General features: G+C 64.3%; 53 protein-coding genes and 1 pseudogene (2 of these 54 cut by a window edge). 30 read left to right on the top strand and 24 right to left on the bottom strand.

The annotated features are described in order from the left end of the window. On the top strand, positions 1-46 hold the 3' portion of the coding sequence (locus AC6I6L_RS06620) for a SipW-dependent-type signal peptide-containing protein (RefSeq protein WP_497916948.1). Its footprint begins 1,325 nt before the window's first position; the window shows 46 of its 1,371 coding nt (coding positions 1,326-1,371); its start codon lies beyond the left edge, outside the window; its stop codon occupies positions 44-46. A 33-nt stretch (positions 47-79) separates the two neighbouring features. Here the strand turns inward: AC6I6L_RS06620 and AC6I6L_RS06615 are convergent, their stop codons facing one another. After that, entirely contained in the window at positions 80-709 is a 630-nt protein-coding gene (locus AC6I6L_RS06615) for an SWIM zinc finger family protein (protein ID WP_497916947.1), read from the bottom strand. Positions 710-952: 243 nt separating this feature from the next. Between AC6I6L_RS06615 and AC6I6L_RS06610 the strand changes: the two genes are divergently transcribed. Further along, positions 953-1,216: a DUF7472 family protein gene (locus AC6I6L_RS06610; protein WP_497916946.1), complete on the top strand. Its 264-nt coding sequence runs from the start codon at positions 953-955 to the stop codon at positions 1,214-1,216. Positions 1,217-1,327: 111 nt separating this feature from the next. Here AC6I6L_RS06610 and priL read toward each other — a convergent pair whose 3' ends face one another. Next, positions 1,328-2,410 (bottom strand): DNA primase regulatory subunit PriL, encoded by a 1,083-nt coding sequence (gene priL, locus AC6I6L_RS06605; protein WP_497916945.1) that lies wholly within the window; start codon positions 2,408-2,410, stop codon positions 1,328-1,330. 291 nt (positions 2,411-2,701) lie between these two features. Here priL and AC6I6L_RS06600 point away from each other — a divergent pair, with 291 nt between their 5' ends. Next, a complete protein-coding gene (locus tag AC6I6L_RS06600; protein WP_497916944.1) occupies positions 2,702-3,562 on the top strand; it encodes an alpha/beta fold hydrolase in 861 nt (286 codons plus the stop codon). A 49-nt stretch (positions 3,563-3,611) separates the two neighbouring features. Here the strand turns inward: AC6I6L_RS06600 and AC6I6L_RS06595 are convergent, their stop codons facing one another. The 3 genes from AC6I6L_RS06595 to AC6I6L_RS06585 all read right to left on the bottom strand — a co-directional run bounded on the left by AC6I6L_RS06595 (position 3,612) and on the right by AC6I6L_RS06585 (position 5,560). Then, complete coding sequence (locus AC6I6L_RS06595) at positions 3,612-3,944, bottom strand: HalOD1 output domain-containing protein (RefSeq protein WP_497916943.1); 333 nt, start codon at positions 3,942-3,944, stop codon at positions 3,612-3,614. A gap of 59 nt (positions 3,945-4,003) precedes the next feature. Then, positions 4,004-4,681, bottom strand: coding sequence for a helix-turn-helix domain-containing protein (locus AC6I6L_RS06590; protein ID WP_497916942.1), 678 nt, complete (start codon positions 4,679-4,681; stop codon positions 4,004-4,006). Between the two features lie 135 nt (positions 4,682-4,816). Then, positions 4,817-5,560 carry a DNA polymerase sliding clamp gene (locus AC6I6L_RS06585; RefSeq protein WP_497916941.1) on the bottom strand — a complete coding sequence of 248 codons (744 nt, stop codon included), beginning with the start codon at positions 5,558-5,560 and terminating at the stop codon, positions 4,817-4,819. A gap of 149 nt (positions 5,561-5,709) precedes the next feature. Here AC6I6L_RS06585 and AC6I6L_RS06580 point away from each other — a divergent pair, with 149 nt between their 5' ends. After that, on the top strand, positions 5,710-6,495 hold the full coding sequence (locus AC6I6L_RS06580) for a 23S rRNA (uridine(2552)-2'-O)-methyltransferase (RefSeq protein WP_497916940.1): 786 nt from the start codon (positions 5,710-5,712) through the stop codon (positions 6,493-6,495). A 66-nt stretch (positions 6,496-6,561) separates the two neighbouring features. Here AC6I6L_RS06580 and AC6I6L_RS06575 read toward each other — a convergent pair whose 3' ends face one another. Together AC6I6L_RS06575 and AC6I6L_RS06570 are read right to left on the bottom strand one after the other, a co-directional pair. Further along, positions 6,562-6,738, bottom strand: a complete 177-nt coding sequence (locus tag AC6I6L_RS06575; RefSeq protein WP_497916939.1) for a ribbon-helix-helix domain-containing protein — start codon at positions 6,736-6,738, stop codon at positions 6,562-6,564. A gap of 105 nt (positions 6,739-6,843) precedes the next feature. Next, positions 6,844-7,428, bottom strand: a complete 585-nt coding sequence (locus tag AC6I6L_RS06570; protein ID WP_497916938.1) for a DUF7344 domain-containing protein — start codon at positions 7,426-7,428, stop codon at positions 6,844-6,846. Positions 7,429-7,780: 352 nt separating this feature from the next. On the opposite strand from AC6I6L_RS06570, the gene AC6I6L_RS06565 reads away from it, so the two are divergent. Continuing rightward, positions 7,781-8,638 carry a DUF8054 domain-containing protein gene (locus AC6I6L_RS06565; RefSeq protein ID WP_497916937.1) on the top strand — a complete coding sequence of 286 codons (858 nt, stop codon included), beginning with the start codon at positions 7,781-7,783 and terminating at the stop codon, positions 8,636-8,638. 331 nt (positions 8,639-8,969) lie between these two features. Here AC6I6L_RS06565 and AC6I6L_RS06560 read toward each other — a convergent pair whose 3' ends face one another. Continuing rightward, entirely contained in the window at positions 8,970-9,497 is a 528-nt protein-coding gene (locus AC6I6L_RS06560) for a DUF7344 domain-containing protein (protein WP_497916936.1), read from the bottom strand. Between the two features lie 405 nt (positions 9,498-9,902). Between AC6I6L_RS06560 and AC6I6L_RS06555 the strand changes: the two genes are divergently transcribed. From AC6I6L_RS06555 to AC6I6L_RS06530, 6 genes are all read left to right on the top strand, one after another. Next, positions 9,903-10,790: a SipW-dependent-type signal peptide-containing protein gene (locus AC6I6L_RS06555; RefSeq protein WP_497916935.1), complete on the top strand. Its 888-nt coding sequence runs from the start codon at positions 9,903-9,905 to the stop codon at positions 10,788-10,790. Between the two features lie 56 nt (positions 10,791-10,846). Next, the gene (locus AC6I6L_RS06550; protein WP_497916934.1) at positions 10,847-12,568 is read left to right on the top strand and encodes a vWA domain-containing protein; all 1,722 of its coding nucleotides are present in this window, start codon (positions 10,847-10,849) and stop codon (positions 12,566-12,568) included. Between the two features lie 325 nt (positions 12,569-12,893). Then, positions 12,894-13,646 (top strand): hypothetical protein, encoded by a 753-nt coding sequence (locus tag AC6I6L_RS06545; protein ID WP_497916933.1) that lies wholly within the window; start codon positions 12,894-12,896, stop codon positions 13,644-13,646. After that, entirely contained in the window at positions 13,643-14,743 is a 1,101-nt protein-coding gene (locus AC6I6L_RS06540) for a hypothetical protein (protein ID WP_497916932.1), read from the top strand. Before AC6I6L_RS06545 ends, AC6I6L_RS06540 begins: the two co-directional genes overlap by 4 nt. Then, complete coding sequence (locus tag AC6I6L_RS06535; RefSeq protein WP_497916931.1) at positions 14,740-15,891, top strand: signal peptidase I; 1,152 nt, start codon at positions 14,740-14,742, stop codon at positions 15,889-15,891. Before AC6I6L_RS06540 ends, AC6I6L_RS06535 begins: the two co-directional genes overlap by 4 nt. Then, complete coding sequence (locus AC6I6L_RS06530; RefSeq protein ID WP_497916930.1) at positions 15,892-16,566, top strand: hypothetical protein; 675 nt, start codon at positions 15,892-15,894, stop codon at positions 16,564-16,566. It abuts the gene before it with no gap. 183 nt (positions 16,567-16,749) lie between these two features. On the opposite strand, the gene AC6I6L_RS06525 is transcribed toward AC6I6L_RS06530, so the two are convergent. After that, positions 16,750-19,098: a twin-arginine translocase subunit TatC gene (locus AC6I6L_RS06525; protein WP_497916929.1), complete on the bottom strand. Its 2,349-nt coding sequence runs from the start codon at positions 19,096-19,098 to the stop codon at positions 16,750-16,752. 178 nt (positions 19,099-19,276) lie between these two features. On the opposite strand from AC6I6L_RS06525, the gene tatC reads away from it, so the two are divergent. The 3 genes from tatC (at position 19,277) to AC6I6L_RS06510 (ending at position 24,950) form a co-directional block, all read left to right on the top strand. Continuing rightward, entirely contained in the window at positions 19,277-20,305 is a 1,029-nt protein-coding gene (gene tatC / locus AC6I6L_RS06520) for a twin-arginine translocase subunit TatC (RefSeq protein WP_497916928.1), read from the top strand. Positions 20,306-20,646: 341 nt separating this feature from the next. After that, on the top strand, positions 20,647-22,791 hold the full coding sequence (nasA, locus tag AC6I6L_RS06515) for an assimilatory nitrate reductase NasA (protein WP_497916927.1): 2,145 nt from the start codon (positions 20,647-20,649) through the stop codon (positions 22,789-22,791). A 392-nt stretch (positions 22,792-23,183) separates the two neighbouring features. Further along, positions 23,184-24,950, top strand: coding sequence for a nitrite/sulfite reductase (locus AC6I6L_RS06510; protein ID WP_497916926.1), 1,767 nt, complete (start codon positions 23,184-23,186; stop codon positions 24,948-24,950). A 107-nt stretch (positions 24,951-25,057) separates the two neighbouring features. On the opposite strand, the gene AC6I6L_RS06505 is transcribed toward AC6I6L_RS06510, so the two are convergent. The 4 genes from AC6I6L_RS06505 to AC6I6L_RS06490 form a co-directional block, all read right to left on the bottom strand. Beyond that, the gene (locus AC6I6L_RS06505; protein WP_497916925.1) at positions 25,058-25,195 is read right to left on the bottom strand and encodes a hypothetical protein; all 138 of its coding nucleotides are present in this window, start codon (positions 25,193-25,195) and stop codon (positions 25,058-25,060) included. Between the two features lie 219 nt (positions 25,196-25,414). After that, positions 25,415-25,771 carry a hypothetical protein gene (locus AC6I6L_RS06500; protein WP_497916924.1) on the bottom strand — a complete coding sequence of 119 codons (357 nt, stop codon included), beginning with the start codon at positions 25,769-25,771 and terminating at the stop codon, positions 25,415-25,417. A 214-nt stretch (positions 25,772-25,985) separates the two neighbouring features. Beyond that, positions 25,986-26,870 (bottom strand): ATP-dependent sacrificial sulfur transferase LarE, encoded by an 885-nt coding sequence (larE, locus tag AC6I6L_RS06495; protein ID WP_497916923.1) that lies wholly within the window; start codon positions 26,868-26,870, stop codon positions 25,986-25,988. 123 nt (positions 26,871-26,993) lie between these two features. Continuing rightward, positions 26,994-28,493 (bottom strand): receiver/sensor box histidine kinase, encoded by a 1,500-nt coding sequence (locus AC6I6L_RS06490; protein ID WP_497916922.1) that lies wholly within the window; start codon positions 28,491-28,493, stop codon positions 26,994-26,996. 190 nt (positions 28,494-28,683) lie between these two features. On the opposite strand from AC6I6L_RS06490, the gene AC6I6L_RS06485 reads away from it, so the two are divergent. Together AC6I6L_RS06485 and AC6I6L_RS06480 are read left to right on the top strand one after the other, a co-directional pair. After that, positions 28,684-29,253, top strand: coding sequence for a DUF6789 family protein (locus AC6I6L_RS06485; RefSeq protein ID WP_497916921.1), 570 nt, complete (start codon positions 28,684-28,686; stop codon positions 29,251-29,253). A 135-nt stretch (positions 29,254-29,388) separates the two neighbouring features. Continuing rightward, the gene (locus AC6I6L_RS06480; RefSeq protein WP_497916920.1) at positions 29,389-30,198 is read left to right on the top strand and encodes a sulfite exporter TauE/SafE family protein; all 810 of its coding nucleotides are present in this window, start codon (positions 29,389-29,391) and stop codon (positions 30,196-30,198) included. A gap of 37 nt (positions 30,199-30,235) precedes the next feature. Here AC6I6L_RS06480 and AC6I6L_RS06475 read toward each other — a convergent pair whose 3' ends face one another. Further along, positions 30,236-31,330 (bottom strand): glutamate-cysteine ligase family protein, encoded by a 1,095-nt coding sequence (locus tag AC6I6L_RS06475; RefSeq protein ID WP_497916919.1) that lies wholly within the window; start codon positions 31,328-31,330, stop codon positions 30,236-30,238. 338 nt (positions 31,331-31,668) lie between these two features. Here AC6I6L_RS06475 and AC6I6L_RS06470 point away from each other — a divergent pair, with 338 nt between their 5' ends. From AC6I6L_RS06470 to AC6I6L_RS06460, 3 genes are all read left to right on the top strand, one after another. Further along, positions 31,669-33,018: an MmgE/PrpD family protein gene (locus AC6I6L_RS06470; RefSeq protein ID WP_497916918.1), complete on the top strand. Its 1,350-nt coding sequence runs from the start codon at positions 31,669-31,671 to the stop codon at positions 33,016-33,018. 107 nt (positions 33,019-33,125) lie between these two features. Next, positions 33,126-33,965, top strand: coding sequence for a phosphosulfolactate synthase (locus tag AC6I6L_RS06465; protein ID WP_497916917.1), 840 nt, complete (start codon positions 33,126-33,128; stop codon positions 33,963-33,965). A gap of 122 nt (positions 33,966-34,087) precedes the next feature. Beyond that, positions 34,088-35,026: a metallophosphoesterase family protein gene (locus AC6I6L_RS06460; RefSeq protein WP_497916916.1), complete on the top strand. Its 939-nt coding sequence runs from the start codon at positions 34,088-34,090 to the stop codon at positions 35,024-35,026. Positions 35,027-35,077: 51 nt separating this feature from the next. On the opposite strand, the gene AC6I6L_RS06455 is transcribed toward AC6I6L_RS06460, so the two are convergent. The 4 genes from AC6I6L_RS06455 to AC6I6L_RS06440 all read right to left on the bottom strand — a co-directional run bounded on the left by AC6I6L_RS06455 (position 35,078) and on the right by AC6I6L_RS06440 (position 38,652). Next, a complete protein-coding gene (locus AC6I6L_RS06455; RefSeq protein WP_497916915.1) occupies positions 35,078-35,731 on the bottom strand; it encodes a type 1 glutamine amidotransferase in 654 nt (217 codons plus the stop codon). Between the two features lie 109 nt (positions 35,732-35,840). Then, on the bottom strand, positions 35,841-36,068 hold the full coding sequence (locus tag AC6I6L_RS06450) for a hypothetical protein (protein WP_497916914.1): 228 nt from the start codon (positions 36,066-36,068) through the stop codon (positions 35,841-35,843). 110 nt (positions 36,069-36,178) lie between these two features. Then, complete coding sequence (locus AC6I6L_RS06445) at positions 36,179-38,035, bottom strand: PKD domain-containing protein (RefSeq protein WP_497916913.1); 1,857 nt, start codon at positions 38,033-38,035, stop codon at positions 36,179-36,181. A gap of 173 nt (positions 38,036-38,208) precedes the next feature. After that, positions 38,209-38,652, bottom strand: a complete 444-nt coding sequence (locus AC6I6L_RS06440) for a hypothetical protein (RefSeq protein ID WP_497916912.1) — start codon at positions 38,650-38,652, stop codon at positions 38,209-38,211. Between the two features lie 220 nt (positions 38,653-38,872). On the opposite strand from AC6I6L_RS06440, the gene AC6I6L_RS06435 reads away from it, so the two are divergent. The 3 genes from AC6I6L_RS06435 to AC6I6L_RS06425 all read left to right on the top strand — a co-directional run bounded on the left by AC6I6L_RS06435 (position 38,873) and on the right by AC6I6L_RS06425 (position 42,419). After that, a complete protein-coding gene (locus AC6I6L_RS06435; protein WP_497916911.1) occupies positions 38,873-40,873 on the top strand; it encodes a MutS-related protein in 2,001 nt (666 codons plus the stop codon). Between the two features lie 118 nt (positions 40,874-40,991). Further along, positions 40,992-41,159: a DUF1059 domain-containing protein gene (locus tag AC6I6L_RS06430; protein ID WP_497916910.1), complete on the top strand. Its 168-nt coding sequence runs from the start codon at positions 40,992-40,994 to the stop codon at positions 41,157-41,159. 129 nt (positions 41,160-41,288) lie between these two features. Next, the gene (locus AC6I6L_RS06425) at positions 41,289-42,419 is read left to right on the top strand and encodes an ORC1-type DNA replication protein (RefSeq protein ID WP_497916909.1); all 1,131 of its coding nucleotides are present in this window, start codon (positions 41,289-41,291) and stop codon (positions 42,417-42,419) included. A gap of 32 nt (positions 42,420-42,451) precedes the next feature. Here AC6I6L_RS06425 and AC6I6L_RS06420 read toward each other — a convergent pair whose 3' ends face one another. Beyond that, complete coding sequence (locus AC6I6L_RS06420; protein WP_497916908.1) at positions 42,452-42,718, bottom strand: DUF7553 family protein; 267 nt, start codon at positions 42,716-42,718, stop codon at positions 42,452-42,454. Positions 42,719-43,116: 398 nt separating this feature from the next. Between AC6I6L_RS06420 and AC6I6L_RS06415 the strand changes: the two genes are divergently transcribed. From AC6I6L_RS06415 to AC6I6L_RS06395, 5 genes are all read left to right on the top strand, one after another. After that, complete coding sequence (locus AC6I6L_RS06415) at positions 43,117-43,887, top strand: DUF4397 domain-containing protein (RefSeq protein ID WP_497916907.1); 771 nt, start codon at positions 43,117-43,119, stop codon at positions 43,885-43,887. A gap of 191 nt (positions 43,888-44,078) precedes the next feature. Further along, positions 44,079-46,136, top strand: coding sequence for an excinuclease ABC subunit UvrB (gene uvrB / locus AC6I6L_RS06410; RefSeq protein ID WP_497916906.1), 2,058 nt, complete (start codon positions 44,079-44,081; stop codon positions 46,134-46,136). A 170-nt stretch (positions 46,137-46,306) separates the two neighbouring features. Then, positions 46,307-47,083, top strand: coding sequence for a pyrroline-5-carboxylate reductase (gene proC, locus AC6I6L_RS06405; protein ID WP_497916905.1), 777 nt, complete (start codon positions 46,307-46,309; stop codon positions 47,081-47,083). Continuing rightward, positions 47,076-47,909, top strand: coding sequence for a glutamate 5-kinase (proB, locus tag AC6I6L_RS06400; RefSeq protein WP_497916904.1), 834 nt, complete (start codon positions 47,076-47,078; stop codon positions 47,907-47,909). Before proC ends, proB begins: the two co-directional genes overlap by 8 nt. Continuing rightward, complete coding sequence (locus AC6I6L_RS06395; protein ID WP_497916903.1) at positions 47,902-49,254, top strand: glutamate-5-semialdehyde dehydrogenase; 1,353 nt, start codon at positions 47,902-47,904, stop codon at positions 49,252-49,254. The genes proB and AC6I6L_RS06395 overlap by 8 nt, the downstream gene beginning before the upstream one ends. A 63-nt stretch (positions 49,255-49,317) precedes the next feature. Here the strand turns inward: AC6I6L_RS06395 and nrfD are convergent, their stop codons facing one another. The 5 genes and pseudogenes from nrfD to AC6I6L_RS06370 form a co-directional block, all read right to left on the bottom strand. Next, positions 49,318-50,652: an NrfD/PsrC family molybdoenzyme membrane anchor subunit gene (gene nrfD, locus AC6I6L_RS06390; protein WP_497916902.1), complete on the bottom strand. Its 1,335-nt coding sequence runs from the start codon at positions 50,650-50,652 to the stop codon at positions 49,318-49,320. 152 nt (positions 50,653-50,804) lie between these two features. Continuing rightward, a pseudogene (locus AC6I6L_RS06385) lies at positions 50,805-51,328 on the bottom strand (GNAT family N-acetyltransferase). Between the two features lie 116 nt (positions 51,329-51,444). Continuing rightward, positions 51,445-51,741: an SUI1 family translation initiation factor gene (locus tag AC6I6L_RS06380; protein WP_497916901.1), complete on the bottom strand. Its 297-nt coding sequence runs from the start codon at positions 51,739-51,741 to the stop codon at positions 51,445-51,447. A gap of 146 nt (positions 51,742-51,887) precedes the next feature. Continuing rightward, entirely contained in the window at positions 51,888-53,684 is a 1,797-nt protein-coding gene (locus AC6I6L_RS06375; RefSeq protein WP_497916900.1) for an excinuclease ABC subunit C, read from the bottom strand. A gap of 37 nt (positions 53,685-53,721) precedes the next feature. After that, positions 53,722-54,351, bottom strand: coding sequence for a hypothetical protein (locus AC6I6L_RS06370; RefSeq protein WP_497916899.1), 630 nt, complete (start codon positions 54,349-54,351; stop codon positions 53,722-53,724). Positions 54,352-54,501: 150 nt separating this feature from the next. On the opposite strand from AC6I6L_RS06370, the gene AC6I6L_RS06365 reads away from it, so the two are divergent. From AC6I6L_RS06365 to AC6I6L_RS06355, 3 genes are all read left to right on the top strand, one after another. After that, complete coding sequence (locus AC6I6L_RS06365; protein WP_497916898.1) at positions 54,502-54,771, top strand: DUF7967 family protein; 270 nt, start codon at positions 54,502-54,504, stop codon at positions 54,769-54,771. A gap of 129 nt (positions 54,772-54,900) precedes the next feature. Further along, complete coding sequence (locus AC6I6L_RS06360) at positions 54,901-55,818, top strand: ABC transporter ATP-binding protein (protein WP_497916897.1); 918 nt, start codon at positions 54,901-54,903, stop codon at positions 55,816-55,818. Then, on the top strand, positions 55,815-56,654 hold the 5' portion of the coding sequence (locus tag AC6I6L_RS06355; RefSeq protein ID WP_497916896.1) for an ABC transporter permease. The gene runs 120 nt beyond the window's last position; the window shows 840 of its 960 coding nt (coding positions 1-840); the start codon lies at positions 55,815-55,817; its stop codon lies off the right edge, out of view. The genes AC6I6L_RS06360 and AC6I6L_RS06355 overlap by 4 nt, the downstream gene beginning before the upstream one ends.

The raw sequence follows: 56,654 nt of genomic DNA, 5'->3' as shown, positions 1-56,654 counted from the left end.
CTCGCAAGAAAATCCGGCGATGTACGTCGACGTCCTCTCCGTCTGAACGACGGTCGACGACGACTCACGATCGACGCGACTACCGATCGAGTTGCTTTTCGAGGCGCGTTCGCGGGAAGACGTATACCCGAAGTGACTCGGGGACGACGCCGTTGCGGGCGACGGTCGCGTGTGGGTAGACGGCACCGACGACGGGCACGTCCGGATCGTAGTTCTCGTTGGTGGCGTACTCGGAAACGGTGCAGTCGGCCGCGTCGATCCGGACGGCGTCGGCCCGGAGAACGGAAACGTCGACGACGGTGAGTCGATCGTCCGTTTCCCGATCGACGACGGTGTCGCCCGGCCGGATCGTGTGCTCCGCACAGTAGACCGGGCCGGCGTACGCTTCGTCCACGAACACTGCGGTCGAGCAGTCGTGGCACTCGACGGCGATCTCACCTGGCGGCGGCGTTCGCCCCTCGGTGATCTCGATCGCGACGCGGCGGACGTGTTTACACCGGACGCTGCGGAAGACGTGATCCGGGCAGGTACAGCGGCCCGCCGGCAGATCGACGAGGTAGGTGTGGTCGCTGGCCGATTCGATTTCGTAGAGGCCGTCGCCCAGGGCCAACACGGACATCGGTTCGGTGCGGGCCCGGCGCGCCCTGGCTTCGAGTTGGTCGTCGGACGGAACTGGCAGTGGTGCTTTCGGTGACGCTGTTGTTTTCATGGGTGCGTCGAGCGGATTCGGTTCCGGTAGCGGGCCGGAGCCGGGGTGGCGATCGAACGGCTATACGGTCGTAGTAGGGGGTCGACGGGAATAACGAGCGCGCCTGCATGCTCAGCGACGACCCTGCACGTTCCGGGGTCTCGTTTAGAAACCTCACAGATCGATCGCGGCGTCGGAACGCGAACCGGTGCGTGAACGCCTCATCGAAGCGCTTTTGCCGAGGCCGGAGAAATCGCCATCATAATGCTCGCGCGCGAGCGACTCATCGAAATTATCGTGGCCGTCACCGCGGTCTTGCTGATGATCGCTACCATGATCGGCATCGGATCGACCTACGGTGTGGACAACGGGACCCTCTCTCCGGACGGCAGCGAGATACTTGTCGGGGCGATTATCGGCTTTATTCTCTTGCTGACCGTGGCCGGATTCGGCCTGGCCTACGTGCTGAACGATCCCGAGGACGGCGTCGAAACGGACGATGACGCCGACAGCCAGAGCGCGGCCTGATAGGCGCGCTCATAGGGATTATCGTAGGAGTTCATAGTTTTCCTCTGAAGGACCGAGACACAGTGCCGAAGGTCCGGTTTCGAGATCTCCGGTTGGCTACGATAATCCCTATCAGTCGCCGGCCGACGCGCTTTCTCCGTCGTCGCTCTCGCGCCAGTCGTCGATTTCGTCGTCGTCGGCCTCGTCGATCCGGTTTTCGTAGTAGGCCATCGGGTGCGGAATCCGCTCACAGAGGTCGTCCTTGTTCACGCAGTCGCCGTAGGACTGCATCGTCGCACAGGAGGGCGGCGAGTACTCCGTCGGCGAGCTATCGCCGCGGATGTGATCGGTCTGGTAGCGGGTCATCTCCTCGCCAAAGGAGGAGTTCACGCGGTAGAGGTCGACGATCTCGTCCGTGCTCATTCCGATGCTCGCCAGGAAGGCGGTGATCGCAAACCGGGAGTGGTGGGGCAGGTGCTCGCCCTTCTGGATCGAATCGAGCAACGCCTTCATACACGGCGGAAAGAGGTCGGGGACGACCGTATCGATCTCGCGGGTCAACTCGAGATCCGCGAGCACCTCGCGGATTTCGGCGGCGTCCGCCTCGAGCGCCGTCGCGATCGCCTCGGGGACCGAAAAGGGCAGGCCGTCCTCGATCCGATCGCGGATCGCCTCCCGGAGGAGCGCCAGCAGTTCCGCCTCGGAGACCGGAACTGCCCCGTCGGCAAGCGCCCGGTTGACCAGTCGCCACTCGTCGTCCCACAGATCGGCCGCGAGCGGAATGTAGGTCCCGACGTCGATTCGGTACCCGTCAGCCGTCTCGTTGACGGCGTCTCGGAGTTCGAACTCGGCCAGCAGATCCTCGATGTCCAGACCCGTCGAATCGACGCTTTTCAGCTCCGTCGTGTCGGTCAGATCGGCCGTGAACCGATCGTACGCGGTCGCGGCTTCGGCGCGAGCGTACTTCCGGATCAGCACCCGTTCGTCCACCATCGAAACGAGGACTCGTGCGACGGGATAGGAGAGCAGTTCGATGCGCGCCTGGCGGCGCGGGGTCCCGGTTTCGCCATCTTCGAGCGCCGCGATAACTCGCTCGCGGGCGCGATCGACGACCGCCCGGTCCTGTTCGACGACGGTGGCCAGATCGACGGCCTCCGTCGCCACGGCCTCGCGGGCGGCCCCGAGAAACGGGTACCGTGCGTGCAGTCGCTGCATCGGTAAGGAGATATTACTGCGACGGGGTAAACGTGCTGGTTGCCGCGTTGCTCGATTGTCCTGACTGTCTGTTCTCTGCGATCGTCGGCCGTCGACGAACTGCCGAGCGATAGCATCGCTAGCACCGGATTACCGGCCGATCGCGGGAATAGCGGCGAAGCGGCTGATGAATTGTCGGGGCGCGGCCGGAGACCGGTCACACAGATGGCGGCGCTGTGCTCCTGGTGTAATCACCTGTTGGCCCGGGCCGAGAGGGTCGATTACAAGGGCACCCGACACGTCACTCCGAGTATGCCACGGGCGAGTCGAGACGGCGTGTCGATCTATTACGAGCGCGACGACGGCGACGGGACGCCCGTCGTGTTCGTCCAGGGACTCGGGTACGGGCGGTGGATGTGGCGCTGGCAGCGGGAGGCCGTCGCCGGCGACTACGGCGTGATCGCGCCGGACAACCGCGGGACGGGGCGGTCAGACGCCGGCCTCCCGCCGATCGTGCCGCGTCTTCCGCGCAAACTCCGGGCCCCGCTGATTTTCAAGCTGGCCGGCTACTCGATCGCGGGGCTGGCCGCCGACCTCGAGGCGGTACTCGCGGACGCGGGCATCTACGAGGCGCATATCGTCGGCGCGAGCATGGGCGGGATGATCGCCCAGCACTACGCGCTCGAATACTCGCGGACAAAGACGCTGACGCTGCTGTCGACGAGCCACGGCGGGACGGATTCGGTGCCGGTTCCCGAGGAGACCCAGGAACACATCTTCGACGTCCCGAAGGGGGCGAGCGACCGCGAAACGCTCCGCCACCGGATGCGTCCCGCGTTCACCGAGCGGTTCACGAACCGGAACCCGCACCTGATGGACCGAATCATCGAGTGGCGACTCGAACAGGACGCGAGCGATCCGGCCCGCGAAGCTCAGGCCGCCGCCGTTCTCGGGTTCGACGTCGGTGACCGAACCCACGAGATCCGCGTGCCGACGCTAGTCGTCCACGGAACGAGCGATCGCGTCGTCCCGGTCTCGAACGGAACGCTGTTGGCCGAGAAGATTCCGGACAGTCGCCTCGAACTCGTCGAAGACGGCTCACACGCCGTGTTTATCGAGAACGCCGATCGCGTCAACGAGGCGCTGACGGCGTTTTTGGCAGACCACGAGTAGCGTCTCGATATCGACGGACGCTCAGTGTCGACACACTCTCGGTCCCGAGCTACACGCGTTCGGTCTGCTGGTCGTCGACGGACGCCGAATCGAGGATTCGAACCCGTCCGTCGGTGCTGACACAAACGTCGAGTCCATCGTAGAGAAACCACAGGCGGTGGACGCTCTCGGCATCGACCCGCTCGGCGTGGTCACAGAGAGAATCGAGGGCGTCCGGTTCGACGACGTCGTAGAGCGGGGGGAGATCGGATGGCTCCACGCCGTTTGACGTTGCGACCGCAGTGACGACGGCCTCACTCGCACGTTCGCCGGCTCCGGGGTCGAACGTCGTCACGTAGCCACTTTCACGTAACTCACTGTCGGCATCGTCTCTGGAGGACATAGCCTCTAATACCGGAGCGATACTGGTAGGAACGATCCTTACTATGTAACGCTTTTATATTACGACAGGTTCTGGAGCTGACGATCGGTCGGTCGAACACCACTCGCGAACAGCGTCGTAAGCAGGTTGCGGTGGCCGCGCCGGAGTCGGCCTGCGAGGGATTGGCGTGTGACTCCGAGGTCGCTCGCGAGGTCGTCGAGGGTGACCCGCCGGGGGTCGTCGAAGTACCCTCGTTCGAGTGCGAGTTCGAGCGCCTCGAGTTGTGCGATGGTGAGGCTCGCATGGGTCTCTTCGGACGTGAACGGCTGGAGGCGAACGACGGTAATGTCGACGCCGTTTTGCTGGCAGCGATCGCGAAACGCCGACAGTTCGTCGTGGCTGTCGGCCCGTATCCGGAACGTCCACAGGTTGCGTTTCCCAGTCGCAGAGAGCACCGTCACGTTCGGGTTCGTGAGCGCGCTGACCAACCCGTCGGCAGCGGGGTTCCACGCGACCCGGTAAAGCAATCCGTCGTCTTCGAGATCGTCGACGAGTGACAGCGAGTGGATGTCTGTCGTCCCTGTGAGCGCACTGTCGACGTCATCCCTGTTTACTCCCCGTACCCAGATGTAGGGAAAGAGTGAATCGGCGGTCGGGACAATCCGTTCGAGTTCGATCGTCGCCTCCGGCAGCGAGGCGAACGCGGTTCCGAGCGGGAACGCGTCTGCTGGGACGGTAAACTCGAGAAGTGTGGCCATGCTCCCGGCATACTACAGCCGGTTTCATAAACCCGAGGGTACGCGTTACTATTCCAGTCGTTCAGGCTGTAATCACAGTATACCGATCGTCCCCCGTCGAACTCCATTGCAGGGACCGTTGGCGCTGAGGATCGATCAGTCGCTCTGGATTCGCGGCGCCAGCATGTAGGTAACCTGACCCTGTCCGTCACCGAAGCCGAAGTAAATCTTGACCGGGAACTCCTCGCCGAGGTGGAGCGTGACCTCCGTGTCGCCGGGGATCGCTTTGTTCATGTCCTTGAGATAGTCGAGCGAGAACAGCGAGTGGGCGGGACCGACCTGCAGGTCGATCAGGTCGCCCTGGGTGAGTTCGAGGTGCACGTCGTCGGTGTCGCCCTCCGCGTCGACGTAGAAGTACTCCTCGGCCTCGTTGACGCCGAGTGCGATGTGGTCTGAAACCATGTCGGCCGCCTTCACCGATCGGTTGACGTCCTTCCCTTCGAGGACGACTTCTGCGGGCAGATCGAGGTCCGGAATGTCCGGCTCCTGTCGGATGGAGTCGGGATCGATCAGCGCGAGCGTGTACTCGAGTCCGTCGATCTGGATGTGCAGTTTGCGAGTCTCTTCGTCGAGTTCGAGCTGGATCAACTGGCCGGATTCGGCCATGCCCGCGATGTCCTCGAGTCGGGAGAGGTCGACGCCGATCAGCCCGCCGGTGGCTTCGTAGGATTCGAACGCGGCCGAATCGAGCGAGAGGTCGACCATCCCGACGTTCGCGGGATCGACGGCCCGGATTTCGAGGCCGTCTTCCTCGAGGTGAATTTTGCACTCGTCGACCAGCACGCTCACCGAATCGAGCGCGCTGGTGAGCGTTTCCGCGCTCACGATGGCCTTGAACATATGCGTCGGGGTACGGACGGTTGCCATAAAAAGCCACCCTTTACGCGCGAGCAGTACGGGGCGTTGACGATCGGGCCACCACAGCGTGTCGACGATCGGGCACCACTTCACTACATCTATCAGTCTCAACCGACTACTGTCCGAAAACCATGGCTCGCAAGGATCACTACTACAACAAGGCCAAACAGGAGGACTATCGCTCCCGATCGGCTTACAAGCTCAAACAGCTCGACGACCTCGAGAACGTCATCTCGGGCGGGGATACGGTCGTCGACCTCGGGGCTGCACCCGGCGGCTGGCTGCAGGTCGCCGCCGAGAAGGTCGGCCCGCCGGGCAACGTCATCGGGGTCGATCTCCAGCGAATCAAGGACCTCGAGGATTCCACCCTGGACGATCGCGTGGAGACGCTTCGCGGCGACATGACCGAGGAGCGAACCCGCGAACGGGTCGTCGACGCGGCGGGCGGTCCCGTCGACGTGGTCGTCTCGGACATGGCACCCAACATGTCCGGCGAGTACTCCCTCGATCAGGCTCGATCGCTCCACCTCGCCCGGATGGCCTTCGAAACCGCACTCGACCTGCTGGACACCGGCGGCAACTTCGTCGTGAAGGTTTTCGAGGGACCGGACGTGGACGCCTTCCGGGCCGACGTCGAAGACGAGTTCCAGTACGTGCGTGCGACGGCTCCCAAGGCGACCCGCGACGAATCTTCCGAGATCTACTTTATTGCGAAGGGGCGACTCACCGCGCCGATCAGGCCCGGCGACGAACTCGAGGTCGAGATCGTCGACGTGGGTAACGAAGGCGACGGGATCGCCTCCGTCGACGGCTACCGGCTGTTCGTTCCGGACGCCGAGAAAGGCGACACCGCCACCGTCCGCGTCGAGGACGTCAAGCCGAACTTCGGGTTCGCAACTCGGATCGATCGAGACTGAGCGATCGTCGCCATCTCGCACCTCTACGTGTCGTCTTGCAACCGCGATGCTACGCCGAGACAACGCTCATTCTTCGGTGTCGAGTCGGTCGTGGCGCTCGTCGATCTCGTCCAACACGTCGAGCGTTTTTCGGATGGACGCGCGGATCGCGTCGCTTCGGTTGACGAACTTGCCGTCGTCGCCGACGTGACTGTCCAGATCGTCGAGTAACTCCTGTGGAATTTCGACGCTGATCTTGGGCATATGCGTGGCGTTTGGAGGGAAACCTCTTAAGCCGTCGCCCGCTTTCGTTTCGGGTTCGTCGTTCGATCGAGCTGGCACCCCTCGTCTGCCGGGACGGGGGCGTCCCTAGCGACGCTTGGAGCGGCGTGCAAACGCAATTGCGGACGCGAGCAGGACGATCGAGACGATCGCTGCGAGCACGTAGCCGGAAGAAAACACGGAGACGGCGCCGAACCACGAGAGGGTGGTTATCGCCACGGCGACCGCGCCGAGGCCAAGCCAGTAGGTCGGCCACGCGGAACTGGTCTCCGGGACGAAGCCGAGATACGTCTCGAACGTCCCGGTAGCGGGCGTGGTCCGTACCGTCCCTCTCGCTTTGTCGTACTCGATGATCCCGTCGCGGTGTAACGCCGGCAGGTGTGACTGATACAGCGACGTGTAGACGCGCTTTCGTTGTTTGTAGGTCACTTCCGGGACCGGCACGTCGTTCTCTGCGGCTGCGATCCACTCGGCCAGCTCACGTAACGGAACCTGTGGGCCCGTCTCGGCGTGTTCCGATAGATATCGAAGCGCAAGTCGCCGGCGTCGGTTCGACAGCGTGCTGAATATCGTGTCTCTCGAGAGCCCCTCCTCGACGCGTGAGTCCTCTCGTCGGTTCGGTTCGCTGGTAGCGGCGGCTCCGGTAGCCCCATCCCCAAATTTCCCCCGCATACGTAGTGTATAACAACTGCTACGAGCATATAGATTCAGATTCCGAAGTATATTTCCGCTATTGATACGTGTTTTTGGGCTTCTCGCAGCGATCGGCCGATCCGGTTGGCGAAACAACACTATCGTTGCTCTGAGAGTCCGGTTTGTGTAATCGCCCGATCGACGTGGTGGTCGCCGGTAGCTCCGTCCGCTCGGCCGAGCGAGGCGGCTCTCGACGGCCCGACTCGGAGCGTGGGACCCCGGAGTCCGGGACACAACCGGACCGCGCCCCGTCCGGTTGGGGATGCTTTCCAGACGGTTCGCTCACAGGTAGGCGGTGTACAACTACCTCTCTTCCACGGGATCGACGGCTATGAGTCCAGTTCCACGCGTTCCAGCCACAGTCCTGGCGCTGAAGAATCCGGCCTACACCGGCGAGAACCGGTGTCTCCCCTGTACGGCTCTCAATCTCGCGATCGCGGTCGTGGCGGCGGCCGCCGTCGTCATCGTTGGAACGGTCGTCAGCCCCGGCCTCGCGACGGGTGCGGGTGTGGTGGTCCTCGTCGGATCGATCGCGCTCGTCTACTTTCGTGGCTACCTGATACCGGGAACGCCGGCCCTGACGAAACGGTACCTTCCCGACCGAGTCCTCTCGATATTCGGAAAAGAGACAGCGGCCGTCGCCCCCTCCCCACAGACGGGTGCAGATGTCCAGTCAATTCTGCTCGAGACCGGTATCGTCGTCGACGATCCCGCGGCCGACGATCTGGTGCTCGACCCGGACTTTGCCGCCGAATGGGAGCGATCGATCGCGATGCTGGACCGCGACGAAACGATGCTCAGCGACCGCCTGGCGTGGCTGGCCGACGCCGACGCGACGGCCCTCGAGTTCGAATCCCGGCCGCGATCGTTCGAGGCGTACGAGGGACCGACACCCCTGGCTCGATGGCCCTCGCGGGCCGCCTGTCTCGCGGACGCTGGCGCTGTCGAGTCGCTTTCCCGGCGAGACCCGGACTGGGAGCAGCGCCCCATTTCGCTCAAGCTGGATTTACTCGGCGTGTTGCGGCTGTTTCTCGAGCGCTGTCCGACCTGTGATGGGACGGTAACGCTCTCCCAGGAAGTCGTCGAGTCCTGCTGTCTGACGCGAGACGTCGTCGCCGGGACGTGTACCGACTGTGACGTTCGCGTCTTCGAGATGGACGTCGACCCCGACGCGCTCGCGACCGAGTGAGGCGGGACACTACCCGCTCTGTTGTGTAATTCTCACAGAAACTGCCAGTGAAACGGCTTTTCGACCGACTCTGTCTGTGTCGGCTTCGTTGAAATACGCAGACAGTGATACGTGTACCAAAACTACTGAAAGCTATACCGTGTGAGTGTTTCAACAGAGGCTCCGTATCGTCATTCGTGACGATCGGTGTCCGATTCCACTCGCCAGTGGTAGTCCGAAACTGCTGCTCGTTGTTCAACTGTTGGTCGTCGTCCCAGCGAACGGGCCGACGACGGGTACACCGATCGAGGTGCGTGACCGTCTACGGACGGCGATCGATCTCGACGTCCACTCACGCGCGAAGCGATCGCAGCACGGACCACCGGTTCGACCAGAGCTGGGTCCCGATCGCGACGGCGAACCCCGCGAGTGCAACGCTGGTCCACAATAGCGGATCGATCGCGCTGACGACGGGCACGTCCAGCTGCGTCGCGAGAACGACCAGCAGCGAGACGATACCGAGAGTCCGGTAGAGTTCGCTCCAGGTGATGCCATAGCGGGTGACGACCTCCATGTACTGGTCGACCTCGCGTGCGTGATCACACAGGGTGACGGTTCGCCTGTCGCGATCGTAGCTGACGACGCCGAGTTCATCGAGTTTCGGCAGGTGCGTCTGGTGGAGCGAACTGCGGACGCTCTCGCGGACCGACACTGGCGGCGGTGACTGGCCGGTTTCGGCGGCAGCGATCGCATCTGAAAGCTCGTAGACGGTAATTGAGCCGTCGGTGGCTCCGCTCAGACGGCGGAGCAGCTCTCGACGGCGACTGTTCGCGAGTACCTCGTATATTTCCCCCTCGGGGAGTACATTCGTTCGAAACATTCCCAACCCTCCCGACGATCGATCGTCGGTGCTTCTCGGTTGGCTATCGCGGACCGTCAGCATGTGGCGCGTACCGCCACCGGTATCGTCGGCCACTCCGGTCACAGGCCGATCGATCCGGCGGTTTGCCGAACAGTACGCGATCCGTGCCACCACCCGGACGACCCGGTAGGCCGGTGTGTCCTCCGTTCAGGTTCCCCTCGAAGAACCGGTTTGGCCACCGTACGCGGGCCGAACGACTGGTTCGAAACCGGCGAACGGTCGATTCGGGACCGACGGTCGACACCGATCGTCTCGTTCGACGGTGACGTGTCGGCTCGTAACTACGTGGGAATCACGCCCCGGTTGAGGTAACCTGACCGATTCCAGGAGCGGTTCCCTGACGATCGGTCAGGACAATCAATCATGACCGACGACAACACGACTATTGGACTGAGCCGCCGACGCGTACTCGGCGGCCTCGGCGCGATCGGACTTGCCTCTGCGGGTGCGGGTCTGGGAACGACTGCGTACTTCAGCGACTCGGAGAGCTTCGAGGGCAACACCATCCAGGCGGGTACCTTCGAGCTGGACGTCACCCAGACCACGCACGTGGTCGGCCAGGACGGGATGGGGCCGGACCAGATGGCCTTCGAGGAGGCGCTCGACCTCGTCGACGGCGAGTACTACGAGGGGTTCTTCGACATCACGGACGCGAAACCCGGTGACGACTACAAGTTCTGTTGGGACATCTGCGTGAAGCACAACCCCGGCTTCGTCGAGATCACCCTCGACGCCGAGGAGATGACGGGCAACGACAATGGCGTCTCGCACGTGGACGCGTCCGGTACTCTCGGTGAGTACATGCTCGCCGTCGTTACGATCGACGACCAGCGCGCGGGCGACGACACGGACGTCGTCTTCCAGGGAACGCTCGCAGAACTGATCGCAGAATGGGACGACGGCGGACTGGTCCACTCGTGGGACGACGAGGAAGTCACGAAGTACTGCCACCTCCCCTGTGAGTCGGACGTCGAGGGTGCGGAACTCGCACTAGACACCGTCGAGGTCTGCGTCTACCTCTACTTGCCCACCCACGCGGACGTGGGCGAGACGGTCGATGTCGGCGGCGTCTCCTTCGACATCGAGCAAGCGGACTCGCCCGGAAACCTCGTTCAGGGGGCGTCGTTCGAGGGCGACGTCGCCTTCGCCGCCGAGCAATGTCGCCACAACACCGAGCCATTCGGCGGGAAGTACTCGGTCAGCGACAACTCCCCGCCGCCGGGTGACGGGAGCTTCGGCGGACCGGCGTGAGCTAATTCGATCGTAGCGGCGGGAGAGAACCGTCGTCTGCGCAACTTATTCAAATCATGACACAAAACAATATCGACCTCTCTCGTCGCAAACTCCTCGGCGGGCTCGGGGCCGTCGGGATCGCCTCGGCAGGTGCCGGACTCGGAACGACGGCGTTTTTCAGCGACAGCGAGGGGTTTACTGAGAACCGAATCGACGCCGGAACGATCGAACTCCGGATGGACTGGCAACAGAGTTACTACACCGGCTGGGGCGACCAGGACCCGGACGATCACACCACGTGGGAGAAGGTCAACGCCTACCCCGACCGGGACGGCGACAACGTACAGGACACGATCTACGCCCGCGAACAGCTCGTCGAAGATCCGACGCTCCTCGGACTCCCGGCCGATGCAGACGACGACGAAATCGAGGCGGCCTACCGCGGCCAGTTCGCCAGCTTCGTGGGGACCAACGCGGACGGCAACCACGAGTTCCAGGGCCCGGTCATCGACCTCGACGACGTGAAACCCGGTGACAGAGGCGAAATCACCATCAGCAAGCACGTCTTCGACAATCCCGGCTACCTCTGGGTTGGCGCGAACCTCCAGGAGAACGCGATCGGCCCGATGAACGATCCCAAGCGGGAGGCGCTGCTCGAACGCTTTGGCGACCAGTTCGACGGTGAACCGACGGACCAGCAACTCGAAGCGGCCGCCGAAGCGGAGATGCTGCTCGCAAAGGAGATCGAAGCCGTCATGTGGTACGACGACGACTGCGACAACTTCTTCGACGAGGGGAAGGCGACCTGCATCCAGTTGGTCGTGGACAACACGGACTCGATGGGCAGTCAGGCCCCAGGTTCGCTCGACCAGCTAAAAGACGAGCTCCTGATCGGGGCGCTGGAGGAGTACGTCGGACGACTCGACACCAAAGACGGCTCCGAGTCACCTGACGGTGACATCTCGCCGTTCAGCATCGGTCTGACCAACTGGACCACGGTCGCGGATACCGTGCTCCCGCTGACCAGCGACGTGGGCGACATCATCGGAACGGACGGCGGGAGCTACGCGGACTCCACCGGCCTCCAGACGATCGACTACCAGTCCCTCGACGGCGGCACGGACCTGCCGCTCGCGATCGAGACTGGAGCCGACGAGCTGGCCGAGTGTCCCGAAGACGAAGAGCGCGTGATGGTCGTCGTCACGAACGGGATCAACGTCGACACCACCGAATTCCTCGCAGCAGCGAGCGACAACCTCCGTCTGAACGGCGGGTCGATCGACCAGTACCTCATCATCGGCTTCGGGACGCTACCCGACGACGTCGCCGTGTTAGAGCAGATCAGTACGCTTCCGGGGAACCACAAGTTCCTGCTCGTGTCTGGTACGAACATCGACGAGGCGATCAACGGCCCGACCGACGCCAGCGACGATCCGATCTCGAGCGTCGCCGAGGAGATCGGCTTCACTGCGGGCGGCGAGGAGGTAATCGTCCAGGGGTCGCTGTACGACGTGCTCACGCAGCCGGCGGGGATCACGGACGGCTCCGCCGAAGGCTACGAGGTCGACGGGATCGCGGTCCCCGAGGGCTACCCCCTCGACGCGGATCGCAACCGGGACGGTCGCGCCTGTTACCCGAACTCCGACACGCGGTGTATCGCTCTCGAGTGGCACCTCCCGACGGATGTCGGCAACGAGATTCAGGGCGACTCCCTCGTGTTCGACCTGCAGTTCTACGCCGAACAGTGTCGCCACAACGACGGGCTGAACCCGGCCCCGTTCGCGGCGCTGGACTGAGCGTGAGCGATCGGGCCACCGGTTCCCGGTCGCGATCGATCGCGATCGGATCGTTCACGACGGCGGTCCGTTAACCAATCCTGACGGTATGAGTAGCCTGTCGCGGTGAATTCGACTGGTAGCCGCGCCCTGCCGGCGCGGCTTCGAGACGGTATGGCTGTCATTCATATTGGCGCTCGACACCGACAGCGAACGACGAGCGGCCCACTCCACAGCACCTTGGACGCGACGGATGGGACGCCAAACACGAGTCGGACGCGAGGCGCGATCGACCCCGTGAACGAACACAACCCCAGCGTGGCTGGGCAGTCATCGAGGATGGACAGTGACACACCAACAACCTACCATAACGCGGCGATCGCTCCTGAGTAGCGGGAGCGCCGTCGGAATCGCGGCTCTCGGTTTTCGGGGTGCGACCACGACGGGTAACGCACCGGCGTACACGGACTACACGTACGCTCGAACGGCGGGAGACGAGGGGCCACGGCTTCGCGTCTCCTGGTATAGCACGTACAACGATCGGCTCGTCGCCGCGTCGCCGACGGACGAGGGTGGGAATGGCGGCGGCGGTGACGGCGGCGACGGCGACGATAATGGAGACGACTGGATCGCAACCGCACCCCCGCCCGCCGACGGTGACCAACCGCGAACCCACGGTCCGCTCGTTGCCGAGCCGAACGTCCTCCCGGGCGACTCCGGAACGATCGGGCTCGGCCTGTACGCCGAGGAGATGGACGCGCGGATCAGCCTGTTCCCGGCGGTTTCGGGCGACCTCGCGGAGGTCGTCGATCTCGATCTCTGGTACGACACCGGCGTGTTCGGGATCGGCAGCTGTTCGGGAACGAGCGTCGTGCCGGCGACCCCGGACGTTCAGACGACGCTCGCCGCGTTCGGTGAGACCTACGGAACCGATGGGCTCGCGATTCGAACCGGCGTTGTAGACTGTCTCCCGGAGGGTGAGCGCCTCTGTCTCGGCGTCGCCTGGCGCATCGACCGCTCGGTCACGAACGAGTGGCAACGGCAGTCCGTCGAGTTCGGACTCGGCTTCGAGGCCCAACAGTGCGGAGGGCTGCTATGAGCCGCGACGCCGTTCGGCTGAGTCGCCGCCGCGTTCTCGCCGCCGTCGGTGGCGTCGGCGTCGTAGGTGCCGCCGCTGGCGTCGGAACGACGGCGTACGTCAGCAATCGCGAGCGATTTACGGCCGCGATCGCCGCCGGCACGATCGAAATCGACGTCGACTGCGAGTCGTGTACGGTCGGGCCCGCCGGGGCGCAGTTCGCGTTCGACGGCATCGAACCCGGCGAGTCGCGAAGCGAGCAGCTGGTTCTGCACAACGCTGCCAGCAATCCCGCGCGCGTCTGGCTTCGGACCGATTGCCCGCCGACGATCGACCCGCTCGGCTCGACGCTCGAGGTCCGGCTCTCGATCGATCCTGACTGCAGTACGCTCACCGACGACGACCTCGTCGAGTACGATTCGGGGTGGACGACCCTGACCGATCTCCGGCGAACCCTCGCCAGCGGTCTGACGCTTACCGCAGACGACATCTGCCTCGCCCCCGACGACGTGATTTGTCTCCGATTCGAGTACCGGCTTCCGGAGGACGCGGCGTGGCTCGTCGACGCCGAGAGCGCCCTCACACTCGACCTCTACGCCGAACAGTGTCGCCACGGCGGCGACGTCGCTGTCGGGGACGGCCCGTTCGATCCCGTCGACTGTCCGGAACTCGACTGTCCCGACTGCGTCGAACTCGGGAAATTCGACGTCGATAACGATCGACTCCACGCGGGTTCGATCTACCCGCTCGACGACGGCGAGCACGAGATCCAGATTCTATCGGTGACGGACAAAGCCGACGGCGGCGATCGCGAAACCGTCTGTGCGAGCTTCCGCTTGCTGAAAAACGGCGAGGAGGACCTCGCACCGGCGATCTGCCGTGTTACCGTCGGCGGGGGGATCCCCCGTCGTCCGCCGAGCGACCCCGACTCTCGGGTCGTCACGTACCAGGTCGATCCGCCGCTGTCCCGAACGCGAGGAACACTCTGTGCCGCAAACGGCGAGGCGAAACTCGATCCCTGGTCGGTCGACGACGAGGACCGACCGGCGATCAGTAACATCACGGTGTTCGTCTGTCCGGATACCGCGGCGGAGACGAACGGAGGCCCTCACCAATGAACTACAAAAAAATCGCGAACGTACTCGGTTTCGTCCTCCTGATCGCGCTGGTCGTCCCCTTCGCCATCTACGCGGTGCCGGGAGTCATCGGCGGAGAGTACAGCTTCATCGTCCTCACCGGCAGCATGTCGCCGGCGATCGAACCCGGTGACGTGGTCGTCGTCGGTGAGACCGATCCGGCCGCGATCGAGACCGGCGACGTGATCACCTTCGTTCGGGGCTCCGAGACGACTCCGGTGACCCACCGCGTCATCGCCGTCGAGCAGACGGACGCGGGGCTGGCCTTCGAGACGCAGGGCGATGCCAACGGCCAACCGGATACGAGTCCGGTTCCCGCCGCGAACGTCCTCGGCGTCGTCATCCTGACGATCCCCTACATCGGCTACGTGATCCAGGCGGCGGGGACGCCGATCGGGTTCGTCGCGCTCGTCGCGATTCCGCTCGGGGCGCTGGTCGTCTCCGAACTGTGGTCGCTGGTCGCGGCCAGACGGGCTGACGATTCCCCATCGGAGGATGCCGACGACGTGCCCGCTGTCGATACCGAAACGGGCGGTGCGGAGGTCGCAGCCACAGCCAGCGAAGCCGCGGTCGACGAGCGTGCATCCAACCCGGCGACGACACCCACAGCGTCGCCGGACGAGACGGGCGGTGAGATCACCATCTCGGTAACGGACCTCCGACTAACGGGGGCGACGCTCGCCCTGATCGCGCCCTACGCCGGGTACGTCGCTTTCGAGCTTCGTACCGCCCTCACGATCGCCGTCGCGTTCGCGGTCATCCTGTCGGCGCTGCTCGTCGTCGGAACGCTGGCTTCACTCCGATTCGGCGGGAACGGTCCCGAATCGGCCCCGGAAACGGCCGTCTCGCGACCCGGCGCTGACGAGGCGGTCGGCGCGGCGACCGACGGCGGCTCGATCGCGACCGAGACGGACGACGTGGAATCGGCGGCCGTCGAGTCGGAGACCGATTCCGACCCCGTCGACCCCTCCGCCACCGTCGCGTCCGCCGAGTCCGCGTCCGTCGAGACGCGGACGGAGACGGCGGACCCATCGGCCGATACCGAGCCGTTGGAGACGAAGAGCATGATGGAGACGGCGGATTCGTCGGACGAGTTCGCGTGGACGGACGATCCCGAGGGGGGTGACTGAATGGCCTCGATCCGCACTCTCGGTATCTCCCTCCTCTGTCTGCTGATCGCGACGGCAGGCTTTGCCGGCGGCGCGGCAACCCTGGCGGTGTTCTCGGATACGGACGCGCTGTCGGGATCGTTCGCCACCGAGGAGTCGTTCTCGGAGACGATCGTCGGTGAGGAGTCGTCCACCGACGACGCTGGCCCGGCGTTCCGAACCGACCAGCACACCGACGAGGAGTCTGAGGACGTGCCGACGGACGACGGTGACACGCCGATCGAGAACGACACGGCCGACGAAACGAACGAGACGGTCGAGAACGAGACCGTAACCGACAACGAGACGACCGACGAGGAACTGCCGACGACGGATGAGACCGGGGACGGAAACGAGACCGCAGTCGACGATCCGCCGGCCGACGGCGATCGATCGCCATCGACCCAGCCGTCCGAGGATGACGACCAACGCGAGATCACCGACTCCGGAGACGATGACGACGGCGATGATGGGGTGGGAAGCCCCGCGCCAGACGATGACGGCGCGTTAGACGAACACGACGTTTCGGAGGCCGAAGGAACGGGTGAGGACTCGGAAGCGGAAGAGGCGGGTGACGGTCAGGGGGCGGAAGACGACTCGGAGACCGAAGACGGTGAGGACTCGGAGACCGAAGACGTTGGCGACGATCCTGCATAGAGCGCGGAGTAACCCTGCATAGAGCGCGACACCACCATTATTTACGAGCACCGAGAGCGGTTCACCGCCGGAGCAGGTGAATCCCCGCGACGGCGGCCTTTTCACGTCGACGGGTTTTGCCGGGATCGATCGAACGAGTGTCCTCAACGCGATGAGAGAGACCCCCGGAAAACGGGGCTGCGATCACTCGGCGGCCGTTGCCTCGGCCTCCGGGTCGGTCTTGCGACCGCCGCGGCCGCCGAAGAGCCGTCCGCCGGCCGTGAGCACGTACAGGACCGCGAGGCCGAGCATATAGGTCAGCGCGATCGGGAACGCCACGAGCAACATCGTGAGGATCCCTTTCGGGCTGGCGAAGGCGGCGACGGTGAAGATGCCGACGACGACGGGCCGCCAGCGGTTGAGCATCGTTCGATAGTTGACGATGCCGCCGACGTGGAACAGGGCCATCGTGACGATGATGTTGAACAGGAAGCCGACGCCGAAGGTCGTGTAGATCACGAGCCACGAGAAGCTGTTGATCCGGTAGGTGACGACCATCTGGTTCTGGATCGCGTCGGTGATGAGATACGAGATGACCGCCGGGGCGATCCAGTAAAAGCCGAGGAAGAGGCCGACCCCGAAGCCGAGAAACAGCGTTCCGCCCCAGACGAGGAAGATCCGCGGATCGCCGCGGACGAGGCCGCGCTCTCTGGCCGCCGGCCAGCCCCAGTACAGGATCAGCGGCGCGACGGAGATGAACGCCAGGATCGTACTGACTTTCACCATGAAGATCAGCACCTCGACGGGATGAAGCGCGATGACGAGACCGAGTTCGCCAATTAAATCCGTCGTCACTTCTTCCGTGGTCGCCGTCTCGTCGGTCACTTCCGCGAGAACCTCGGGCGGAACCCGATCGACGAACTGGGCGAGGATGACTCCGAACCCGCCCTGGTAGAGCGCGAGGAACGAGCCGCCGAGGACGGCCATGAAGACGCCCACGATGTAGATCGTTTTCGAGGTGAGGCTGTCGACGATGAACGCGAGGTCGTAGGCGTAGCCGCCGATGTCGTCCTCGGTCGTTTCCTCCTCGGTGAAGGGGTCGAGCATGCCGGCGGCGGTACTCGAAAAGAGGCTCCCCTCCTCGTCGCCACCGCCGCTTGTCGACCCCGAGGCGGCGCTTGCCGCGCCGGACGCCCCGGAGCCGTCGCCGCCACCTTCCCCGTCCCCGTGTTGCTGTGCCTGGAGCGTATCGAACCGGTTCAGAATGGCTTCGGCTTTGGCCCGATCGTCGTCGTACATCGCCTGTCGGGAGTACTCGAGGGCCTGTTCTTCTTCCATTTCGAGGAAGACCGGGGCCGGCAGTTCCCTGATGTCCTCGACGGCGAGCGTTCCGAAGTCGACGTCTTCGGGGTCGTCGGCGGCTCGAATGTCGCCCTCGCGCGGGTAGACGGGCGCTTGCAACACTTTCACCGTGTAGCCGACGAGGAGGAGGAGGCCGACGACCGCGGCGACCACTGCGCCGGTGGCGACCTCGCCCAGCAGGCCGTACTCGGCAACGAGCGACTCGAGTCCGGAGCCGAGCGTCAGCGACCCTTCGGGTCGGATCGCGGAGGGAAGCAGCGGAAAGACGGACTCCTCGACGTACTCGAGGCCGTACTGGTTGAGGAAGACGGCGGTCGCGCCAGCGACGAGTCCCATCGCGCCGACGAACTGGAGAACCCGCCGTTTGACGAGTCCGGTACCGGCGTCGAGTTCGGCCGCGCCGCGTCGGCGCATGTTCGCGACGACTTTCGCGAGACCGAGGCTGAAGACGTACAGCGCGACCAGCGGCAGCGCCCACATGATCAGCGTGAACGGGTCCGGCGGTGAGAACAGCGCGCCGAAGACGGTGATAGCGACGATCGCGTGTCGCCACTTGTCCCGGAACGTCTCGTAGGAGACGATCTCGGTGTACGACAGCACGCTCATCAGCAGGGGAAGCTGTGCGGCGAGGCCAAAGGAGATCGTCAACAGGGCGATAAACTCGGTGAACTCGGTGATCCCCCAGCTCGGGTTGACGCCGGCGTCGTGGGCGACGGCACCGAGGAAGTCGAACGCGTAGGGAAAGAAGACCGCGTAGGCGTAGACGACGCCGATCCAGAACAGTCCGATCGAGGTGAGGGCGAGCGCGGCCAGATACGCCTTCGAGACGGGGACGACCGACTCGACGCCCCGCTCTCGGAGTGCGTCCCGCGAGTAGTAGAGCAACGCCGGCAACGCGAATATCGCGCCGACAAACATCCCGATTTTCGCCTGTAACAGGATGACCTCGAACGGCGTTCGCGTAATGATGTTGGTCGCCGCGGCGACCTCCTCGCTCATCTCGGCTTTCGCCGTCGCTTCGAGGAAGTCCCAGATGTATATTCGCAGGGCGTAAAACGAGCCGATAAAGCCGATGACGAAGACGATAAAGACCTTCTGGAGGTGCGTCTGCGCACTCGAGAGCAGCGCCCCGATCGTTTCCCGGCCGGTGGTGATAGCTCGGGCTGTATCCTCGCCGACGGCAGAACTCATTGACTGGTGGTTGGTAACCGAGTTCCAGTTATCAACCTTTCGAGTAGGAGAGCGCGCCGACGGCTGAGGTGTGGGAAGAGAACGCGTGGTGACGGCTGGAGACGAGTGTTCCGGCCACCTGCCCGGAGTGGTTGTAAGAAAAAGGCCTATAACCGCCGCCCTATCTATATCTCGATAGATGTCGGACCAGCCGGGAGCAGGTGGGGACGACGAGAGCCACGACGAGCCACGGGACTCCTCGGAAGACCACATCCCGGATTCCGAATCGACTCCTGACGGCTCTCATTCGCCCGATCCCGAGGAACTGGATGAACCCGTCGAAGCCGAGGTGTCTCCGGAAACCGACGAGATTGCGGAGACCGACGCTTCCGCGAACGAAACCCGAACCGACGGCGAAGGCGTGGTCGGAGACCACCCCGACCCCGATCGTGGCGAGACGAGCTATCCCGACCCGGACGACGATATCGGCGGCATCTCCACGCCGCCGGACGACGAGGAGATGCCCCTGGCCGACCACATCGAGGAGATGGTGCTCCGGCTCGCGGTCGTCCTCCTCGTCGGTGCCGCCGGGACCGCGATCGGGCTGTTGTGGGCCTCGCAGGCGATCGGACACATCTGGCTCAACGTCTTTCCGTACACTACTGACCAGGTGCCGCCGCCGCACATCTACCATCCGCTGGAGCTGTGGCTGACCCGGATCAAGCTCTCGGCGCTGCTCGGGATCATGGTCGCACTCCCAGCGTTCGTTTACGAGTGTTACCTGTTTATGCGCCCGGGGCTGTATCCCCACGAGCGGAAGTACTATCTCGCGGCCGTCCCGATGAGCGTCATCCTCGCCGGCGTCGGAATGCTGTTTTCGTACCTGCTGGTCCTGCCCATTCTGTTCCAGTACTTCACGTTCTACGCCGAGGGGAGCGCGAACATCGCCTACGCGCTCGGTGAGACGTTCAACCTGATCATCACGCTCACCGGCTTCCTCGCGGTCGTCTTCCAGATTCCGCTGTTTATCATGCTCGCGATCATGATGGGCGTGACGACCCGCCGCTGGCTCGCCCAGAAGCGCCTCTATTTCTGGGCGGGATTCGCGGGGCTGTCGTTTATGTTCACCGTCGATCCGACGATGATGGCACCCGTCCTCGTCGCGATCACGATGATCATCCTGTTCGAGGGGACCCTGCTGGTGTTGAAGTGGGTCGGCAGGGAGTAGCCGACCCCGGTTGGCCGCGGCTCCGTGTTCGTTCTCGGTCGGTCCTCGAGCGGTCGCCAGCGACCGATCCGTCCCGGTCTGGCGGGCCCGTGGACGCCCGCCGGATCGATCTCGTTCAGCCGCCGATCTTACAGCCTTATATCCCTCTTATGCGTTCGTACATTGCGGAGCCGCACCGTTTCCGCAACGAAAGCTAACGATTTGTAAACGATTACTGTTTAGTAACATCAAACGTTCTCTTATACTGTGAATCAGTGGATGATCTCGGCGCAATCGACCTCCACAAGGTGTGATTATGGATCACACAGTCTTCTCCCGAACCGCCCACGGAGGTGGCGTCCGTGACGGACCTCGTCCCAACGACGTGTCTGCGGTGTGCGGTCGGCTGTGGCCACGTTCAACAGGGTGTCGAGCAGGGATACGGTCTCGATATCGTTCGCGGCGACGCCGCCCACCCGGTCAATCGGGGTCTCGCCTGTCAGCGCGGCGTCAGCGAAACTGCGGACCCCGACGGGACGTGGCTGACCCGCCCGCTCGAGCGCCGCGACGGCGAACTCGTCCCGACGACCTGGGAATCCGCCCTCGCACGCGCCGCCGAGGGTCTCGGACGCGCACTCGAAACCGATCGCGACAGCGTCGCCGTCCTCGGCAGCGGTCAGCAGACCAACGAAGCGGCCTACGCGCTCGGCAAACTCGCCCGCGGCGGGTTCGGGACGCGGTACTACGACGCCAACACGACGCTGTGTATGGCGAGTGCGGTTACCGCCTACTACGACGCTTTCGGTAGCGACGCCCCGCCACCGACGTACGACGACATCCCTGACGCGAAAACACACCTCGTCTGGGGTGCGAACCCGTCAGCCGCGCATCCGGTGTTGTTCCGGTGGATCCGCCAGTCCGCAGACGACGACGATTCGGAACTGATCGTGATCGATCCGATCGAGAGCGAGACCGCCGACGTGGCTGACCATCACGTCTCGCCTGACCCCGGGAAGGATCTCGCGCTCGCCCGTGCAGTCCTCGCGCGCGTCGTCGAAACCGATCGCGTCGACGAGGACTTCGTCGCCGAGGCTACCGACGGTTTCGACGCGCTCCGTGACGAGCTTCCCGACGCGGCCGAGGCCGCAGCCACCGCCGGCGTCCCACTTGCGGATGTCGATCGACTCGCCGCCGCCCTCGACGATCCGACCCTGCTCTACTGGGGGATGGGTGTCAACCAGAGCGTCAACGGGACGGCCACGTCGGCCGCGCTGATCGATTGCTGTCTGGCGACGGGGAACCTGCGCCCCGGCTCGGGACCGTTCTCGCTCACCGGACAGGCGAATTCGATGGGGACGCGAGTCTGTTCCTCGAAGGGAAGCTGGCCCGGCCACCGTCCGTTCGACGATCCGGCCCACCGCGAGGCGGTAGCCGAGGCGTGGGACGTTCCCCGCTCGCGACTCCCCGACGATCCCGGTCCGGGACCGGTCGGCATCGTCGACGCGATCGGCGACGACGTCGAGGCCGTCTACGCGGTCGCGACCAACCCCGCCGCGGGGCTGCCCGATGCGAGCAGAGCGCGCGACAAACTCGAGGACGCCTTCCTCGTCGTTCAGGACGCCTTCCGCAGCGAGACGGTCGAATTCGCGGACGTCGTCTTTCCGGCGGCGACGTGGGGCGAATCCGACGGCACCGTCACCAACATGGAACGGACGATCTCCCGTGTTCGCTCCGCGAGCGAAACGCCTGCGGGCGTCAAAAGCGACCTCGAATGGATCGGCGCACTCGCCGATCGACTCGTTCTGGACCTTTTCGACGAGCCGCTCGAACCCGAGATGGTATTCGACGAGTTCGCGGCGCTGACCGCGGGAACGCCCGCGGACTGTTCGGGGCTGAGTTACGATCGACTCGAGGTCGAGGTTGCGGTTCGCTGGCCGGCACCCGAACCGGACGTCGCCGGGGGGTACCGGTATTACGAGGGCGACGCCACACCCGAAACCGGAGAGCGGGGCGATGGGGCGGCGTCGTGGTCGTTCCCGACCGACACCGGCCGCGCGCAGTTTTCCAGCGCCGACGCCCAGCCGCTTCCCGAACCGATCAACGAGGCGTATCCGCTGACGTTGACGACCGCGCGCCGAGCCGACGCGTACAACACCGGCGTCCGAACCCGCGAGTCGGAGCCGCCGATCGCGCGCGTCAGTCCTGCGACCGCGGCGGCCTTCACCCAGGAACTCGACGATGGGACTGAGGAAGCCGCCTCCGACGAGCGCCGATACGGACGCGTCGTCTCTCGCCGGGCGTCGATCGACGTTCGCGTCGAACCGGATCCATCGATCCCCGACGGGATGGTCTGGCTGCCGATCCACCACCCGTCGGTCAACGACCTCACGCTCCCGACGGTCGACCCGCGATCGAGAGAGCCCAACTTCAAGCAGTGTGCCGTCCGTCTGTCATCGCCACGCGATCGGCACGGCCAGTCGATCGCCGCCCCGACAGCAAGTGACTGACCGCGTTGTTTTTTTGACCGCGACGATCGCGAGCGGATTCGGTTCGACGCCGATCTGTGGTCTGACGGTCGCCGCGTGTCTCTTGCGACCATCGACGGAAGCTGTCTGCCGCCCGGCTGCTGGTTGCAGCGGATCGAGCACCGATCGTCGCGTTTCTCGCCGCCCATTTTCCAGTTTGTCCCGGTTCGGGTCGACGGGAACGTCCTAATACAGACTATATTCGATTGCACATCCGACGCGTGCGACAAAGCAACTCCAAAAAGTAGCGTTTTGTAAACGATTATCGTTATATGGTTCAGACACGTGGCGATAAAATATGAATTGCAGTGTATTTGGAGTGCAGGAAGGGAGAATGCGTAACGATCGTTGGATTGGTTTTGAGGTGGTCACCGATGGTGCATAAAAAAGAGGAGTACAAGGACGGTTGCTACGGCGACGAGGTACGCGAGCACATTCTCGAGTTTGCCGAGACGGGCTTCGAGGCGATTCCCGAAGACGAGTACGACGAGTGGTTCACCCGGTTCAAATTCTGGGGACTCTTCCACCACCGCAGCGGGCAGGAGTCGTACTTCATGATGCGCCTGACGAACGCGAGCGGGATTCTCGAACCCGGCCAGCTCCGTGCGATCGCCGAGGTCGCACGGGACTACGCGAAGGGGCCAGTCGAGAACCCCGAGTTCGGAAACGGCTGGATCGACCTCACGACCCGCCAGTCCGTCCAGTTGCACTGGATCGAACTGGAGGACGTGCCCGCGGTCTGGGAGACACTCGAGAGCGCGGGCGTCACCTCCCGATCGGCGGGCGGGGACACGATGCGCAACATCTCCGGTCCCGCGCTGGCCGGAAAGGTCGAGGAGTACGTCGACACGCTCCCGCTGCTCGAACGCTTTCAGGAGGAACTCCGCGGCGACGACGTGCTCTCGAACATGCCTCGAAAGTTCAACATCAGCGTCAACGCCGACATGGTCGGCTCCGCTCAGGATTCGATCAACGACATCGGCTTCGAGGCCGCACGAAAGGAGATCGATGATGAGGAAGTCCGCGGGTTCAACGTCCGGATCGGGGGCGGTCTCGGCGGCCGCAAGCCCCGCGCTGCGACGCCACTCGATGTCTTCGTCCGGCCCGAAAACGCCTACGAGGTCGGTCGCGGCTTCGTCGAACTCTACCACGATCATGGGAACCGCCAGACGCGATCGAAAAACCGCGCCCGATTCTTCGCCGAGGAGTGGGGAATGGAGCAGATTCGCGAGACGCTTCAGGAGGAGTACGTCGACTTCGAGATGCACACCGCGGGCGAGGACTTCCGCGAGGAGTACACCTACAACGCCGGCAAATCGTCCTCGGAGGGACCGATCGACTACGTCGGCGTCCACGACCAGAGAGACGGCCGGAACTACGTCGGTCTCTCCGTACCGATCGGTCGGATGCCCGCCGAGGACGCGATCGAACTGGCAGACCTCGCGGACGAGTACGGCTCCGGAGAGGTTCGCCTGACCCGGCGGCAGAACGCGGTGATCGTAGACGTTCCCGACGAGAAACTAGACGCCTTGCTCGACGAGCCCCTGCTCGGGGCGTACCGACCCGAACCGAGCGTCTTCGAGCGCGGGGCGATGGCCTGTACGGGCACCGAGTTCTGCTCGCTCGCGCTGACGGAGACGAAAGCCCGGATGGCGCGGATGCTGCGCTGGTTCAACGCGAACGTCGATCTCCCCGACGACATCGAGACGATCAAGATGCACTACTCGGGCTGTACCGCCGACTGCGGGCAGGCGATGACGGCCGACATCGGCCTGCAGGGAATGCGCGCCCGAAAAAACGACGAGATGGTCGAAGCGTTCGACATCGGCGTCGGCGGCGGGATCGGCGAAGAGCCGTCGTTCGTCGAGTGGGTTCAACAGCGCGTTCCCGCCGACGAGGCTCCGGGGGCGATCCGAAACTTGCTCGAAGCGTTCGCGGCCCACCGCTCGTCGGGCCAGACGTTCCGCGAGTGGGTCGAGGCGACCGGTACCGAGGCGCTCATCGAGTTCTGCGAACCCGAAGAGACGGATTTCGAGGCTCCGTACATGGCCGACGGCAAGCAAGCGTGGTACCCCTTTGCCGAAACCGAATCTGCAGCGGCCGCGGCGAGTGAGGAATCCGTCGCGCCGTCGGACGACTAACGCCGTCTGATCCGGCTCGATTCGAATATCGAGGATGCCGGGGCTGATAATTAGCGAGCGGACGAATGGGGGGGCTGGTCGTCAGTGGGTAAAAATACGAAGGCCAGTTATCGGAGCAGGTCGCGAAGGACGCGTCCGAGCCGATCGATAAACGAGGGCGTCGGCGTTCCGGGCAGGTAGACTGGCGTGTCGTTCTGTTCGATCTGTTCGACTTCCGTTGGATCAGTTGGTGCTGGTTCCGTCATAGTTGACCGTTGGGACCGGTCCTATTTAGGATTTGGCAACGATAGTTTTACAATCAAAAACCAAAGATCGTTATTGAGAAACACTCTCACGGTACTGTGTCTGTCGGCAGGCCCGTACCCTCGCCGGTAGGAAGGGGGTTCTCCAGCCGTCGTCACTGACCGTTCTGCGCTTCATCGGGCACCTTACCGTCTAGATTCTCGCGGTTCGTACGTCTCGAGCTACCGGTGATCGCGGGTTCGGTGGTGGGCGTACTCGAGCGCGTCTTCGAGCGAACCGGGACCGTCGTAGGAGGCCGAGAACAGATCCATGAACTGAACGGCGATTCCGTTACAGCGCTCGAACCGAAGGACGGTCCTGACCTGCATCGTCTCCGAAAAATCGAGACCGGGGTAGCTCGTCACGGTGAGTCGATAGCCGGGGTGGTCTTCGCCGTCGAGCGAAGCCGGTGCGACCCTCACCCGAAGATCGCCCGATTCGTGGCGGTAGATTCGGTACTCCATCTCCCGATCGCTGTGGCCTGGGGTATACGTCCGACACTCTTCGATCGTCCAGTCGGGCGGCACGTCGGCGTCCATCGATAACTGATACTGGTGGAAAGGCTACGTCCGTATCGCATTGTGCAATATTATCGGACGCAAGTTCAGAAACACAATCCATGGTGGGTTCACGACGCGGAATGCGGTTATATTCTGGACGAATGTGCCCTCTTCCCGCTCGGTTTCTGACGATCGAGAATCCGGCGCGGGTTCCGGGAGGGCCCGCGATCAATTTCCGGACGGTCGGCGGCGATCAGTCGTCGGTTCCGGCGTCGGTCGCGAAGACGTCTTCGACGACGGGGTCGTCGGTTTGTCGCACTCGTTCGGACTCGCTTGCCGGGCTGACACTGCCGGTTCGATACCCGTGTAGGTCGAGTGTGACGTGTTCGAACCCGATCTCTGTGAGTTCCGCACGGACGGTTTCGACGAACTCCACCTCCAGTGCGCGCTCGAGTTCCTCGGGCGAGACCTCGATACGCGCGAGCCCGTCGTGGTCGCGGACGCGGAACTGGTCGAACCCCCACTGGCGAAGTAAGGCCTCGGCCTGCTCGACGCGCGTGAGGCGGCCCTCGGTCACCGACAGCCCCGTCGGAATGCGCGAGGAGAGACAGGCCATCGAGGGTTTCTCCGCCACGGAGAGCCCGTAGTGGCTGGCTATCGACCTGACCTCTGCTTTCGTTATGCCGTGATCCAGAAGCGGTGAGCAGATGTCGAGTTCGTCGACCGCCCGTAGCCCCGGCCGATGGCCAGCGCCCGGATCGTCGGCGTTCGTCCCGTCGCAGACGGTTTCGATACCGTGGTCGCGTGCCGTCTCGATCATCTCGCCGAGTCGCATCGTCCGGCAGTGATAGCAGCGATCGTCGTCGTTCGCGACGAAATCGTCGCTTTCGAGTTCGGAGAAGGCGACGATTTCGTGGCGGATACCGATCTCGTCGGCCACTCGCTTCGCGTCTTCGAGTTCCGCGTCGGGTAGCGTCTCGCTCTTTGCGGTGCAGGCAACTGCGTCCGCGCCGAGGGCGTCGTGGGCGAGCGCGGCCACCACGCTCGAATCGACCCCGCCGGAGAACGCGACCAGCACGCCGTCGTGGGTCTCGAGGTCGGCGCGTGCGGCCTCGAGTTTCGCCTCGACCCGTGTCATGATCCCTCGTTCGCACTGGACGGGCAAAAGCGCGTTGTCGTCTACCCGTGTCTCGTCCGTCCGTGTCGTTCGATCGCGCACGACCCGAGAGCGGACAGCGTCGTGGCGGCGTCTCGCCGCTCGTCAGGACCCGTTCTCGATGCACGATGGCGCGACCTCGACGTGTGTAAACTCGAACCGAGCGCCGCCGTCGCTGCTTTCGGTCACGGTCGCCGTCCAGCCGTGTGCGCTGGCAATTTCGGCCACGATCGATAGCCCGAACCCGGTTCCATCGGGTTCCGTCGAGTAGCCGCGTTCGAGCACTCGATCGCGATCGGTCTCGGGGATGCCGGGACCGTCGTCTGCGACGTAGAATCCGATCGTCTCACCCGACTCTCGTCCCGTGCCGGTACGTCCCGCCTCACGTTCGGTGCCGTCGATGGTCCCGATCGTGATCGTTACGTCGGGTCCGCCGTGCTCGACGGCGTTACGGATCAGGTTTTCGAGCAACTGTTGTATTCGGCTTCGGTCGGCACACACGTCGGACTCCCCCTCGACGGCCAGCGTTGCGTTTTCGGTTTCGACGGTCCGCCAGCAGTGGTCGGCCAGGGTCGAAAGCGAGACGGCTTCGAACTCGGTGACGGCCTCGCCTTCTCGAGCGATCGTCAGCAGATCGTCGACGAGCGAGGCGATCCGATCGTGGGACTCAGCGACGATGTCGAGTGACTCACTGCCACGGTTGGACCGCGCTTGTTCGAGGTGTCCTTGCGCGACGTTTAGCGGGTTCCGAATGTCGTGGGAAACGATGTTCGTGAACTCGTCGAGGCGTTCGTTCTGTCGCTCCAGTTCTCGCTGGTAGCGTTTTCGTTCCGTGATTCGGGTACTGATTCCGATGATTCCGTTTATTTCGCCGTCGGAGCCGTACCACGGCACTTTCGACGTGAGCGTCCACTCGTCGGAAAGCTGTGCGTACTCCTCTTTGTGAATAATCGAGTCGCCCGTCTCGATGACGCGCCTGTCGTCGGCGTAGGCCGCACACTGATGATCGCTCTCGGCAATTTCGGTGTCGATCTTCCCGAGAATCTCGTCACGGCAGTACGAATTGATCAACAGATCGTCCGTTTCGTGGTCGATCCGATCGATGAGGTGGTTGCTCACGCGAAGGTGTCGCCCCTCTGTGTCTTTGACGAACAGGTGAATCGGCACCTGATCGAAAATCTCGTCCAGCAGATTGCTGTCGGCCTGCAGTCGCTCCGTCCGTCGGTGGGTCTCGACGGCATCGATAACTCGTTCGGACAGTTCGTCGCCGGAGACGTTCTCCGCCGTCGGCCGCAGGTAGTCGGTTGCCCCGAGCGAGAACGCCTCGCTGGCGATCGCTTCCGAGCCCTCGTCGGTGACGAGGAAAAACGGCAGTTCCGGATCAGACTCCCGGACCGCTTCGAGAAACTGGAGTCCGTTTTGGTCGGGGAGTCGGTAGCCGGCGACGATGCAGTCGATCGACTCGCGTCGCCGTTCCAGTCGACGCAGCGCTGCAGTTGCAGTCGTCTCTGAGACGATCTCAAGGCGAGGATCTGACCGCGCGGGATCGATCGAGAGTTCCAGGCGCTGTTCAGGGACGCGAAGCACCTGGATCGATTCGCTCATCTGTCTGCTGGTCGTTCTCGGTCCACACTAATTTGTTTATTGGCACGATTACTGATAGTTAAACCGGAGTTTCGATTGATTACCTTCCCCTTCTAACCGATAATTCGCGGCGCTTCGGGACCGTCCGTGCCGTCAACAGCCTGCCCGACCGTTAAGACGCTCCCGGTGGTAGCCTTTCGTTCACTCGATCATGTCTCTACCCGACCGACTGCGCCGGATTCGATCACTTCCCGACACCGAGGGGCACACCGACGAAACCGACGGCCGCTCGCGAGCGGAACACGCCGCCGGCGCGGCCGCCCGCGGACTGCAGGCCGGTTTCGTCGCGACCGTCATCATGACGGCGTTCCGGCTTCCAATTTTGCGATCGCTCCCGCCATCAGCGAACTTCTGGGCGCAGTACGTCTCCGGCGGCGACCCCGAGGATCATCCGGTTATCGGCCTCGTCTTGCACCTCGCGTACGGCGTCCAGGCCGGCGCGCTCTTCGGTGCCCTCTTTGCCCTTCAGGACGCCGAGCGATCGATCGAACCGGAACAGCGCGGCATCGTCTGGGGGATGATCTACGGGATGGCGCTGTCGGCGTTCGGCTCGCAGGTCATGCTGAACGACCTGCTCGACATTCGACTCGACACTGACGAACTCGCGCTCTTTCACGCCGGTCACCTCGTCTACGGACTGTCTCTCGGTGCCTGGGTCGGCTCGCGAACCGAAGGCGTCGAGGATCCAGAACGGGAGTACGAGTACGGCGACGGAAACTGACTTCACAACTTCCCCTGGCCCAGTATCTAACGTTAATAACTACTTTTGGCAGCTGTTAACCTCTGCTAGCCGTATTACGATCGCCCGATCGCGCTCATAACAACCTGTTTAGGTGACCGCCACCGCCGTGTCCGTATGGAACTCGGGCTCGTCGCTGGTGTCGTCCTGATCGGGTTCGTTCACGGCGTCTTGCCCGACCACGGCTGGCCGATCGCGGCGACGTACGCGCTCAACCGACAGCGCCGCTGGCTGTACGGCTTTCTGGCTGCGCTGATTCTCGGCGTCGGCCATCTGATCAGTAGCGTCGTCCTCGTGCTCGCGTACTTCTGGTTCGCCACGTTCGCCGAGTTCGCAGAGGGCCCGTGGCTCCGCTACGTCGCGGGGGCGCTCCTGATCGCACTCGGTCTCTACGAGTACCGACACGGCGGGCACGGAACGCACGAGCACGATCACAGCCACGGTGGCGATCACGACGGCGACTACGATCACGGCCACGCCGTCGACACAGACGGCTCCGGGCACGACGTGGAACGCCACAACCACCACGACCACCACGATAACACCCATCACGCCGACGAACCGGACGCTGGCATCCTCGATCGCGTCCGCTCGGCACTTCCCGGCGGGGGCGGCCACCAGCACTTGAGCGAAGAACACGCCGAACGGGGGTTGGCCGCGCTCGGAATGACCGCCCTGCTGCTCGGGTTCGCACACGAGGAACCCATCCAGATTTTGGCGATCTGCGTCGGGACGGCGTTCTGTCTCGAACTCATGCTCATCTACTCGATCGCGGTGATCGTCGCGATTATCCTGCCGACGCTGCTGTTGATCGCCGGCTACGAACACCACCGCGAGCGGATCGAACAGTACACGCCCTACTTGCCGCTGCTGACGGCGGTCGTTCTCGTCGGCATGGGACTCGCGTTCATCACCGGCCTCATCTGACCGACTCGCGAGGCGAGACGCGAGTTCGATCGTTTGCTCAGAACTCGACCGTCCCGAGCAAGGCGTCGACCTCGGCTTCGAGTGCGCTGGCGTACTCGAGTCGCAGCTCGCGGGCGTCTCCGCGCGTAACGTACTCCCGCCCATCGATCCGGGTCGAAATCGGATGGTAGTCGTCGACCGAAAACCCCATTCGATCGAGATATCCGCTGACGTCGTCGTTCTCGAGACCCTCGTAGATGGCACCTTCGGCCAGATCACAGGCAGTGTCGAAGTCGGGGAGCGTAACTTCCGCACTCGAGACGCGACCGGGATCGCTGCCGGACTGGTCGTCGATCTGGACGTCCGTATGGTGGATCCGCTCCATGATCGACCGGAGCTCGTCGGTTAGCCGAAGGAGCTGGCTCGGAAGCGCCGCGTCGGGCGATCGCCACTCGACGGTCGGCATCGCCTCTCGGAGCCGAACCGGGGTCCAGACCACGTCGTCGGGCGAGAAGTGCTCCTCGACTGCCGCTTCGTCGACGCCCGCTTCGATCGCGGCCTCCTCGAACTCCTCGTAGCGGCGTTCCAGGCGGCGGTGCCACTCGCCGACGTTCTCGACGTACGCCCAGAGCTGTCCGTGTTTCGGGTACTCCTCGTATACGTGCTTGCGATACCAGTCGGCTCGCGCCCCGTTCGCGACGCGATCGCCCTGGACGTGCGGCGACGAATTGACGAGTGCGAGCGCCGAATCCAGCGCGATGAGCGTGTTGAGCTGGTCGGTGACGTTTCGCTTCTCGACGTGGATGTGAGTCCCCGCGCAGTATTTCGCTCGCTCGAAGTCCGACCCCACGACCTGTTTTTGAATCCGGCCCCGCTCGCCGGAGCGTCGTTCGATCCCGCCGCAGTTGATGGGGGTTCCGAGGGGAACGAGTCGCCTGTCCAGTTCGTCGGCTCGCGAGAGAACCGCGTCGAGTTCCTCGAGGAACTGCCGCCGAAGCTCCTCGATCGACTCGCAGGGTGACGTCTTCAGTTCGAGCAGCGGTTCGACGAACTCCTCGACGGTCTGCTCAGAGACGCCGGTGAGCGCGTCAGCCGGCGCGAGCCGTCCGTCCAGATCGATTACCCAGTACTCGACTTCGATGCTGATGTTCATAGCTCGCGTCCGGCGGCCGCTGACTGTCCCGTCAGTTCGACCGATTCGATCGAGTCGATCGGTGAAAACCGACTTCCTCGGTCCACGGGCCGGATTCGGGTGCGTTCGGTCGAATCGCTCCGGCCTGCACCCGCCTGCGCTATTTGCGTTCGGTCGACGGCCACAGCTTCGGCCCCGGCTGCGATACCCGCCTACCCGCCGGCCTTCGCGATCGGTTGCTCCTGGGACTGGGGACGCGGATTCGTGGCGTCGCTCGGCCAAACACCGGTTCGTTTCGACCCGATTCGGCATGGAACGGCCACGCCAAAACGTTTCACCGCGCTCGTGGACGTGCGCCTATGACCACGACCGAGACGTTCGCCCGATTCGTCCAGGAGACCGAGTACGACGACCTCTCTGCGGACGTACGCGACGCGCTCACCGGTCGGCTGCTCGACTCGATCGGCATCGCGATCGCCGCGGAGGGCGCGGAGCCGCCGCGAGCCGTCCAACGGACGGTAACCGCCCTCGACGATGGCGGCCCCTGTACGCTCTGGCGACGGGATGCGAGCGCGTCGCCGGTCCAGGCCGCGATGCACAACACCGCGCTCGTCAGGGATCTCGATTACATGGACTCGTTTCTCGCGCCCGGGGAGACGCCCCACCCGAGCGACAACACCGCTGCCGTCCTCGCCGCGGGGGAGTACGCCGACGCCGCCGGTGAGGAGTTGCTCGCCGGGCTGGCGATCGCCTACGAGATACAGGGAGAACTCGCCTGGAAGGCTCCGGTTCGCGACAAGGGATTCGACCACGTCACCCACACCGTCATCTCGGCCGCGGCAGGCGCGTCGAAACTCCTCGGACTCGACTTCGAGGAGACGCGGAACGCGATCGCGATCGCAGGGACCGCACACAACGCGCTTCGCGTGACCCGGACCGGGGAGATCAACGAGTGGAAGGGTCTCGCATCGGCGAACGCAGCGCGTAACGCGGTCTATTCGACAATGCTCGCCGCAAATGGTGTTTCCGGACCGCGGACGCTCTTCGAGGGACAGAAGGGCTGGCAGGACGTGATCTCCGGCCCGTTCGAAGTCGAATTGACGCCCGGCGAGCGCGTCCACGACGTGATGACGAAACGGTACGTTGCCGAAACCTACGCCCAGTCCGCAGTCGAGGGGATCATCGAACTAGCCGAACGAGAGGACCTCGACCCTGCGACGGTCGCGGGAATCAAACTCGAGACGTTCGCCGGCGCGAAGCTCATCATCGGCGGTGGCGAAGGAAACCGATACGAGGTCGAGACCAGGGCGCAGGCGGATCACTCGCTGCCGTACATGCTCGCCGTTGCGCTGCTCGACCGCGACCTTTCACTCGCACAGTACGACCCCGAGCGCATCCGACGCGACGATGTCCAGGACCTGTTGCGGATCGTCGATGTCACCGAGGACCCCGTCCTCACCGAGCGCTTCGAGGCGGGCGAGATGCCCGCCGTCATCGACGTGACGATGGACGACGGCACGACCTATCGGGTCGAGAAGGAGGCCTTCCGCGGCCATCCCAGGAACCCGATCGGCTGGGACGGCTTAGAGGAGAAGTTCGAGACTGTCACCGATGGGCACATCGACGACGAACGCCGGGCGTCGCTTCTCGAGACGATTCGGAGTATCGACGACCACGAGGTTACGGATCTGACGACCTTACTCGCCTGATCGACACCTCACTCGGCTGACTGCCACCTGACCACCTCACTCGGCTGACCGTCGCCGCTACTAACGTGCGTGTTACCGTTTTGGTGGTGCTCGTGGTGGCTGTGTCCATGTCCGACGATCACGAGTCCGATCGCGCCTTCGACTTTCTGCAGGTCAACGAACGCGAGGGAAAACCCCGGGAGAACGGACTCACCGAGATTCGCGGTCCGTACTACGACCCGATGGGACCGCGCGAACTGCGCGACATCCTCGAGACGATGGGAGCGTATGTGGACATCTACAAGTTCTCCGGCGGGTCGTTCGCGCTGATGCCCGAGGAGGTCGTCCGGGAACTGATCGAGATCTGCCACGACCACGACGTGCAGGTGTCGACCGGCGGGTTCATCGAACACGTGCTGATTCGGGACTACGATCAGGTCGATCGCTACGTCGAGGAAGCCGCGAATCTCGGCTTCGATATCGTCGAAATCTCGAGCGGATTTCTCGCGATCGATACCGACGATCTGGTCGCGCTGACGGAACTCGTCTGCGATCACGGCCTGAAGGCGAAGCCGGAGATCAACGTCCAGTTCGGGGCCGGCGGCGCTTCGAGCGTCGAGGAACTCGAGTCGGAGACGACGATCGATCCGACGAGCGCGATCGAGGAAGGAAAGCGCCATCTCGAGGCCGGCGCGTACAAGATCATGGTCGAGTCGGAGGGAATTACCGAGCAGGTCCGCGACTGGCGAACCGACGTTGCGTTCGAGATCGCGAACGGACTCGGCGTCGAGAATTGCGTCTTCGAGGCCGCCGACCCCGCGGTGTTCGAGTGGTACGTAAAGCAGTTCGGCCCGAAGGTAAATCTCTTCGTCGACAACTCCCAGATCGTCGAACTCGAGTGTATGCGATCGGGCCTGTGGGGCAAGAAGTCGACCTGGGGACGGATCGCGAGCTACGGCGACGACTGATGGACGTGAACAGGCGACTGATGGTCGAGGGGCGCGCCGGAACGATTGACGCCAGCGAGACAAAGAAACGGCGCGTGACGGCATGACTACTATTACCCATCTCCTCCTCGTTGGGTTCGTCCATGACGGTTCGACCGCACGCCGGTCAGCTTCTCGCCCGACTCGATCGCCCGATCGCGACCGAGCCGACCCGAATCGCCGTCCTTTCGGACGTGCATCTCGCGACGGATGCGACGGGGACGTGGAAGGTGTTCCACCGGACCGAACGCCACCTCCGCGGTGCCGTCACGGCGGTCAACCAGCGCGACATCGACGGGGTGGTCGTCGCGGGCGACCTGACGCGCAACGGGGTTCCCGAGGAATTCGACCTGTTCGACGACCTCGTCGGATTCGAGCCGCCGACGGTCGCGGTCCCCGGCAATCACGACTTTCCGACGACGTTCGACGAGCGCGCGTCGCTCCCGATCTCGGGCTTCGAAGAACGCTACACGCCCGGCGGGCTGCCGTTTCAGATCCGGTTTGGCGACCTGACCGTCTTCGGCCTGAACAGCCACGCCGCAAGCCCCGACTCGCCGGCGGAGACGTGGGACGGTCGCGTCGACGCAGAACAACTCATGTGGCTCGACGACGCGCTGACCACCACAGACACCGACGCCTCCATCGTCGTGATTCATCACAATCTGCCGGCGACGGGCGACCTCTACACCCGCTACGGGAACGAGTTACCGGTCAACGGCGAGGTCCCCGGCTTTTCCAACCCGGAGCCGCTGGTGGATCTCCTCGTGACCCACGATGTCGCACTGGTCGTCACCGGGCACCTTCACTTCCCCGCGATCGAGCGCGCCGACGGCGTCACGGAACTCACCGTCCCGGCGGTGTCGTCGTTCCCGCACGCGCTGCTCGTCCTCGAGACCGATCGGGAGGGGACGGTCGTCCGACTCGTGCCGCTGACTGACGGCGACGGAATGGTCGAATCGGTCGCACACGGCTACGAGAAAGACCGCGTGTTGCTCTCGGCGGCCCAGATTGCGACGTTTCCGCTGGTCGACGACTTCGCGTGACAGTCTCCCCGGTGAACGCCGGGGTTCCCAGCCACGCGAGTCGCCCGCGGGTCAGGGGGTATCGCCCGCGACGATCGCCCTGAAGTTCTCGAAGACGGCCGTCACATCGATCGCCTCGAAGCCGCATTCGCCGTCGGTCCAGCCGAAGTCGGCTGCGAGTCGATCGCGGAGGGCGACGGTGAACTCGGGGTGGAACTGGACGGTCCACAGCGGCGCGTCCCGGTGGCGTGTGCCGAAGGCCTCGTAGTAGTCGGTCGAGGCGATCACCTCGAGGCCCTCACCCGGTTCGGTGACGACGTCGCCGTGGACGGCGGGTACGGTCGTCGAAACGCCATCGAAGAGGAGGTCGTCCGCGAAATCGGCCGAGACTGGACGGCTGGTCGTGCCGACGTGCTCGACCGTTCCGCCGAGCGCCGCGTTGACCACCTGGTGGCCGAAACAGACGCCGAGCGTGGGTATCTCGCGATCGATCAGTTCCCGGACGAGTCGCTGCTGGTCGTCGATCCACGGGCGCTCGTCGACTTCGTAGACGCCCGCAGTCGAGCCCGTCAGGACCACGCCCTCGGCGCGATCGAGATCGGGGCGTTCGCCGGCCGGATAGTCAACCTCTCGGGCGTCGGGAAAGTAGCTTGCGAGGGCATCACAGTGGTATTCTGCCTCCGAGTCGACCTCGTTGCGGACGAGGACCAGCGTCGGCGCTCCCATCGCTCTGTATTCGAGCGCGATCGGAAAAAACGCTACCGGACCGGCGAGTCGAGTCCGGCGCGGCGTCAGCACCGTCGAACACGCGAATTGCAAGCCGAGTTTCGACCGATCAGGCGGTCTTCGATCCCGACGACCCCTCACCCGGCCGGACCAGCTTGAGAAGCCCCTGTGCGGCCAGGCCGATGATCGTCCACTTCCAGGCGAGGACGGCGACGCCGAGGAGCAACACCGCTCGCGCGTTTTTGCCCCGATCGAGCGACTGTTTCGCTTCCGAGAGCACCGAGAGGACGGTCAGCGATCGGGTCGCTCGGGAGCCGAGGAGCTTTTTGAGTACCATACCTGTCCTACGGGGGCCGACGGGATAACGGGTCCGCCGGAGCGCGCAAGCGATCGGATGGGCGCGTGACCGCGGTTTCGATCACTGCGGAGGACGATCGGAACTACCATTTAGTCGCTCCCGTTGCCGCCGCGTCGCCGCTTGAGGAGGTATCCGGCACCAGCGGTCCCGGCGATCGTTCCGAAGACGCCGAATCCGGGGACGGCATCCTCCGACCCGCTGTCGTCTCCCCCGTCGTCACTAGCTGCTGACTCCGCATCGTCGGTCTCGGTCGTCTCTGCATCGTCGGTCGCGTCCGCCTCGCTCGCCTCTCCGACGGTTACGTCTTCGGTGACCGTCTCCTCGCTGCCGTCGTCGAAGACGATCGTCAGTTCGACGGCGTACTCTCCCGGATCACCGAACTGGTGGGTCGTCGTTTCTCCGCTCGCGGTGGCGCCGTCGTCGAAGTCCCAGGTGGCCGCGGCGATTCCCAGCCGTCCCGTCTCCGACTCGCTCGCGTCGAAGGTCACCTCATCCCGGGTTGACGGTGACTCCGGCGTTGCACTGAACGCCACCTCCGGAACGAGGCGCTGTCTGAACTCGTCGACGGATTCGCCCTCGATGCTTCGCCGGTGAAACTCCACGATATCGTCGGCGGCGGGACGCGGCGTGTGGCCGGCGTCTTCGTAGACGCGGAACTGCGCGTCGACGCCCGCGTTCTGGTACAACTCCTGTGAGCGGACGAACCGATCGTTGATCATATCCTCCCCGTACACGTCGAGTGCGAGTTGGCGGAGGTCGTCGTCGGTCCACGCGTCGTCGTACGGAATGGTGTCGTTGTCGTCCTCCGCACCCATGTAGAGAAACTGGTTCACCTCGCTCACGGCGTCGGTGTCGACCGGTTCGCCGGTTAATTTCTCGACGTCCGCGATGCCGACGTGGAACGGCAGCGCTTCGCCGTCGACCGTCTCGACGGGCAACAGAGGCATCCCGTTCAGTCCGCCGGCGGTCACGGAGAGAACGCGATCGGGGTGGAGGTGTGCGAACCGATCGACGAAGTTCCCCGACGCCGAGAAGCCGTTCAAGATGACGTCCCTTTGGCCGCTTCGGACGGGATACCCGCGGTCACGAAGGCGGTCCTGGGCGTCCTCGACCATCCGGATGATCTGCCGGTCGATCCGTTCTAACGGCCCGTCGTCGATCCCCAGCGTGGTGTCGTCGAGGGCGTGCGTGTAGTGCGTCCAGTCGACGGGGTCGTTTCCCGGCCGCGGGAACGCTGGAACGACGAACGGGACTCCGATCCGATCTGCAAGCCACATTCTGGAGTCGTGTATGCGCTGGGCGGCTTCCCTGTGTACTTCAAAGTCGTCGTCGGACGTGCCGGTGTTGACAGGTTCGACGAGGACGGGTTTCTCGTCCGGTTCTTCACCCTCTCTCACCAGCGCGTCGGGCGCGTACAGGTAGTATGGATAGTTGAATCCGCTCTCGGGATCGGCGTCGACGAGCGTCTGCTCGATGCCGTCGATGCGCTCCGGCGGATTTTCGACCTCGACGATCGCCGTCTCCCGGGCCAGTGTCGAGCCGTTCGATTCCTGGAGCGTCGCGGTGAGTTCGTGCTCTCCGGCGGCGAGGGGCGAGTTTTCCGGGGTCAGGTCGGCGTTCTCCACGACGTCTCCCGCAGCCAGGTTGAGTCGTCGCTGCGGGTCACCGACGATGTCTGCAAAGCCGTCCCGACCGATCACGACGAACGCGTCTACGTCGGTTCCAACCCGCGCGATCGTCAGTGCCGTCCCGTCGCTTTGCTGATCCTCGAAGACGAGTTCCGGCTCCGGATCAACACGGCCGGCACTCGCGACTCCGGCGATGGCGGACCCGGCGAGTGTCACGCTCGCCGTTTTCAGCATCGTTCGTCGATCGATCCAGCCCGTTCCGTCGATTCGTTCCAGTTCCGGTTCCTCGCTGCCACCCTCGCGTTGCCCTCCTCCCATCGATACTGGCAGTGGGCCGACCGAACTGATAGTCCTACTGGCCGACAGGTCCGCGCCGATCGTCCCACTGCAGGCCTCCTGTCCTTTTATACGGATCGTTGTACCGTTTTGTCGGTGATCGCTTTCCCAGTCGAACGATTATCGGTAACGAATTACAGTACACCGTATGACAGTCACCGGCGATCACATCGCGTCGGGAGAGTGGAGAATCGGTCATAGAGCCTGAAGGGGAGTAAGACGACGGTTCGACGCTCTACCACCAGAGGGACGAGTCCGCCGATCAGCGTGACGTACGGACCAATTCCCGCGATAAAGATACCTGACCAGCCGTAGTGGGCGAATAAAAACCACACCGAGAGGCAGACGGCGACAGCCCCGACGCCTGCTCTGTACGCGTTGGTGCCGATCCGTCGATCGTCAACCAGCGTTCCGAGCGATGCAGTACCCGCGAGTACGAGGGTTACGAGCCCGTACGTTTCCGTGCCTGAATCCATTCCTGCAATCTTGGCCAGCGGCACGTGCTCGTACGATGGATTTGCGACGACCCACGGAAGGAACGCCCCGAGGACGAGTAGACCAAGACCGACCCACGCTGTCAGCCTCGAGAGCGCGCTCATAGTTTCGTGTGAACTGTTCGAATTATAACTTTTTTGATAGCCGGGACCGTGTCTGCTCCTTCCCTGTTGTGTTCGAGGCGTTCGTACGCTGATCTTCGCGCCCGTACGTTAATTCTCCGTCCAACACTGCCACGCTACTTCGACCTATCCGATCGGGTGCACGGCCTCTCGTCGGGCGGGAGCTTTTTCTCGCTTCGCTGGGATACGGCGGATACGAAGCATGGACCTCGAGTCGATTCCGGGCGTCGGCGAGAAGACTGCCCGGGCGCTGTCGGAACTCGACGAGCCCGAACGAGCGCTGCGCACGGGCGACGTCGCGCGGATCGCCGAGGCCCCCGGCCTGTCCCAGGGGCGAGCGGCCCGCATCGCACGCGGGGCGATCCGCCGCGACCACGACGATCCCGGCGGGTTTCTCGCGACCGATCGCGCCCGCGAGGTCTACCGTGCGGTGCTCGGCCTCTTGCAGGAGCGCACCGTCACCGATTACGCGGCCCAGCGAATCGAGACGATCTATCCCAGTCCCTGCCGATCGCGCATCGAGGAGGTCCAGGCCTTCGCCGCGGACGCCGTCGACCGGGACTACGACGAGGCCGTCCTCGAGGCACTCGAGGGCGTCGAGCCGCTCGCGACGCCGGGCGACGTTCGGGTCCGAGAGCGCTGTCTGGCGACGACGGACGCCGAGCGCTACAGCGAGGCCCGCGAGGCGATTCCAGAACTCTCCGTCGAGGTCGTCGAGGACGCCCAGGGCCTCGCGGAACTCGCTCGCGGCTACGCGACGGTGATCGCCCTCGACGAATCGTTCGCCGGCGTCACCGTCGACGGCGACGTTCAGGTTCGCCCCGACGCGCTCGAGAACCCGGCCGAAATCGTCCCCGAACGCCCGTTGGCCTTTTTCGCCCGAAACCGCGATCGGCTGCGGGCGGCGATCGAGGTCCACCGCGCGGCCGACCTCGATCCGGTCTGTGACCTCGACGCGCTCGAAGACGGCCTCTCGCGGCTCGACGAAGACGGAACGGTCGCGGGCGACGACGAACTCGATCGGCTGACGACGGCCGTGGACGATCTCGACGCGGCGGCGGGGACGGCCGAAAGCGTCGCGAACGATCGCCTGCGGGAGGCGATCCGCGAACAGGACGTGACGATCGAAGGGGCTGACCTCCTCTCGCTGGTCGAACGCGGCGCGGGCGTCGACTCCCTGCTCTCGCGGGAACTGGCCGACGAATACGCGGCGGCGGTCGAGGCCGCCCGCGAGCACCTTATCGAGGCGATCGATCTCGATCAGGGAGAGTCCGAGATCGCCCGCCGGGCGTTCAGCGACGAACCGACGTTTCCGGTCGAACGGGACGAGGACGCGATCGGTCGGCTCCGCGAGGAACTCACGGCCGCGAAGGAGCGACGCGCGGGGCGGCTCAAACGCGACCTCGCGTCGGATCTCGCCGACCAGCGGGAAGGGGCCCGCCAACTCGTGCGGGACGCGCTCGAACTCGACGTCGAACTCGCGATCGCGCGCTTTGCCCGCGAGTACGAGTGTACGATGCCCGAGTTCGTCTGGACAGCAGACGGTGATTCAGGGAAACCCGCTGGCTTTGCGATCGAGGGCGGACGGTCGCCGCTGCTGAACGAACCGTTCGCCGCGATCGACCCTGTCGACTACGACGTCTCTGGCGTCGCACTGCTTTCGGGGGTCAACAGCGGCGGGAAGACCTCGACGCTGGATCTCGTCGCGAGCGTGGTCGTCCTCGCCCACATGGGACTCCCGGTCCCCGCCGAGCGCGTCGAACTCCGGCGGTTCGACGACCTCCACTACCACGCCAAGAGCCAGGGGACCCTCGACGCCGGAGCGTTCGAGACGACGGTCCGGGAATTTGCCGACCTCGCGGCGGGCGGCGAGGGATCGCTCGTCCTCGTGGACGAACTCGAGAGCATCACCGAACCGGGGGCCAGCGCGAAGATCATCGCCGGCATCCTCGAAGCCCTCTCCGAAAACGGTGCGACGGCGGTCTTCGTCTCCCACCTGGCGGGCGAGATCCGCGAGATGGCCGACTACCCCGTTACGATCGACGGGATCGAGGCCGTCGGCCTGGTCGACGGCGAACTCGAGGTGAACCGATCGCCCGTCAAGGACCACCTGGCTCGATCGACGCCGGAACTGATCGTCGAGAAACTCGCCGGCGAGCGCGAGGCGTCGTTTTACGATCGGCTGCTCGAGAAGTTCGAGTGAGCGTCCGCCGGACGTCGGAGGGCGTGTGTCCCCCCCTCCCGCCGCCGACCTGACGGCTTCCGGGCGACAGGATTGTGCAAGTGCAATAGCTACCCCGGAACGCGACCAGTGTTCTGGTATGGCATACCAATTCGAGTGTCCGCTGGGGTCCTGTCAGTTCATGCTCCGATCGAGTAGCAGCGACGAGGCGAGACGACTGGTGCGCGCTCACGCCCGAGTGAGCCACGGCGGGCGGATCGATCCGGCCGACATCGACCGCGGGATGGAGCGAATCGAGATCGCGTGAGTTGCAGTTGGTGCAACCGACCCCGACTGTATGTCGCGTCCAAACGTACGCAGGCAGGGGCGGCCGTGTGCCGGCCGAAACCCGTAACGCTACGAACAACTAAGTAGCTTCGACAGCGTGGTGAAAGTAATGGCAGACGACCCCAGCGAGGGGATGTTGTCGTGGGACGAATCCGTGTTCAAAAACGAGCACGTCTTCGAGATCGACTACGTTCCCGAGACGTTCAAACACCGCGAGGAACAGACCCGGAGTCTGACGTACGCGCTCCGGCCGGCGGTGCGCGGGTCGCGGCCGCTGAACGTGATGGTGCGGGGACCGCCCGGGACGGGAAAGACGACGTCGATCCAGAAGCTCTACGACGAGGTCGGGGCCCAGACGAGCGACGTCCGGACGATCCGGGTCAACTGTCAGGTCAACTCGACCCGGTACTCGGTGTTTTCTCGGCTGTTCGAGGGGACCTTCGACTACGAACCGCCGTCGTCGGGTATCTCGTTCAAGAAACTGTTCGGCCAGATCGCCGAGAAACTCGTCGAGGAAGATCGCGTCCTCGTCGTTGCACTCGACGACGTGAACTACCTGTTTTACGAGAACGAGGCCTCCGATACGCTGTACTCGCTGTTGCGAGCCCACGAGGAGTACCCCGGCGCGAAGATCGGCGTCGTCGTCGTCTCCTCAGATCCTGCCCTCGACGTGATCGAGGAACTGGACTCTCGCGTCCAGAGCGTCTTCCGGCCGGAAGACGTCTACTTCCCGGTCTACGACCAGCCCGAGATCGTCGAGATCCTCGACGAACGGGTCAAACGCGGCTTCCACGACGGCGTCATCGCTCGATCGACGCTCGAACGGGTCGCCGAGTTGACCGCCGAGAGCGGCGACCTCCGCGTTGGGATCGACCTCCTGCGACGGGCCGGACTCAACGCCGAAATGCGTGCGAGTCGGACCGTCGAGATGCAGGATGTCGAAGACGCCTACGAGAAGTCCAAGTATATCTCCCTCTCCCGTAGCCTCTCGAACCTGACCGACACCGAGCGGGCCTTACTCGAGGTCATCGCCCACAACGACGGCGATCAAGCTGGCGACGTCTACGAAGCGTTCCACGATCGGACCGATCTCGGTTACACCCGCTACTCCGAAATCGTCAACAAACTCGACCAGCTGGGGCTGATCGACGCCGATTACGCCGACGTCGACGGCCGCGGTCGCTCGCGATCGCTGTCACTGGCCTACGAGACTGACGCGGTGCTCGATCGCCTCGAGTAACCGTCCAGTCGGCCTGCAGAACAGCCCTGGGTCTACGCCTGCTCGATCGTCTTCCGATAGGCCTCGACGGATTCGATCGCGCTCTCGACCTTCGATTCGGTGTTCCCGTCGGCGTTCTTTTTGACCTGTCGGAGCGTGTTGAGCCGTTCGTCGAGGAGCGCGTGGTCCGGTTCGGTGTCGCTCATCACGTAGTCGGCAAAAGCGTCGGTCGTCTCGCGGATGTCCTCGCGGACGTCGTCGTCCGCCGACTTTGCCGCTTCTTCGAGGTCGTCGCGTGCCTGCTGGAGGCGGTCGGTCATGCGCTCGGCTACCTCGGCCCGTCGGATAACGGTTTTCCGGGCACGCGCCACGTGTGCGATCGGTTGGCGATCCCCCCGCGTTCGATCGACGGCAGTATCCTCCTTCTACACGGCGCTAGGATCGAGCTACAGGGCGCGTTTCCTCGCGGTTTGCTCGTCGTCAGCGAACGAGAGACGACCCGCTCGCCGTCAGCGGACGACGCGGCATCGGCACGCGCTGGCCGTCAGGATGCGGGAGGGTACTGCCGACACGCGCCCCGACCACCCGCATTTCCGTACGAGCGGCCTTCCGGGAGCAGGTTCGCCGTACACTCGAATCGCCCGAGAGAAACGCTGGAATGAGGTCTGAGACGGTCTGGCGGCTATTTATTCGTCTGGTCCTCCCTCTCGATCGCATCATGCCAGTATCACGACGAACTGCGCTGAAAGCGATGGGTGTCGCTGGTGGACTGACCGCCGCGAGCGGAACCGTCCTCGCCGTTGGCGAACACGAACACGACGAACGCGCGAAAAAAGACGACAAGAAGCCGGCGAAAGACGACAAAGACGACGGGAAACCCCTCGACGTCCACGGCGCGGCCGTTCGGGTGGCTCACTTCTCGCCCGACGCTCCGAACGTGGACGTCTACGTCGAGGGCGATCGCGTGCTCGCGGACGTCGCTTACGGTGACGTCTCGCCGTATCTCGAGATCGAACCGGGCACGTACACGGTCACGATCACGGCGGCCGGCGATCCGGAGACGGTCGCGTTCTCCGGCGACGTCGAGGTCGGCCCGGCGTTCTACACGGTCGCGGCGATCGGCGAACTCGGCGCGGGAACCTTCCGCCCCGAAATCCTCGTCGATGCTGGCTCCGCACTCGTTCGACTCCTCCACGCCTCACCGGATGCGCCCGCCGTGGACGTTCTCGCGGACGGCGAACCGCTGTTCGAGAACGTCGAATTCGGCGGCTCGACGGACTACGTTCCGGTCCCCGCCGGCAGCTACACGCTCTCGGTCACCCCCGCCGGCGATCCGGAGACGACCGTCGCCTCCTTCGACGTCGACCTCGAACTGGGGATGGCGTACACGGCGAACGCGATCGGCTATCTCGAACCGCCCCAGGGCGTCGAGGGTCGGGACTTCACGGTCCAGATCTCCGTCGACGGCCCGATGAGCGACGAGGAGTAACGCGGTACGGCGGGACCCCCACCGCTCGATCGACGGCCGTCTCCTGGTGTGCGATCGAGCCGGCCAGCGGTCCGTCTCGCTTCGGCAGCGAACGGATTTGTCCGATCTAGTAACGGATCCGACCGGTCTAGTTGAATGAATCGCGTGCCGCATGCGTGCGGGTAAAGTGCCTCGACCACCTGAACCCGATAATGAGCGACACGCGAGGCCCCTTGCAGCCCGATCGGCCGGACGTCGATCGTCCCTTCGAGGTCGACGCGCCCTTCGAACCCGCTGGCGATCAGCCCGAGGCGATCGAGCAACTCGCCGACGGATTCCTGTCGGGGATGGACGAACAGACGCTGCTCGGCGTGACGGGATCGGGCAAGACGAACACCGTCTCGTGGGTGATGGAGGAGATCCAGAAACCGACGCTGGTGATCGCTCACAACAAGACGCTCGCGGCGCAACTCTACGAGGAGTTCCGGAACCTCTTTCCCGAAAACGCCGTCGAGTACTTCGTCTCCTACTACGACTACTACCAGCCCGAGGCCTACGTCGAGCAAAGCGATACCTACATCGACAAGGACGCCTCGATCAACGACGAGATCGATCGACTGCGCCACTCCGCGACTCGGTCGCTGCTGACCCGCGAGGACGTGATCGTCGTCGCCTCGGTGTCGGCGATCTACGGCCTCGGCGATCCGCGCAACTACATCGACATGTCGTTGCGACTCGAGGTCGGCGAGGAGATCGGCCGCGACGACCTGCTCGCCCAGCTCGTAGACTTAAACTACGAACGAAACGACGTCGACTTCACGCAGGGCACGTTCCGAGTGCGGGGCGACACGATCGAAATCTACCCGATGTACGGCCGGTACGCCGTCCGCGTGGAGCTGTGGGGCGACGAAATCGATCGCATGGTCAAAGTCGATCCGCTCGAGGGAAAGACTCAAGGCGAGCAACAGGCCGTGTTGGTCCACCCCGCAGAGCACTACTCCATTCCGGAGCAAACGCTCGAGAACGCGATGGACGAGATTCGCGACGATCTCGACTCCCGGATCAGCTACTTCGAGCGCAAAGGGGACCTGATCGCGGCCCAGCGCATCGAGGAGCGAACGACGTTCGACCTCGAAATGATGCAGGAGACAGGCTACTGTTCGGGAATCGAGAACTACTCGCTCTATCTCTCCGATCGCGACTCCGGCGAGGCACCCTATACGCTGCTCGATTACTTCCCCGACGACTTTCTGACCGTCGTCGACGAATCCCACGTGACCCTGCCCCAGGTTCGCGGGCAGTTCGCCGGCGACAAGTCACGCAAGGATTCGCTGGTCGATAACGGATTTCGACTGCCGACGGCCTACGACAACCGGCCGCTGACGTTCGAGGAGTTCCAGGAAAAGACGAACCAGACGCTATACGTATCCGCGACGCCGGCGGACTACGAAGAAGAGCACAGCGAACAGATCGTCGAGCAGATCGTTCGACCGACGCACCTCGTCGATCCGAAAGTCGAGGTCTCGCCCGCCAGCGGGCAGGTCGACGACCTCATGGATCGAATCGACGGGCGGATCGATCGCGACGAGCGCACCCTCGTGACGACGCTCACCAAGCGGATGGCCGAAGACCTCACCGAGTTTCTCGAGGAAGCGGGCGTCGACGTCGCGTACATGCACGACGAGACCGACACGTTAGAGCGCCACGAGATCATCCGCTCGCTCAGACTCGGCGAGATCGACGTGCTCGTCGGGATCAACCTCCTGCGGGAGGGACTGGACATCCCCGAAGTGAGTCTCGTCGCGATTCTCGACGCCGACCAGGAGGGGTTCCTCCGCAGCGAGACGACGCTCGTCCAGACCATGGGCCGGGCGGCGCGAAACGTCAACGGCGAGGTCATCCTCTACGCCGACGAGCCGTCGAACGCGATGGAGTCCGCGATCGAGGAGACCCAGCGTCGCCGGGAGATCCAGCAGGCGTACAACGAGGAACACGGGTTCGAGCCGACGACGATCGAGAAAGACGTTGGCGAGACGAATCTTCCCGGCTCGAAGACCGACACGAGCGAGGTTTCAGGTCGGGAACTCGCGGACGAAGACGAAGCCGCTCGCTACGTTGCCGACCTCGAAGACCGGATGGAGGAGGCCGCGAGCAACCTCGAGTTCGAGCTCGCAGCCGACATTCGCGATCGAATCCGAGAGCTTCGCGAGGAGTTCGATCTGGACGGCGGCGAGGAGGAGGGAATCGCGCCGCCGACCGAGGAGTTCTAGACGACTCACGATCGCGCTCGTGGTCGATCGCGAGATCTAACGTCCCACCAGCGGGATCTGGCGTCTCGCGAGGGCGATTTGGCGTCTCACCAGCGAGAATCGCGGGCGATGGGGAGTCCGCAAGAAAAGCCAAAGTTGTATATCCGGCAACTGACTGCGTCTAACAAAGCATGACTGACGTGGGCGTCATTGGATGTGGAAACATGGGAGGGGCCTTGCTCAAGGGCCTCTCGAAGACAGAGCGATACACGCTGACGGCCTGCGATCTGGACCCGAACGCACGCGAGGCCGTGGCGGCGTACTGTGCGGAGACGACGGACGATCCCGACGCGGTGGCGACGGCGGACATCGTCGTCATCGCGGTGAAACCGGACCTCGTCGACGCCGTGCTCGCGGACCTCGACCTCGATCCGGCACAGACGCTGGTCTCGATCGCGGCGGGCGTCTCGACGGATGTCCTCGAAGCGCAGACGGATGCGACGGTCGTTCGCATCATGCCGAACCTGGCCGCGGAGACGGGGAACATGGCGGCGGCCGCCACCGGGGAGACGATTCCCGACGCGGTCAGACGGATGCTGGACGACGTCGGGGAGTACGTCGTGGTCGAGGAAGCACAGATGGACATCGCGACTGCGGTCAACGGCAGTGGACCGGCGTTTGTCTTCTACCTGCTGGGCGCGATGCAAGAGGCCGGCGTCGAGGGCGGTTTGAGCGAGGACGACGCCAAAACGCTCGCCGCACAGACGTTCAAAGGGGCCGCCGAGACGGTGTTGCGATCGGATCGGTCGATCGACGACCTGATCGACGCGGTCTGTTCGCCCAACGGAACGACGATCGAGGGCATGGAGGTGCTGTGGGACAGCACCGCAGCCGAGGCGGTCACCGACGCGGTCGGTGCGGCCGAGCGTCGGTCCCGGGAGCTGGCGGGGGACGGGGACGATGAGTAACACACTGGAGTTCGAGGACACACAGCGGGCGAGACGGCTCGCGGCCGACGCCGAGCGGGTGATCGTCAAGGCGGGGACGAACTCGCTCACCGACGATTCGTCGAACCTCGATAACGACAAACTGAACAAACTCGTCGACGACATCACCGACCTCCACGAGCGGGGCAAGGACGTGGTGCTCGTCTCCTCGGGCGCGGTCGGCGCCGGCAAGGGCCGGGCCGGCTTCACCGGCGAGACCGTCGAGCAGTCTCAGGCGCTGTCGACCGTCGGACAGAGTCACTTGATGCGGCGGTACACGGAGAGCTTCGAGCGCTACGACCGGAAGATCGCCCAGCTGTTGCTCACCCAGCACGACCTCGAGAACCCCGAGCGGTTTACGAACTTCCGGAACACGATCGAAACGCTGCTCGAGTGGGATATCGTCCCGATCATCAACGAGAACGACGCCGTCGCGACGACAGAGATTCGAATCGGTGACAACGACATGCTTTCGGCGTCGGTCGCGATCGGCGTCGACGCGGACCTGCTGGTCACGCTGACCGACGTCGGCGGCGTCTACACCGGCAATCCCAAAGAGGACGAGACGGCGGAGCTGATCGACGCCGTCGGGGAAAACTACGACGAGATACAGTCGATCGTCGAGGAGAGTTCGACCAGCCAGTTCGGCGGCATCCAGACGAAAGTCCAGGGTGCCCGCGAGGTCAGCGAACACGGCATCCCGGCGATCATCGCCAGATCGACCGAGGCGGACGTGCTGGAGAAAATCGCTGCTGCCAAGCAGGTCGGGACGTTATTCGTCCCCATAAACGGTGTCACCGATGACTGAGAAGACAGCCGAAACCAAAGAGAAGGCGGCCGAAACCAAGGTACAGGAGGCACAGCGTGCGGCGCTCGACCTCGCACAGCTTTCGGACGAGGAGCGACGGGCGGGCCTGCGATCGATCGCCGCCGCGATCGACGACCGCCACGAGGAGATCCTGGCGGCGAACGAGAAAGACGTCGCACACGGTCAGGAACTGCTCGAGGCTGGCGAGTACAGCCAGGCGCTCGTCGACCGCCTGAAGCTCTCCGAGTCGAAACTCGAGAGCATCGCGGAGATGGTCAGAAGCGTCGCCGGCCAGGAGGACCCGCTCGAGAAAACCCTGGCCGCACGCAGGCTGGACGAGGGGCTCGAACTGTACAAGGTCGCGGTCCCGATCGGCGTCGTCGGCACGGTCTTCGAGTCCCGACCCGACGCGCTAGTCCAGATCGCGGCGCTGAGCCTGAAGTCGGGCAACGCCGTCATCTTGAAAGGCGGGAGCGAGGCCAGTCACTCGAATCGCATCCTCTACGAGACGATCGTCGAGGCGACCGAGGGGCTGCCGACGGGCTGGGCCCAGCAGATCGAGGCGCACGCGGAGGTCGACACGATGCTCGAGATGGACGAGGAAATCGACCTGCTGATGCCCCGTGGCAGCTCCGAGTTCGTCAGCTACATCCAGAACAACACCCAGATCCCCGTCCTCGGCCACACTGAGGGGATCTGTCACGTCTACGTCGACGAAGCCGCGGATCTGGAGATGGCCCGGGAGATCGCCTTCGACGCGAAGGTCCAGTACCCCGCCGTCTGTAACGCCGTCGAGACGCTGCTGGTCCACGAGGACGTCGCCGAGGCGTTCCTGCCAGAGATGGTCGATCGCTACGCCGATGCGGGCGTCGAACTCCGCGGCGACGCGGCAGTGTGCGACATCGTCGACGTCGATCCCGTGACCGACGACGACTGGGAAACGGAGTACGGCGACCTCGAACTGTCGATCAAGATCGTGGACTCGCTCGCGGCGGCGACCGACCACATCACCACCTACGGCTCGAAGCACACGGAGTCGATCGTCACCGACGACGCCGATCGGGCCGGCCGGTTCATGCGGAGTCTCGACTCGGCCAGCGTCTTCCACAACGCCTCGACGCGGTTTGCCGACGGCTACCGCTTCGGTCTCGGCGCGGAGGTCGGCATCAGCACGGGGAAGATCCACGCCCGCGGCCCGGTCGGTCTCGAGGGGCTGACGACCTACAAGTACCACCTCGAAGGCGACGGCCACCTCGTCGCGACCTACGCCGGAGAGGACGCCAGACCGTACCTCCACGAGGACCTCGACGCGGACTGGACGCCCGATAAACGCGCCGATCGGTGATTCCAGGCCGCACGGACGCTCGTTTTGAATCCCGTTCCGTCACGGACGCTATCGCATCGGCGGTCAGTGGCTCCGATCGTGCTCGTCGCGATCGTCACGCAGGTGCTCGATCGCGTGGAGTTCGAGGACGGGAATGACTTTCGAGACGAGGAGGAAGAACAGCGTCACCATCCCGACCGTTCCGATGATCGACATGAGTTCGATCCAGCTCGGCCAGTACGTTCCGGGGGTCGCCTCGTAGATGTCGAACGTGGGGTGGTAAAAGCCCTCGACGACGAAGAGAATCTTCTCGGAGAGCGTCGCGGTGAGCACGGCGACGCCGGCGACGACCGCCCGTTTCTTGGTAAACAGGCTCGGTCGGATCGTCTGGGCGAAGATGTACGCGAGGACGACGAAGACCGTGATCATCGAGAACTGGTAGAGGGGGTGTTCGACTCGCGCTTGTGCCGCGTGGCTGACGTCGACAGGGGCCTTGAACAGGCCGGTGACGTTCTGCTGGAGTTGCAACCAGAGAAAGAGCAGACAGAAGAACCCGAGCCACAGGAGGAGTCCCCGGAACACGTCCTCGGTGATGATGTGGTCCCAGTCGTAGGCCCACCGGAAGCCGTACGAGAGGAGGATCACGCCGCTGATCGCGGAGGTCAGCGCGATCGTCAGGAACTGCGGTCCCTGAACGCCGCCGTACCAGACCGGGTACGTCGGGAGGACCGCGAACAGCCACGGAATCACACCGCCGTGGAGCAAGAGCGGGGCCATGATGATGATCGCCAGCGCGAGCCACCAGACCATCCGCTGAACGATCCGGTCTTCGCGCTCCGTGTAGCCGAGGGTCAACCCCCTGTAGATCGGCTCGAATCGATCAGGAAGTTCGTCACGCAACCGGGTGACGTCGTAGCGCACCGTCAGTCCGAGATAGGTCGCCGTCAGGACGAAGTAGGCCGTGATGACGGTCACGTCCCACACCAGCGGCGAGGCGTGGACCGTGATGTGGTAGTGTCCCGCCACGCTGGTGACCATCCGATCGGGCCGGCCCAGGTGTATGAGGATGAAAAACCCCGCCGCCGACAGCCCGGCGATCGTGAGCAGTTCCGCGAGGCGGGCGACCGGCATATATCGGTCCATTCCGAGGAGTCTGACGGCCGCAGAGAGGATGATGCCGCCGTGGGCGATGCCGACCCACCAGATGAACGCCCCGATGTACAGCCCCCAGGTCACGCCGCCGCCGCTTCCCCAGTCGGAAAGTCCGGTGACGACCAGCCCTTCCGCGAGCTGATACATCCAGCCGAGCAAGAAGAGTCCGAAGGCGAGGCCGGCGACGGCGACCAGTGCGTAGTATTTTGCGGACGTCTGTCTGATCGGACGGAGCACGTCCGCTTCGTTCGGGGTTTTCGTTGCCATTATGCGAGTCCTTCACTAGCGTATGTGGAGAACGCACTTGCTTTCGTCCGGTGAAAGTGCAAGCCGCTTCTTGTACCCGAGGCAACGGCGGGGGTTCGGCGGTCCGAGTGTTCGACCGATAGCGCGTTCGATCGCCCGGACGCCGCGATCGCTCACAGTTCGAGCGTATAGACGACTTCGCGGCGCTTTTCGCCGCCGATCTCGACGTCTCCCTCGCCGGTTCGCTCGAAGCCTCGCTCCTCGTAGAACCGCTGGCCGCCCTCGTTGGACGCGAGATCGATCGCTCGCATCCGCTCCATGTTGAAATCTTCGAGATCTTCACGGAGCCGATCGGACAGCGCGGTTCCGACGCCTTCGTGCTGGTGGTCGGGATGGACCGACAGCCGAAGGATGTCGCCCTCGTCGTCCTGTACGACGCCGTGGGCGAAGCCGACGATCGCTCCTCCTGACCGGAGCACGTCTGACCGCTCTCCGATTTCGGCTCCCCGCTTTCGGCGACGAGAAACGCGGTTCCCGGCTTCGAGAGCGCCATTTCGAGGGCGTCGTCGCCGTACCACTCGTCGATCGTCTCGTCGATCGTCTCCGCGTCGAGTTCGTCGTACGTGTCGTGCCAGGTCGCCCGCGCGACTGCCCTGATCTCCTCGCGATCGTCCGTCGTGGCTGGTCGAACGTCCATGACGAGTACTATGCGATCGATTGACAAAGTGGTTCCACCGCACTGGGTAGGTGTCGTCGGGCGACGACGCGGTCGCTACTTCCGAGCGGTGACCGAAACGTCGCCGCTGGACCGATTCATTCGCGGACGCTGAATCCGCGATTGCGGAGCAGGTCGGGGACGCGACCGCGGTGGTCGCCCTGGAGTTCGATCCGCCCTTCGTCGACCGTGCCGCCGGTCCCCATCGCGGATTTCAGTTCGGATGCAATCGCCTTCACGTCGGGTTTCGGAAGATCGAACCCCTCGACGATCGTGACCGGCTTGCCGTACCGGCGCGTTTCCATCCGAACCGAAAGCACTTGCTGGGCGTGTTCGAGGTCGTCGTGACCGTCGAGTTCGTCGAGCAGCTCGTCGAGCGAGTCGTCGTTTGACACGTCTTCCCAGAGGTGGCCGAGGGATAAAACCGTACTCGCTTGTCGGATATCGTGACCGTTGCGGTCGGTGCCCTGATCGGCCTGGAATCGATCGATTCGGCGGTGCTGTCGGGACCTGCCACCGTCGAACTCGACTACCGAGCCCGCTACAGCCGCTCTTTGACCGTTCGGGCCGTCTGCTCCCCGATGCCGGCGACGCTTTGGAGATCGTCGATCGAGGCCTCGCGGACGTTCTCGACGCTCCCAAAGCGGCCGAGCAGCCGCTTTCGCGTCTCTGGACCGACCCCCGGCACGTCGTCTAACACCGTCTTCACTTCGTCTCGGACCGTCTGGTGGTACTGGACCGCAAAGCGGTGGGATTCGTCACGGATGCGCTGGAGCAGGTGCAGGTGGGGGGCGTCGCTGGGCCAGGTAAACTCTCGTTGCGGCGTGATTACGCGCTCTTCGGCCTTCGCGAGCGCGATCGTCGGTACCTCCCAGCCCACCGCAGACAGGGCGTCTCGGGCCGCCGTCAACTGTCCCTCGCCGCCGTCGATCACCAGCAGATCGGGGTCGGGCCGATCGTCGCGGCCCTCGACGGCGCGGCTCGCGCGCCATTCGAGCAAGGCACGCATGTTGTCGTAATCGTCGTTCTGGTCGGTCAGCTTCTTTCGCCGGTAGTCGGCCGTCTCGGCGTTGCCCTCGACGAACGTCACGTTGCTGCCGACCGCCGACTTTCCCTGGGCGTGGCTCACGTCGAACCCCTCGATCCGGCGGGCCGCGTCGATTCCGAGCGCGTCCGCGAGCATCCCGCACTCGTCTCGCCCGCCGACGTTCCGCCGGGTGTTCTTGAGCGCGAGTTCGACCAGTTTAGCCTCCCGTCCCGCTCCCGGCACCCGGACGCTGACGCCCTCGGCAGCGAGCCACGCCGCGACCTCGTCGTCCCCGTGACCTTCGGGCAACAACAGCGCGTCGGGCAACTCCCGTTCGGCGTAGTACTGGACGAGAAACGCCGCGAGCACCGCGGGGACACCCCCGCCGCTGCCGGGGTCGTCGGTTTCGACTCCGGTCGTCGTCTCGATCGCAGCCGTCGTTTCGATGCCACCACCCGGCGTATCCATCGTGTGCCGCTCGCGATCGATCAGCTTCCCGTTCTCGGCGCGCAGGCGGGCAACCGTCGCGTCCTCGCCCTCGATCGCGACCCCGAGCACGTCGACGGTTCGCTCGTCACCGACCGACTGGACCGCTTCGCCGCCCGTGCCGTGGAACGCCTCGACGGTCTCGAGCCGATCGCGGCGGTTCGCCGCTCGCTCGAAGTTCCGATTCTCGGCGGCGGCTTCCATCTCCCGGCCCAGCGGATCCGCGAGAATCCCCGTCTCGCCTTCGAGGAAGCGCTCGACCGCCGTCACGTCCTCGGCGTAGCTCTCGAGGTCGATCTCGCGGGTACACGGCGCGGTACACAGCCCCATCTCGTAGTCGAGGCAGGGTCGATCGCGCCCGGCGTACTTGTGGTCCGAACAGCCCCGAATGCCGTAGGTCTCTCTCACGGCCTTCACGACGGTTTCGACCTGTCCTTTGTTCGTAAACGGGCCGAAAACGGTGGCCGACTCGTCGGGGTCGCGGGTGATCTCGATCCGCGGTGCCTCGTGGCTCGTCAACTGCACCATCGGATACGACTTGTCGTCTTTGAGTCGGACGTTGTAGCGGGGCTGGTGGCGCTTGATGAGGTTCGCCTCCAGCAACAGCGCCTGCGTCTCGGTGTCCGTCACCGCGATCTCGATCGCGTCGGCCCGATCGACCATCCGGCGAATGCGCGCGCTCCGCGGGTCGGCGTAGGAGCCGACGCGGCTGCGAAGATCGACCGCTTTCCCGACGTACAGGGTTGTCCCCTCGCTCTGGAACTGGTAGACGCCGGGCTCGCGCGGCAGCGATCGCGCCCGATCGCGAACCTCGTCCCCCTTCATCGACGGCCCTTGGTCGTGAACGGGTTTCAGCCTACCGTCACCGATCGGCGTCGTCGGCGGTCTCGATCGCACCCGTCTCGGCGCTGGCGTCGGGTCTCGATTCCGGAGCGATCGCATTCTGCAGGGCCGGAACGGCCCCGGATTCGATTTCGGCGGCGGTGACGGGAAGTTCGAGCGACGACTCCCCGGCGACGCGAACGACGATTCGGGGCGATCGCGAGCGAGCGTAGCGAAGGCCGAAAAACAGGGCGACGCCGAGGACGACGAATCCGCCGGCGAAGAGTCCGAGTTCGAACCAGACGAGGAGCGTCTCGACGGCCTCAAGCGTGCCGTCGACGGCATCCGTACCGGGGGTAGTCCCCGTCCCGGCGTTGATGTCGTCGAGGGCCCCGTTCGGGTCGACGAACACGGCGGCGACGAGCAGTCCGAGACCGACGATTCCGGCGGCGAGAGTCCGAAACTGGGACCGCTGGCTCCCGCTGAGTTCGAGCACCACGCTGCGAACGTTCGGTCGATCGATCGCCCGAAAGTTTGCCCGGTCTCGTCCCGGGGTGAACGCGAGGACGCGGTGATTCGTGACGACGACGGTCGTCGACGCGAGTTCGACCCGATCGCGCTCGCACTCGCCGTCGAGAAGCAGTTCGTCGACGTGGTCCGTCCAGTCCATCGGGTCTACCTCTTACGGCCGTCCGCAAGTACGCCGGGGTGCTCTCGCAGCGCGGGAAACACCGCGGGATGCAGCGATCGACTCGGGATGCAGCGATCGACTTCGACACGACGCGGTACATTCTCGGTCCTCGATTTCCAACGGGGGCGTATGAGTGAGTCGACGGTACGGTGCTGGCTCGTCGAGCGGGAGTTCGGCGACCGGGATTTCGTGACGATCGTCTACGCGACCCCCGACGGGTCGCGGTATCAGCAACGCCAGCGGTCCTCGACGGCGCTCCGGACGGGACCGGCGGTCACCGCCGCGACCGAGATTCCCGAAGACGACCTCGAACCCGTCCCGGACGAAGAGACCCGCGATCGGTACGCCGCCGAAGTCGATCGAACGGCCGCACGTTACTACCCCGACGATCCGATCTGAGGCCGGGACCGCACCCATTTCGGCGGTCTGATTCGAGAACTGAACACTATTTTCTTCGAGAGAACGGGGTATATCATTGCGGCCAAGTGACAAACCTTATCGGAATCCGGCGTGACCACACAGCCAGCAATGCCCGCAATCACAGTCGACAACCTGACCAAGTCCTACGGTCAGACCCTCGCGCTCGACGACCTCTCCTTCGAGGTCAGGGAGGGCGAGGTGTTCGGCTTCCTCGGTCCCAACGGAGCTGGAAAGTCGACGACCATCAACGTCCTGCTGGATTTCGCCCGTCCAACAGCCGGGCAGGTACAGGTCCTCGGACTCGACGCGCAGGCACACAGCCGCGAGATCCGCTCGCGGACCGGCGTCCTCCCCGAAGGCGTCGAAACGTACGATCGGCTCACCGCTCGCCAGCACCTCGAGTTCGCGATCGACTCGAAAGGAACCGACGACGACCCCGAAGCCCTCCTCGAACGGGTCGATCTGGTCGACGCAATCGACAGGAAAGCCGGCGGCTACTCGAAGGGGATGTCCCAGCGACTCATGCTGGCGATGGCACTGGTCGGCCAACCCGACCTGCTCATCCTCGACGAGCCCTCGACCGGACTCGACCCCAACGGCGCACGCGAGATGCGCGAGATCGTCCGCGAGGAGAGCGATCGCGGCGCGACGGTCTTCTTTTCGAGTCACATCATGGAGCAGGTCGAGGCCGTCTGTGACCGCGTCGGTATCCTCCGAGACGGCGAGATGGTCGCCATCGACTCCGTCGAGGGACTTCGCGACTCCGTCACCGGCGGGACCGCGTTGCGCGTCACCGTCGATCGGATCGACGACGACGCCCTCCAGGCGATTCGATCGCTGCCCGACGTAAGCGACGCCGTCGTCGAGGGTGAATCGCCGCCGACGATCGTCGTTCAGGTCGAGGGCTCGAAGACGGCCGTCCTCTCGGCGCTCGAAGACCGCGGAATCGAGGTGCAGGACTTCGAGACGACGGAGGCCTCCCTCGAGGATGTCTTCCAGTCGTACACGACGGGGGTGCAAGCATGAGTACTGAGACCGCAACCGGTTCCGGATCGACGACGAAGCCGTCGAGTTCGATCAACCTCGAGAGCGTCCGCGCAGTCGCGAAAAAGGACTTCCAGGACTCGGTTCGATCGTGGCTGTTCTGGGGCCTGAGCGTTTTCTTCTTTACGCTGCTGGTCACCGTTACGGGAGCGATCTCTTACTTCGGCGAGGACATCGCTGCACAGGGCCAGACCACGGAAGCGCTCGTCCTGTTTGTCAGCGAGATCACGCGGCTGGTCATCCCGCTGATCGCGCTCGTCCTCGGCTGGAAAGCGATCGCCGGCGAGCGCGAAAGCGGCAGCATCAAGATCCTGCTGTCGCTCCCTCACTCCCGGAAGGACGTCCTCCTCGGGAAACTGCTCGGCCGATCGGCCGTGCTGTCGCTCTCGCTTTCGATCGGATTCGTGCTCGCGGCGGTCGTCGTCGCGGCCTTGCTCGGTAGCTTCGACATCGTCGACTACGTCGGCTTGCTCGCGATGTCGATCATCTACGGGATCGCCTACACGAGCATCGCCGTCTCGCTCTCGTCGCTGACCCGCTCGACGACGATCGCTGGTGCGGCGATGTTCGGCGTCTTCGTCCTCTTTTATATCATCTGGAACGCGATCAGCACCGTCTTCCAGTTGCTGATGAATCGCGGCACGATCTCCGGTGAAACCTACAGCTTCGAGATCAACGGCCAGACGGTTCAGAGCGAGCGACTGCCCGACTGGGCGCTCTTTATCGATACGATCGATCCCGGTAACGCCTACGCGAACGGCCTCTCGATCGTGACGAGTGCCGCCGAGTCCGAACTCGGCGTCGCGATCCAGGACGCC

The sequence above is a fragment of the Halosolutus sp. DAT137 genome (genome assembly GCF_059736405.1).
The sequence above is the reverse complement of the archived record's forward strand: the minus strand, read 5'-3'. Positions and strand labels throughout refer to the sequence as shown.

Bases quoted from the DNA above. Each gene is read 5' to 3' on its own strand.
- AC6I6L_RS06615 (WP_497916947.1), bottom strand. From the start codon at position 709: ATGAAAACAACAGCGTCACCGAAAGCACCACTGCCAGTTCCGTCCGAC.
- AC6I6L_RS06610 (WP_497916946.1), top strand. From the start codon at position 953: ATGCTCGCGCGCGAGCGACTCATCGAAATTATCGTGGCCGTCACCGCG.
- priL (WP_497916945.1), bottom strand. From the start codon at position 2,410: ATGCAGCGACTGCACGCACGGTACCCGTTTCTCGGGGCCGCCCGCGAG.
- AC6I6L_RS06600 (WP_497916944.1), top strand. From the start codon at position 2,702: ATGCCACGGGCGAGTCGAGACGGCGTGTCGATCTATTACGAGCGCGAC.
- AC6I6L_RS06595 (WP_497916943.1), bottom strand. From the start codon at position 3,944: ATGTCCTCCAGAGACGATGCCGACAGTGAGTTACGTGAAAGTGGCTAC.
- AC6I6L_RS06590 (WP_497916942.1), bottom strand. From the start codon at position 4,681: ATGGCCACACTTCTCGAGTTTACCGTCCCAGCAGACGCGTTCCCGCTC.
- AC6I6L_RS06585 (WP_497916941.1), bottom strand. From the start codon at position 5,560: ATGTTCAAGGCCATCGTGAGCGCGGAAACGCTCACCAGCGCGCTCGAT.
- AC6I6L_RS06580 (WP_497916940.1), top strand. From the start codon at position 5,710: ATGGCTCGCAAGGATCACTACTACAACAAGGCCAAACAGGAGGACTAT.
- AC6I6L_RS06575 (WP_497916939.1), bottom strand. From the start codon at position 6,738: ATGCCCAAGATCAGCGTCGAAATTCCACAGGAGTTACTCGACGATCTG.
- AC6I6L_RS06570 (WP_497916938.1), bottom strand. From the start codon at position 7,428: ATGCGGGGGAAATTTGGGGATGGGGCTACCGGAGCCGCCGCTACCAGC.
- AC6I6L_RS06565 (WP_497916937.1), top strand. From the start codon at position 7,781: ATGAGTCCAGTTCCACGCGTTCCAGCCACAGTCCTGGCGCTGAAGAAT.
- AC6I6L_RS06560 (WP_497916936.1), bottom strand. From the start codon at position 9,497: ATGTTTCGAACGAATGTACTCCCCGAGGGGGAAATATACGAGGTACTC.
- AC6I6L_RS06555 (WP_497916935.1), top strand. From the start codon at position 9,903: ATGACCGACGACAACACGACTATTGGACTGAGCCGCCGACGCGTACTC.
- AC6I6L_RS06550 (WP_497916934.1), top strand. From the start codon at position 10,847: ATGACACAAAACAATATCGACCTCTCTCGTCGCAAACTCCTCGGCGGG.
- AC6I6L_RS06540 (WP_497916932.1), top strand. From the start codon at position 13,643: ATGAGCCGCGACGCCGTTCGGCTGAGTCGCCGCCGCGTTCTCGCCGCC.
- AC6I6L_RS06535 (WP_497916931.1), top strand. From the start codon at position 14,740: ATGAACTACAAAAAAATCGCGAACGTACTCGGTTTCGTCCTCCTGATC.
- AC6I6L_RS06530 (WP_497916930.1), top strand. From the start codon at position 15,892: ATGGCCTCGATCCGCACTCTCGGTATCTCCCTCCTCTGTCTGCTGATC.
- AC6I6L_RS06525 (WP_497916929.1), bottom strand. From the start codon at position 19,098: ATGAGTTCTGCCGTCGGCGAGGATACAGCCCGAGCTATCACCACCGGC.
- tatC (WP_497916928.1), top strand. From the start codon at position 19,277: ATGTCGGACCAGCCGGGAGCAGGTGGGGACGACGAGAGCCACGACGAG.
- AC6I6L_RS06510 (WP_497916926.1), top strand. From the start codon at position 23,184: ATGGTGCATAAAAAAGAGGAGTACAAGGACGGTTGCTACGGCGACGAG.
- AC6I6L_RS06505 (WP_497916925.1), bottom strand. From the start codon at position 25,195: ATGACGGAACCAGCACCAACTGATCCAACGGAAGTCGAACAGATCGAA.
- AC6I6L_RS06500 (WP_497916924.1), bottom strand. From the start codon at position 25,771: ATGGACGCCGACGTGCCGCCCGACTGGACGATCGAAGAGTGTCGGACG.
- larE (WP_497916923.1), bottom strand. From the start codon at position 26,870: ATGACACGGGTCGAGGCGAAACTCGAGGCCGCACGCGCCGACCTCGAG.
- AC6I6L_RS06490 (WP_497916922.1), bottom strand. From the start codon at position 28,493: ATGAGCGAATCGATCCAGGTGCTTCGCGTCCCTGAACAGCGCCTGGAA.
- AC6I6L_RS06485 (WP_497916921.1), top strand. From the start codon at position 28,684: ATGTCTCTACCCGACCGACTGCGCCGGATTCGATCACTTCCCGACACC.
- AC6I6L_RS06480 (WP_497916920.1), top strand. From the start codon at position 29,389: ATGGAACTCGGGCTCGTCGCTGGTGTCGTCCTGATCGGGTTCGTTCAC.
- AC6I6L_RS06475 (WP_497916919.1), bottom strand. From the start codon at position 31,330: ATGAACATCAGCATCGAAGTCGAGTACTGGGTAATCGATCTGGACGGA.
- AC6I6L_RS06470 (WP_497916918.1), top strand. From the start codon at position 31,669: ATGACCACGACCGAGACGTTCGCCCGATTCGTCCAGGAGACCGAGTAC.
- AC6I6L_RS06465 (WP_497916917.1), top strand. From the start codon at position 33,126: ATGTCCGACGATCACGAGTCCGATCGCGCCTTCGACTTTCTGCAGGTC.
- AC6I6L_RS06460 (WP_497916916.1), top strand. From the start codon at position 34,088: ATGACGGTTCGACCGCACGCCGGTCAGCTTCTCGCCCGACTCGATCGC.
- AC6I6L_RS06455 (WP_497916915.1), bottom strand. From the start codon at position 35,731: ATGGGAGCGCCGACGCTGGTCCTCGTCCGCAACGAGGTCGACTCGGAG.
- AC6I6L_RS06450 (WP_497916914.1), bottom strand. From the start codon at position 36,068: ATGGTACTCAAAAAGCTCCTCGGCTCCCGAGCGACCCGATCGCTGACC.
- AC6I6L_RS06445 (WP_497916913.1), bottom strand. From the start codon at position 38,035: ATGGGAGGAGGGCAACGCGAGGGTGGCAGCGAGGAACCGGAACTGGAA.
- AC6I6L_RS06440 (WP_497916912.1), bottom strand. From the start codon at position 38,652: ATGAGCGCGCTCTCGAGGCTGACAGCGTGGGTCGGTCTTGGTCTACTC.
- AC6I6L_RS06435 (WP_497916911.1), top strand. From the start codon at position 38,873: ATGGACCTCGAGTCGATTCCGGGCGTCGGCGAGAAGACTGCCCGGGCG.
- AC6I6L_RS06430 (WP_497916910.1), top strand. From the start codon at position 40,992: ATGGCATACCAATTCGAGTGTCCGCTGGGGTCCTGTCAGTTCATGCTC.
- AC6I6L_RS06425 (WP_497916909.1), top strand. From the start codon at position 41,289: ATGGCAGACGACCCCAGCGAGGGGATGTTGTCGTGGGACGAATCCGTG.
- AC6I6L_RS06420 (WP_497916908.1), bottom strand. From the start codon at position 42,718: ATGACCGACCGCCTCCAGCAGGCACGCGACGACCTCGAAGAAGCGGCA.
- AC6I6L_RS06415 (WP_497916907.1), top strand. From the start codon at position 43,117: ATGCCAGTATCACGACGAACTGCGCTGAAAGCGATGGGTGTCGCTGGT.
- uvrB (WP_497916906.1), top strand. From the start codon at position 44,079: ATGAGCGACACGCGAGGCCCCTTGCAGCCCGATCGGCCGGACGTCGAT.
- proC (WP_497916905.1), top strand. From the start codon at position 46,307: ATGACTGACGTGGGCGTCATTGGATGTGGAAACATGGGAGGGGCCTTG.
- proB (WP_497916904.1), top strand. From the start codon at position 47,076: ATGAGTAACACACTGGAGTTCGAGGACACACAGCGGGCGAGACGGCTC.
- AC6I6L_RS06395 (WP_497916903.1), top strand. From the start codon at position 47,902: ATGACTGAGAAGACAGCCGAAACCAAAGAGAAGGCGGCCGAAACCAAG.
- nrfD (WP_497916902.1), bottom strand. From the start codon at position 50,652: ATGGCAACGAAAACCCCGAACGAAGCGGACGTGCTCCGTCCGATCAGA.
- AC6I6L_RS06375 (WP_497916900.1), bottom strand. From the start codon at position 53,684: ATGAAGGGGGACGAGGTTCGCGATCGGGCGCGATCGCTGCCGCGCGAG.
- AC6I6L_RS06370 (WP_497916899.1), bottom strand. From the start codon at position 54,351: ATGGACTGGACGGACCACGTCGACGAACTGCTTCTCGACGGCGAGTGC.
- AC6I6L_RS06365 (WP_497916898.1), top strand. From the start codon at position 54,502: ATGAGTGAGTCGACGGTACGGTGCTGGCTCGTCGAGCGGGAGTTCGGC.
- AC6I6L_RS06360 (WP_497916897.1), top strand. From the start codon at position 54,901: ATGCCCGCAATCACAGTCGACAACCTGACCAAGTCCTACGGTCAGACC.